Below are 57,671 nucleotides of genomic sequence, written 5' to 3' on the forward strand. Positions count from 1 at the left end.
AATAAATGAATGTGATATACCTCCTATCCAGGCTAGAAATTCTTTTTCATCATAGATGGTGGCTGCGCGAATGCGGAGCCATGTTGGTTTCTTATCTGCCAAAAAAGCCTATCTTTATTACTATAAGAGTGTGTTCAAAAAGGAGGATGAAAAGGACCGAGAAGTTCGAGGCGGCGTAGTTTCGAGCAGCGGGCTTGCACAGGAAGTGCTGACTTCTGCGTTGCCCACAGGACGTGGGCGGTTTTTAGCAGAAGATCCTTATTCCTGATACATGAGCAGCGGAGAAACAAGCCAACGAGCTCCCACAGGATGTGGTGACTTCGACGTTCGACACAGGACGTGTCGGTACTTAGTCGAAGATCCCCTATCCCGAAGTGTCATTTTCACCGGACTTTTTGAACATCCTCTATAATCGTTTACTGTACGTTACATAGTCCAGTATAAATCATCCTTCAAGGTTTTTCAAAGCAATGACTTTGTTGGATTTCTTTCACATGTTTGCACTAGCATGTGCTAGAAAGATTTAGTATGATAGTAAAAGAGTTTTTTCGAACACGCACTTATTGGGGGCTATAGAATGGATAGTTTTATTTTTAATTTAATTGAAGATAACTATGGAACTGATCATATTTTTCTGACTTTGTATGTGCTTAATCTGATCTTTGGCGCAATTGCATTTAAACTCGGTTTTGCCCGGAAGCTGCCCATTCTCAAATCTTTATTTGTGTATATAATGCTTGCAATTGGTACATATATTATAACGATATTCAGTATTTTTAAAATGCCAATGACTGAAAGCTTAATTATTATTTCGGTGGTGATGGGGGTTTATCGATTCCGCTTACATCAGCAACGTAAAGCACGCGCTAATAATGAATAGGTAAAATTCAATAAAGAACTCCTAATTACAAAGGAGTTCTTTATTAAATAAGATCATTTTTTCGTTTCTTTTCTCTGTACAGACGGAAGTTTCCGGATTTATGTCTTGCTTTCGTTTTTTCATCTATCCGCTCATAGCAAGTTTTGCATAAATACATATGAATTCTCCGGTTTCGTAAACGTTTTGCCTGCAAAGAATAATCATCTATACCCTCTATATTGTCGCAGATAACACATTTGACCTGCATCCTATCACCTCAAACCAGGCTGTATACACCCATCTATAATGGCCAGTAATGCTACTAATAGTGCGTGTTCAAAAAGGAGGATAAAAAGGACCGAGAAGTTCGAGGCGGGGTAGCTCCCGGCACCGGAGTGTACATAAAAAGGTACATGAGGAGCGGAAAAGCAAGCCAACGAAGAAATTCGATGCGTCATTTTTACCGGACTTTTTGAACATCCTCTAATAGCAAGTTTTGCTTTATTTAACTATAACACAGGACAAATGTCTATGAAAGTAGTATATTATCTGAGGTTTGACAGAAAAATATTGGGGAATATAAAGAAGTAAAAGAGGACGAAAGGGCGATTCGATGAAAAAACGTTACATTGTTTCGGCATTAGGAGCCGCTGGCATCGGTACAGCAGGATTTTTGCTGAAGGACAAAGACAAACGAGAAAAGCTAATGGAAAAGGCCAAATCGGTATCAGGGATGTTTAAAAATGAGGGTAAGGATTCCGCGCTTGACGATGCAGGGATCCCTGACCAAACGGACAATCAAGATCTGGCTCAATTTGAGAATGCAAAAATGGTTTCAGAAGGTTCCCAATTTGGCGTACAGTATTATAATGAAGCAAAGGAAGAGGAACAACAGAAATAAATCTGGTTAAGTTTAATTCCAGATATGAAAAGGTGTTTCCAATTTGGAAACACCTTTTCATTTTCTCATTGGACAGGTTCAGCTCCAGCGGCCAGTGTCTTCCCGAGCTTATTGATTACCTTTTCCCGGATTAGACTGATCTTCTTGGATATTATCCAATTTGTCTTCATCTTTTTTCGGGATAACTTCTTTATTTTGATCCGGTTCTTCCGGCTGGTCATCATTTATTGGGAAGTCCGGCATATACCTGCTAACAATTCCGGATAATTCATCAACGACCCCTTGTACGGGATGCCCTTGACTTATTTTATTACTCATGTGGCGTAATCGTTCTGTTATGTCCGCATCAGCAACAACTACCGCAGTTTTACCATATGGATCATGCTTCAACGCTTCAAGAACAGAATATTTGATGGTACCAACACGAGAACGGTCCAAATCCTTATCAACATCAATCCCGACTACTGCATATGGACCCGCAACAACAGCAGCAGCATCATTTACATTTGGAACATCTCTGGCAACATTAGCTAAATGATTTGCCATATCTTCATTTGTTACATTTTTTCTTTTTGCTGGATTCGAATCTTCCACCTGAATAGGTTGATTTCCGCCTTCCTGCTCACGTGGCAGGGAAGATTCATCTCCTTGCTGCTGACACCCGGCCAAGAGGATGAAACTCGCGATAAGAAATTTATAAAATCGAGATCTCATGTACTGTCCTCCTTCAAAATGAAGTTGTTGGTTTATTTTTAACCTGAGGATTTAAATTATACAAAAAAGCTGATTACCTTAATCGGGCAATCAGCTAAATCCAACTTTATGGTCCTTATTAAGTTCAGGTCACTTTATGATTATTTTCTGAAGGCCTTTAATCGGATTATCCATATTCGAACCGTCTGGGTAAAAAATGTAAACAGGTCCATCTTCTTTTATTATTTTCCCATCAATGGCAAACAGTAATAAACATTTTCTTAGTAGATCAAGTGAGATGGTTATTTCATCGCTGCTGGTAACTAGTACTGCTTTTTCTGCATTGGCATCCCATTCAGCATTGTCAATAAAATCCCTGATTGGCATAACATAGGAATTGGTTAATATTTTTTCTCCTTCTTTGCGGGAGATATTAGGGTTGACTGGTGGTTTACTTGACTGGAATACTGCACGGTCCCAGCGTTTTGAAGCCTTTTCCACCTCATCTTCTTTTACCGTAGTTTCCGCTCTTTTCGAAAACGCCTCTTCAAGCAAAATTTTTCGATCGTCAAAAATCCAAACAGTTGGATCAAGTGTAATTGGATAGTTAACATTTCCTGTTATTGGTATGATCATTGCTATTACCACCTTTATAGTATATATCCCTACCAAGAATAGCAGACACAGATAAAAATTTCATCTGAGATAATGTAGTGATTTTCCGCACACTTTCTGCAAACTTTTATTTGCAATTTATGGCTTGTAACGATAATATAGTAGAGAAGGAAGTCTTTCTATGTGGAGGGGATATATTTGTTATCTGAGGTGACCGTAAGCCATCGTGAAAAAGCCTATGCCCTTCTTAAGGCTGATGCTGATAAAATTTTAAAACTAATTGAAGTTCAAATTGAGAACTTAATGACACCGCAATGTCCTTTATATGAAGAGGTTTTAGATACACAAATGTTTGGTCTATCAAGAGAAATCGATTTTGCAGTGCGGTTAAATTTAATCGGTGAGAATGAAGGTAAAGCATTACTCGAAAATCTCGAAAGACAGCTAAATATATTACACGAAGCAGCGCAAAAATCTGTGTAGTTTTGTGTGTAATTCATTTTGGCGTTCCGCAGCAAAAACTTTGCCGACAATTTCATGGCAAGGTTTTTTTATTATAAACTATACCTGTTATACTAATTCATTTACATAGGGCAGTAAAGTACGAAAAAGAAATTTGCCAATAGAAATAGGTTACGCTATTTAGCCAAATGTGTTATACTATTAAAAATTTCGATTTCATCTTTACCTAAATACATAGCTTGGGGAGAAGTACGATGATAAAGAAATTAAAAAATAACGATTTCACATTAATGATTACTCCGCTTCTGTTAGCCGGTTTCGGAATGGTTATGATATACAGCGCCAGTATGGTTACAGCAGTCATGGAAGATTATGAAAGTACCCATTATTTGTTTAAGCAATTACAGTGGTTTATCATTGGTGCTGTCGGGTTTATTATTTGCAGTCTCTTTCCTTACAAATATTATCAAAAATTAATGAAAATAATCATGTTATTCATTATTATTTTATTGATCGGTGTATTGTTTTTTGGAACAGAGGTTAATCGTGCACAGTCATGGTTTAGCTTTGGCTTTATCAGCCTTCAGCCCGCCGAGTTTGCGAAACTGGGACTAATCATGTATTTAGCCTCTGTTTATTCCAAAAAGCAAGCCTATATTAATGAGTTTAATAAAGGTGTATTGCCACCATTAATTTTAACCGGATTCGTGCTCGGGCTCATTGTCTTGCAGCCAGACATCGGAACTGCCGCCATTATCTTTTTAATTGCCTGTTCCGTGATTTTTAGCTCGGGAATCAAATTCAGACATTTGTTTATCCTCATTGCAGCCGGATTATTGATTATTTTGGTTGCGATCCCGAACATGGTAACAGATGAACGGATTTCCAGGTTTACTGGAGCCTATCAGCCTTTTGAACATCCAGACGATGATGGCTATCACCTTATTCAATCCTATCTGGCTATAGGTGTTGGTGGATTAACCGGTGAAGGACTTGGCAACAGTGTACAGAAACTTGGTTATTTGACAGAGGCCCATACTGATTTCATTATGGCGGTTGTTGCTGAGGAACTTGGCTTTGTTGGGGTTATTTTAGTAATGGGAATGCTTGCGATTATTGTTCTTAGAGGAATTTTCATTGCCAGAAAGTGTGAAGACAGCTTCGGGGCATTACTCGCCATCGGAATTTCTTCGATGGTGGGTGTCCAGTCATTTATTAATTTAGGTGCGATAAGCGGACTCCTGCCGATTACTGGTGTACCGTTGCCGTTTGTTAGTTATGGTGGTTCTTCCCTGTTGATCATGATGATCTCCATGGGAATTTTAAATAATATTGCCAGAAGTGTAAAACTGAAAGAACAGCAGCCTGTTCCAGCAAAAGAGAAAGATATACCACAAAATATTAATAGAGGAGGAAGATCATGGCTGATGTAAAACAAATTAACAAAATATTGGTCGCAAATCGCGGGGAAATAGCAATTCGGGTGTTTCGTGCTTGTACAGAATTAAACATTCGAACTGTTGCGATATACTCGAATGAGGATACAGGTTCCTATCACAGGTATAAAGCAGATGAAGCATATTTAGTCGGTGAAGGAAAGAAACCGATTGATGCGTATCTGGATATCGAAGGGATTATTGAAATTGCAAAAGACGTTGGTGTTGATGCCATTCATCCTGGATACGGCTTTTTATCCGAAAATATTCAATTTGCGAGACGCTGTGAACAGGAAGGGATTCTTTTTATCGGCCCAACAAGCGAGCATTTAAATATGTTCGGGGATAAGGTGAAAGCCAGAACACAGGCGGTTAATGCCGGATTACCTGTAATACCAGGCAGCGATGGTCCAGTTATTTCGCTTGATGAAGTTGAAGCATTTGGGGAGAAATACGGGTATCCGATCATTATCAAGGCTTCCCTTGGCGGCGGTGGAAGAGGAATGCGGATTGTACGTAATGAAAATGGCTTGTCCGAAGCATATGATCGCGCTAAATCTGAAGCGAGGGCAGCGTTTGGCAGTGATGAGGTCTACGTTGAAAAATTAATTGAAAATCCGAAACATATTGAAGTCCAGATTATTGGGGATCATGACGGCAATATCGTTCATTTATTTGAACGTGACTGTTCAGTACAACGACGGCATCAAAAAGTTGTTGAGATTGCTCCAAGTGTATCACTTGATGAAACACTACGAATGAGAATCTGTGAGGCAGCTGTCAACCTGATGAAGAATGTTGATTATCTAAATGCAGGTACTGTTGAATTTTTAGTCACAGGTAATGACTTTTATTTTATTGAGGTCAATCCGCGGGTTCAAGTAGAGCATACCATAACCGAGCTTATTACTGGTGTTGATATTGTGCAAACGCAAATTAAAATAGCGGAGGGACAGCCGCTTCATGGAGATGCCATCGGTATCCCGCTACAGGACAACATCAAAACAAACGGCTATGCAATACAGTCAAGGGTAACGACGGAAGACCCGCTAAATAATTTCATGCCGGATACTGGCAAAATTATGGCCTACCGTACTGGCGGCGGATTTGGTGTTCGGCTTGATGCCGGAAACGGCTTTCAAGGTGCAGTAATTTCACCGCATTATGATTCGTTATTAGTGAAGGTTTCCACATGGGCGTTAACATTCGAACAAGCAGCGCAAAAGATGGTTCGTAATTTAAAGGAATTTCGGATTCGCGGGATAAAAACAAACATCCCATTCTTAGAAAATGTTATTCTTCATAAGAAGTTTTTATCTGGTGAGTATAGCACGACGTTTATTGATCAGACGCCAGAATTGTTTGTGTTTCCAAAACGGAAAGACCGTGGAACAAAGATGTTAACTTATATCGGTCATACAACGATTAATGGTTTTGAAGGAATGGCCAAAAAGAAAAAACCGTATTTTTCGAAGCCGCCAATTCCAAAAGTACATCATGCCGAGGAAATACCCGGTGGAACAAAGCAAATTTTGGATAAGCAAGGTCCTGATGGTTTAGCAAACTGGCTTAAGGAACAAAAGGAAGTGCTGTACACGGACACAACATTCAGGGATGCACATCAATCCTTATTAGCCACTCGTGTACGTACAAAAGATTTATTGCAAATAGCAGAACCAACAGCACGACTAACACCAGAGTTATTTTCTCTGGAAATGTGGGGTGGGGCGACGTTCGATGTAGCGTACCGGTTCCTGAAGGAAAATCCATGGGAGCGACTGCTTAGTCTCAGGGAAAGAATTCCGAATGTTCTGTTCCAGATGCTCCTTCGTGCCAGTAATGCGGTTGGCTATAAGAACTATCCGGATAATGTTATCCAGGAATTTGTAGAAAAAAGTGCTACAGCAGGAATCGATGTATTCCGTATCTTCGATAGTTTGAATTGGCTTGAAGGAATGAGACCGGCCATTCAGGCAGTTCGTGACAGTAATAAAATTGCCGAAGCAACGATGTGTTATACGGGAGATATTTTGGATGCAAACCGTAACAAATATGACCTGGCGTATTATAAAAATTTAGCGAAGGAACTAGAAGCATCAGGTGCCCATATTTTAGGTGTAAAAGATATGGCTGGATTGTTAAAGCCAGAAGCAGCATATCAGCTTATCGCGACATTAAAAGAAACAGTTGACATACCAATTCACCTGCATACCCACGATACAAGCGGCAATGGGATTCAAATGTACACACGAGCAATCCAGGCCGGTGTAGATGCCGTAGATGTCGCTTGTGGATCAATGGCCGGGCTAACATCACAGCCAAGTGCACAAACATTGTACCACGCCCTTGAAGGTACAAAACGGCAGCCTAACATTAATATTGGTTCGTATGAAAAGTTATCACAATACTGGGAGCATGTCCGGGAATACTATACAGAATTTGAAAGTGGGATGAAGGCACCACATACGGAGGTATATTTCCATGAAATGCCAGGTGGCCAGTATAGCAACTTGAAACAACAAGCAAAAGCTGTAGGACTTGAAGATCGATGGAATGATGTAAAGGTGATGTTCCGCCAAGTTAACGAAATGTTTGGGGATTTGGTTAAAGTGACGCCTTCCTCAAAAGTAGTTGGTGATATGGCATTATTCATGGTACAGAATAACTTGACAGAAGATGATATATACGAACGTGGTGAAGCTATTGATTTTCCGGATTCGGTGGTGGAATTTGCACAAGGATATATCGGACAGCCATATCAGGGAATCCCACAGGAATTGCAGCGAATTATCTTGAAGGGGAAGAAGGCAATTACCGAAAGACCGGGAGAATTGCTTGACCCGGTTGATTTCGTACAGCTAAGAAACACATTGTTTAAAACACTTGATCGGCAGGTTACCAGCTTTGATTTGATTTCATATGCCCTATATCCAAAGGTGTTTATGGATTACCATAAATTCACTGAAACCTATGGGGATATGTCCGTACTTGACACACCAACATTCTTCTACGGCATGCGGCTGGGAGAGGAAATTGAAGTAGTTATCGAACAAGGAAAAACGCTCATTGTTAAGCTGGTTTCCGTTTCGGAGGCACATCCCGATGGTACTCGAGTTGTCTATTTTGAATTAAATGGACAGTCACGCGAAGTAGTTGTGAAGGACGAAAGTGTTAAATCCAAGCTTGCCGTTAAGCCGAAAGCAGATACAAATAATAACAAGCATATCGGTGCAACAATGCCGGGAACTGTTGTAAAGGTAGTCTGTGAAAAAGGGGAAAAAGTGAAAAAAGGGGATCACTTGCTGATTACAGAAGCAATGAAAATGGAAACAACTGTACAGGCACCATTTGCAGGGGTAATTAAAGATGTTTACGTAAAAAATGGAGAGGCAATAACTGTGAATGACTTGCTTATTGAGTTTGAATGAAAAAATGGGAAGCAGATTAATATACCTGCTTCCCATTTCTATATTACAAATAATTATTACAGAAAATGGCTCTTTATCGGCATTATCCTGTATCAGCCCTCTGTTACTCTATTTCTGACTACCTGCCTCTGAATTCTGACCTCCGTCATCAGACTTCTGATTTCCATTCTCTGCTTTTGCACTTCTAGTTGAAAGTAAGACGAAATAACTTAACATGGCGAAATAGCAAGAGATAACAAACGCATGCAATAATGAAATACCCAAGTTAACTATTGTAAAAATGATCATAGCTCCAAAGAAAACCTGCAGCATAATTAGCAGTAACGTCGTCGCCCAGCCCCACAACATTACTCGATTATTGTGGTAGTTCTTCACAACCTTAACAAATAGGACAACTGTCCAAATAAACAGGATACCGGCCAGCAGTCGATGCCCCATTTGGATCCATTGTTCAAAGCTGAAGGATGAAAATGAAAAGGGTGACTTATTGGTGCAGAATGGCCAATTGCCGCACACCATGCTGGCATGCGCATGCCGGACTAATGCGCCGGTATAAACAACGATAAGTGAATATATTGTAATAGCGTATATTTCAATCCGATGTCGTTTACGGATATACAAAGAGGTTGTATCAAATTTCTTGTCAATCTCAAAAATGAGCAGCATCAATAAAAATATCGCCGTAAAGGAAATAAGCGAAATACCAAAATGGGTAGCTAAAACGAAATCGGATTGGTTCCAAATAACAGCTGCTGCACCAATTAATGCTTGCAGGATTAAAAAGAAACTTGATAAAAAGGCAAGAAACTTCACTTCACGGATATGCCCTATATATCTCCAAGACAGATAAGATAATAACAGCACGACAATACCCATAATGCCGGATATTAATCTGTGGCTAAGTTCAATAACCAGTTCTGGGGTAATCTCACTTGGCACAAATTCGCCGTGACATAATGGCCAGCTTGGTCCACAGCCCATACCGGAACCTGTTTTAGTTACAAGAGCGCCACCGATTAAGACAAAGACCATACCAAGCGTTGCAACTACCGATAGCCATTTCAATGTTCTAATCATACAAAAAGCCTCACTTTAAATCGGAAAATATTTTGCAATAGTTATATAGTAATACTTTTCTGGTGTGAAGAGCAATGATAAACGTACAAATTACACATAATTGTCACCTTATCATGATTTATTACCGTTTTCACAATAAAAAAAGAAAAAACCCTTGCAAAGTGGAGCGTTGTTTGCTAGAAATAATGTAGGGGATATTTGTTAAGATTTCCACCACTTTGCCCTTTCAGACGGGAAAACTACATATATTTAGTTTTATAACCGAAGGCTATTATGCCTTTTATTTTATTTTTGGTCTCCATTTCACAATTTTGTCACATTTGGCGAGCCGGAAAAGTATTAAACCGTATGTAGTTAAGGTGCGTTGTCAAAAAGGCGGATAAAAAGTCCGAGAAGTTCTAGACCGCAGATACAAGCTATCTAGCTTCCACAGGATGTGGTGACTTCGACGTTCGACACAGGACGTGTCGGTACTTAGTCGAAGATCCCCTATCCCGAAGTGTCATTTTTACCGGACTTTTTAAACATCCTGCTAAATAGAATGTAATACAATTCCATGGTACAATTGGGATAATGATAGGATACTTTGGGGAATATTAGTTAATATAGCTGCATTCTGATAGTATGCTTATATATTTGCGCCTTTTTGTTGGGAATTTGAAGGGGGGATATTAGATTGAATAAAGCGGAAACAACAACTTCACAAATGATGGGTAAATTAACTGCAACCGAAAAAACAGACACGACATTTTTTGATGATTTGAAATCACTGGTAAAAATGGGAATCGTCAATTCCAATTTAATAACAGCATTCGCCGGATTTTGGCTGGCTCTTCATTTTACAGGTTCATCATTTATGGAGAATTGGGGCATCTTCCTGTTAACAATGGCTGGAACCGCTCTCGTTATAGCTGGTGGCTGTATCCTGAACAATTGGTATGATGTTGACATTGACCCGGTTATGACCCGCACGAAAAACAGGCCAACCGTTACGGGAAACATTCCCTTAAACCAGGTGCTTGCCTTGGGTATTGCTTCAACTGCTGCAGGTATTATCATGTTGCTCTTCACCACACTTGAAGCTGCTGTGCTTGGTTTTCTGGGTTGGTTTATCTATGTCGTCCTGTATACGATGTGGTCGAAACGCAGGTACACCTTAAACACGGTTGTAGGAAGTTTTTCCGGGGCAATACCGCCGCTGATTGGCTGGGCAGCTGTAGATCCTGAGCTTCATATGGCAGCAATTGTATTGTTTCTGATCATGTTTATCTGGCAAACGCCACATTTTCTTGCATTAGCAATGAAAAAATGCAAAGAATATAAAGCTGCAGGTATCCCAATGCTCCCAGTTGTTCATGGTTTTGCATTTACAAAGCGGCAGATGGTTGTGTATACAGCATGTCTATTGCCACTGCCATTTTACTTAGCTTCACTTGGCACTACATTTATAGTGATAGCAACACTGCTTAATGTCGGATGGCTTGCACTGGGTATTGGTGGATTCTTTATGAAAAACGATTTGAAATGGGCAAATTTGATGTTTATTTATTCATTGAATTATTTAACCATCATTTTTCTACTGATGGTAATCGTCACATTTGAATTCCCCTTCAGTTAATGATAATACGTAATTGTCCTTAATTAAAAATCAAATATAAGGAAGAAACAAAAGAGAAAGAGAGGTATGAATACATGAAAGGTTGGATGGGAAAATTCCGGGCTTTAAGTTTGTTAGGCTTACTGGCACTCGTACTTACGGGATGTGGTAGAGAAAATTTAACAGCTTTAAAACCTAAAGGATATGGTGCACAGACATCATACGATTTAATTATCCTTACAACAGTAGTAATGTCGATTGTACTGTTGGTTGTTGCAATAGTGTATATTACCGTATTGGTTCGTTTTCGCAAGAAAAAAGGAAAAGAGAATTTTATCCCTAAGCAGGTTGAAGGGAATAAAGTTCTGGAGACGATTTGGACAGTCATTCCAATTGTTCTGTTAATTATAATTGCTGTTCCGACAACGATTGCAACGTTTGACCTGGCTGATACAAAAGGTGCTAAAGATAAGTTAAATGTTGAAGTAACCGGGAATCAGTATTGGTGGCATTTTAACTATAAAGGGCAGGAAATTCAAACGAGTCAGGATCTGTATATTCCAACAGGTGAAAAAGTATATCTTAACATGAAATCTTCTGACGTTATTCATTCATTCTGGGTACCATCACTTGCAGGTAAAATGGATGTAAACCCTGAAAATGAAAATACCATGTACATTAAAGCGGATGAAGAAGGGGTTTATTGGGGTAAGTGTGCTGAGCTTTGCGGACCTTCCCATTCGTTAATGGACTTTAAGATTGTTGCCGTAAGTCCGGATGAGTTTGATCAGTGGGTCAATGATATGCAAGGTGTTGATCCAAAAGCAGTCGCTGAAGGAGATACAGCCAAAGAGGGGCAGGAATTATTCAACGAGAAAAACTGTATGAGTTGTCATGCTATTGGATCTTCCCCTGTTCAGGTCGGACCGAATTTAACAGACTTTGGTAACCGTTCAAAAGTTGCCGGTATTATGGACCATAATAAGGAAAATGTTGTAAAATGGATTATGGATCCGGAATCTGTTAAACCCGGAAATAAAATGACAAACAATTATCCAGAACTTTCCGACGAAGAAGCTAGTAAAATCGCTGATTATTTAATGCAATTAAATCCTTCTGAGGTTACGCTTGAAAGTGCTGGAGACTAGGAAAAAGATAAGAATTGGATTTTTTAAGGGATGGAAGATGTTAAAGGGAGGTTAAAGTAGTGAGTATTGCAGCTACTCAGAAAAGAGGCTTTGGCGCTGTATTATGGGATTATTTAACGACTGTCGATCATAAAAAAATTGCACATTTATATTTGTTTGGCGGTGGTTTATTCTTCCTGATCGGCGGAATAGAAGCCATGTTAATCCGTATTCAACTGATAAAACCAGATAATGACTTTTTGAGTGCAGGGTTATATAATGAAATGATAACGATGCACGGAACAACCATGATTTTTCTAGCGGCCATGCCGTTAATTTTCGCAATTATGAATGCCGTTTTACCATTGCAAATTGGTGCTCGGGATGTAGCCTTTCCATTTTTAAATTCCTTGGGTTTCTGGCTGTTCATGTTTGGTGGAATATTACTAAATTGCAGCTGGTTCCTGGGCGGTGCTCCAGACGCTGGATGGACGGGATATGCACCGTTGTCAACAACATCGCCAGGTCATGGTGTGGATTTTTATGTAATGGGTCTGCAGATTGCAGGTGCTGGGACATTAATCGGCGGTATTAACTTTCTGGTAACAGTCGTCAATATGCGTGCACCTGGTATGACATATATGCGGATGCCATTATTTACATGGGCATCATTTATTGCCAGTGTTCTAATCTTGTTTGCTTTTCCAGCTTTAACAGTAGGGCTGTTTTTGTTAATGTTTGACCGTATGTTTGGCACAGCATTTTTCGATGTGTCATTAGGTGGTAACACGATTATCTGGGAGCATTTATTCTGGATTTTCGGACACCCAGAGGTTTATATACTGATATTACCGCTATTCGGCGTATTTAGTGATGTTTTCTCAACCTTTGCCAAAAAGCGTTTATTCGGTTATACGGCAATGGTATTTGCAACAATGTTGATTGCATTTTTAGGGTTTATGGTATGGGCTCACCATATGTTTACGGTTGGTTTAGGTCCGGTAGCCAACTCCATTTTCTCCATTGCAACAATGGCGATTGCTGTTCCGACAGGGATTAAAATCTTTAATTGGCTTGCAACATTATGGGGTGGAAATATTACAATCAATTCCACAATGCTCTGGTCATTGGCGTTTATCCCTTCATTTACTATTGGCGGGATGACTGGGGTAATGGTGGCAACAGTTGCTGCGGATTATCAATATCATGATTCGTACTTTGTTGTTGCTCACTTTCACTATGTTATTGTCGGAGGTACCATCTTTGGTATTTTTGCTGCCCTGCATTACTGGTGGCCAAAAATGTTCGGTAGAATTTTGAATGAAAAACTGGGCAAATTAACATTTTGGACATTCTTTATTGGATTCCATTTAACATTCTTTATTCAGCATTTCCTTGGATTAATGGGTATGCCTCGTCGTTACTGGGTATTCCATTCAGGTGACCATCTTGATACTGGTAACTTGATTAGTACAATTGGTGCTTTTTTGATGGCCTTTGCTGTTATTGTGTTTGTTATCAACGCAATTGTTAGTGCAAGAGGTGAAAAAGCACCTGCAGATCCGTGGGATGGTCGTACCCTTGAGTGGGCAACAGCATCACCACCGGCCCATTATAACTTTAAACAAACACCGCTTGTACGCGGACTTGATCCATTGTGGGTTGAAAAAGCAGAAGGTAAAGCTGAAATGACACCTGCTGAACCATTAGGTGATATTCATATGCCAAACAATTCGTTCTTGCCGTTTCTATTTTCATTAGGATTATTTGTTGCTGGATTTGGTTTTATTTACCAAACAGACAATAAAGCATGGTTGGCTGTGCTTATTGGCGGTATGGCGTTCTCATTGGCAATGATGGTAATAAGATCAATGAAAGATGACTTGGGTCACCATATTACGAAAGAAGAACTTGAAAGGGAGGCTGACTAGTTATGAGTCACGATCATTCCTTAAATCCAGAAACAATGCCGCACGATCCGGAGAAAGCTACCCTTGAAGGTAAAAATAAGTTTATCGGATTTTGGTTCTTTCTCGGTGGTGAAACCGTTCTTTTTGCCAGTTTGTTCGGAACGTATTTAGCGCTGCACAATTCCACAGCAGGCGGTCCTTCGGGTCAAGATTTATTTGGGTTGGAACTTGTATTTGTGATGACTGTATTGTTATTGACAAGTTCGTTAACAAGTGTTTATGCAATTTACCATATGAAGAATAATGATTTTAAGAAAATGGCTCTTTGGTTTGTTATCACTATTATTCTTGGCTTTGGATTTGTAGGCTGTGAAATTTATGAATTCACGCATTACATTACCGAGTATGGTTTTTCATTCCGTTCATCAGCGTTCGGATCGGCATTTTATGCACTCCTTGGCTTTCACGGCGGTCACGTAACGTTTGGTTTATTTTGGGCGATTGTACTGTTAATTCGTAATGCAAAGCGTGGACTGAACCTGTACAATGCTCCAAAATTTTATATTTGGAGCTTGTATTGGCACTTTATTGATGTTGTTTGGGTATTCATCTTTACAGTAGTATATCTAATGGGAAAGGTGGGATAATCCATGACTGAAAACACCGGATCCAAACTCGATTCATTTCAAAAGAAAAAAAATAAAGAGGAAATGCAGCAGCAATTAATTAGCTTTGCACTAATGATTGTGTTTACCATTCTTGCATTCGTTGTCGTTATAACAGGTATGGATAAAATGATCGCAATTCCTATCCTGATTACGCTTGCAGTCGTTCAGGTCGGATTCCAATTTTATTACTTCATGCACATGAAACATGAAGGACATGAAATGGCAGCTGTAATGATTTACGGCGGCGTTTGGGCAGCATTACTAACATTGGCAGGACTAACTGTAATTACTTGGTGGTAACATGAATAAAAGACCGGGATTCTTCCTGGTCTTTTATTTTCTTAGCACGCGAGGTCCAGCACCAGCCCTACATCGTGTCGGCCTCAGGCTAACATTCAGTGGGGGGAAGAAGGGTACCCCTCTGAATGAAGTTTCACTTTATCCCACATTGTTGTATTTCTGTCACATTCGTAATGCGTGCAAGCGGATTAAATACGTTATAATATAAGGTATAAGCTGTTTTTATGGAGTGAGTTAATATGTGGTTGGAATTACAAATATTTGGTTTCCGTGCGTTGTGGAGTCCTTATTATTTCGCCTTTATTTTATTGCTTTGTCTCGCATATTATTTGATAACCATTCGGTATCGGCACAAGTTTGGTGTTGATGAAAACCCAACGGGAAAACAGCAGTTCTTTTTCTATTTGGGAATGTTGTTATTATACATTGTTAAAGGCTCTCCTGTTGATTTGTTAACACATATCATGCTGTCAGCCCATATGATTCAGCTGGCGACTTACTACTTGGTATTTCCTATCCTGATGATTAAGGGAATTCCGGTTTGGATTTGGGAACGGGTTGTGCATGTACCTGTACTAAGACCAGTCATCAAGCTGCTTACCAAACCAATTATTTCGCTGTTGCTGTTTAATACAATGTTTTCAATTTACCATATTCCGGCAGTCTTTGATTATACAAAATCCTCACCGGTCGCTCATACGCTGATTTCAACGATTATTCTCGTTGCAGCATTTATCGTTTGGTTTCCAGTCTTGACACCTTTAAAGCAATTCAATAAGTTATCTCCATTGTTAAAGATTGGCTACATATTTGCCAATGGGGTTCTTATTACGCCTGCATGTGTACTAATTATTTTTGCAGATGTACCTTTGTACGCAGCATATTCACAAGACGGTGCATGGATTCAGGCGCTGGCATTGTGTGTACCAAGTGAAGTATTACAGGGGCTTGCTCCTTCCATTTCTGGACCGGAAATGTTCTCACCAATGAGCACAATGGAAGATCAGCAATTGGGCGGTATTATTATGAAACTAATGCAAGAAATAACGTATGGAGTTATTTTGGCGAAGGTATTCTTTTCCTGGTTTACCCGGGAAAGTCTTAAAGTCGATCCTATTCCGGAACCGGACGGGGCAAAGTAATCTCGTACCAAACATCTGAAGCTGTAAATTGTTTTCAATAGAGTGTTTACGGCTTCACTCTTAATTTGTTGTAAGAAAGGAATTAATTTGATGCCATTATTACCAACAATCAGTACTTTTTTCATCGTTTTAAGCGCACTATTAGTTGCAATTGGCTGGAGATTGATTATTAAGGGGAAGGCCAAAGCACATAAACGGACCATGATTTGTGCTGCGATAAGTGCGTTGCTATTCTTTATCATTTATGTATCAAGAACTGCCTTTATCGGTAATACAAGTTTTGGCGGCCCGGATAGTATTAAAATTTATTATACGGTTTTCTTGATTTTCCATATTTTTTTAGCAACTGTTGGTGCTATCTTTGGAGTTGTAACGATAACGCTCGCATTAAAGCGTAAAATAACGATACATAGAAGAATAGGGCCGATTACAAGTATCATCTGGTTCTTTAGTGCAATTACCGGTGTTATGGTGTACCTGCTTCTATATATTATTTATGATGGCGGACAAACGACAAGTATGATTAAGGCGATACTAGGATCATAAAAAGCGTGAAAGCATTTGGTGCTTTCACGCTTTTTTTAATAAGTAAGAAAGTATAAGATTCAGGCTCTATTCCACTCATGTCAGGGCAGGCCACGTCCGGCTCCAGCGCCCAGTGGCTAGTATGCTTCCCTCACCTCCGTACGATAAGTCAAGAAGGATGGCCGACTAAAAACGGGCTTTGCGCCCAACTCACGTCTACCCCTTTTTTAGTGGCATGTTTCCTTTATCTCCTGCGGTTGTTTGTTCGGTTAAGACCGCTGCTCCCGGCAGCAACACCAAACCACCCTGCTTGGCAGGGCGCAGCATATACGCGGGCCTGCAGGATGCAGGTCATGCCGACGTTGGCACAGGACGTGCCGGTTTTAGTCGGCCTTCCTTAACCGGCGCTTGCGCATTTGTTCTTAAATTTTAATGTTCAATTTAATTAATCCGGCCTCTCTCGCAGAATTAAACATAATTAATAACAATGGGCCAATAATAAAACCGAATAGTCCAAGCATTTTAATACCAAGGAACATGGCTATCAGTGTTACCAGTGGTGAAAGTCCAATATGTTTCCCCATCACTTTCGGTTCTACTGTACGACGTATCCCGAGGAGAATAACAGCTAATATTGCCAGTTTTACCCCCAATACAGTATCACCAGTAATAAGCATAAACAATGACCATGGTCCGAGGATGATGATCGAGCCAATAATAGGTATGAAATCAATAACCCAAATGACAAGCGACATAATAATGGCAACTTCAGGGACAATGAGAAACAGTCCTATCAACGAAACGATAAAAATAATCACACTGACAAGAAATTGCGCTTTAAAAAATCCCAGAATTACGTCCGCTAATCGTTTATTCATGAAAGAAACTTTTTCCGCGGTCTCTTTTTTTAGCAATTTATATGAATTTGCTTTGACAGCGGGTAACTCAAGCATAAATAGAAATAGAGCAATTAAATAGACAAGAAAACTAACCATGTATTGCGGAATTTTTGCAAACGTTTGTGTAATGTTATCAATAGTAATTTCATTTTTCGCTGTTGTACTTAAAGAAGAAAGATAATCTTCCAGACTTCTTGATACTTCCTGGACAAATTCCTGTGGCAGGTTTTCGGAATACTGTTTAAAGTTTTTCTCCCATTCAGCATACACCTCATTTAAATCGTTAAAGTATTCCGGTACATCCTCCACAAAGTTTACTAATTCTGTTACAGCTTTTGTTACAACAAATGTGCCTGCGATGCCGATGAAAATTAAAAATAACGTAAAAACGATGATTACCGCTGTCTTTCTGTTGGTTTTTGTTTTCCTTTGAAAAAATCCTACCGCTGGATTTAGCACAAGTGCAGTAATAAATGCAATGATTAATGGAACAGAAATAGGTAAAATAAAATAGATTGCTACCAGGAATATGATGGTTAAAAATATAAGTGTCCATTGACGTTTTGTGATCGATCGAAACAATTTAATGGGATATCTCCTTTCACAAGCAAATCTTTTTATGTATATGAAAAATATAGCATTTATTTACCTTTTTGAACAGTTTTTAAAATCGGAATCGGGTAGAAGCTAAAAGGAATGATACGAAGGGTCAAAGTCTATTGATAGTGCATGGGGTGCGCTCTGTCTGTCGTTAGTTAACAACAAAAAACAACTGCTCTAAACGGGGAAGAGCAGTTGTTACCGTTATTTTTTATATTGTTCAACTTCCTCCTGTACTTTTGCTACCAAACCGTAAGCCCGCTCCACAAGGCTTTCCGGGAAGTTTTCATCTTCACCGTATTCGACGCCATGTGGGTAGTAATGTTTCCCCAGGAGTGGTGTTAACAGTTTAATCACTGCATTGCCGCGATCCACATCACCTTCAAGGGCATAACCCTGAATACGTATGTAATATGTAATATTTTTTTCTTTGGAATCAATTCGGTAATCATACGTAACACGTTCGTAATCCCATTGGCCGGCACGAATAAAAGCGTGTTTACCCATTAAATGGTCTAATGGTTTTAAATCAACGACTGCATCATCTATCCCAGTATTTTCCAATCTCATTTTTTCCACCTCACATAATTTTCCTCACTATACCTATAATAGTACGAAATTCGCCAAGTTGCAAATCGAAAAGGTACGCCGAGCAAGCGGGAATGAATTTTTCCCAAAGTTTCCATCCCCGTTGTTACTTTTGGAATGGAAAGGGAATAATAGATAAAGTAGAATGGAATAGGAACCTAATACATATATTTAATATAACAATAAACAGGATGTTCAAAAAGTAACCAAATATGCTGCGAACCCGGACGCTTTGTTGTTTGTCTTACTCTCATTACGCCGCATTAAACTTTTGGCATAATTTGGTGAGTTCTTGAACACATAATTTAAAAAGGGGAAAACTGTATGCGTCTAATTCGAACTATATTAATTCTATTTTTGTTGGCACTTGGGGCTTTTTATTTGCTGGAAAAACATAATATTTCACCAAAAGAAGCAGTCCATGATATAGGCAATGTATTAGAGGAAAAGAAGAGTATGCTGGAATCAAAATCTGTTCCGGAAAAGAAATTACCAAAAATAACTTTAAAGGGCGATTTGTTTCTATGGGTTGGCAAATCATCCGGTGAATTAACGAAAAGCCTAGGCGACCCGTTACGGATCGACAAGAGTGCATATGGGTATGATTGGTGGGTGTATACCGATCAGCATGAGCAGTATATTCAATTTGGTGTACAGGATGGTGAGATTAAAACAATCTATGCATCCGGAAATAATTTATCAACCGACCCGATCCAGATTGGCCAATCCTATGATGAAATTACTAAACATTTTTCATTTGCCAAAGAAGTTTCCTATAATGAGGGGGTCTCTTCTTATACATTTCACTTAAATGATGATGACATCAAAATGCGTCCAATAGCAAAAATTGCCGATAATGTTTTTGTTCAATGTTATTTTGATACATTTACAGGTAAACTATCCTCCATCCGAATCCTAACGGCAGATGTTCTATTAAAGCACCGGCCGTATAAGATCGAATATCGGGGTGATTTACCGGACGAGCCTAACTTATCCGACAAGGAATGGGCGAAGGTAGAATCCGGCATGGAGCAGCAAATTTTTGATATTACCAATGTAATGCGCAATCAGTTTGATAAGAAAAGTGTAAAATGGAATGAAACTGTCAGTAAGGTTGCTTTCCTTCATAGTGAGGACATGGCAGAGAACAATTACTTCTCGCACTACAGCAAGAATGGTAATGGATTAAAAGAACGATTGGCGGCTAAAGAAGTTTATTATTTATCAGCTGGGGAAAATATTGCTGCCCAGTATCCCGATGCCCCAGCAGCGATGGAAGGCTGGCTTAATAGTGAAGGGCATCGTGCTGCCCTTCTGAATAATGATTATACGCATTTAGGTGTTGGCGTTTACCATTTTTATTACACACAGAATTTTGTTGAAAAGCCATAGAATGTTGTACAATTAATTTTTTCACGAACAATTAGCAGCCCATCTTTCATTTAGGTGGGCTTTTTTGGTCTTGAACTTAATACAAATTGGACAGTAGAGACGTTTAATATTCCTTTTTTGAACGGATCAGATTTCAGGATATAATTTCAATTCGATTGGATTCTCACAGTATATGAGTCTATATCATAAATTAATTAGTAACAGCGATTCATCAATGAGGTGAGGAGAATCATGGAAGATCAATTACATCCGACTGTCAGGGAATTTAAGGCCTTTTTGGCAAACCATCCTAAATTAGTAAAAGAGATCAGGAAAAGTGGAAGATCATGGCAGGAGCATTATGAGAAATGGGTGCTACTCGGGGAAGATGATCCATATTGGTCACAATACAAGGAAGATGTTGAGGAAAATTCAGAACAGAAAGGAACAAAGAAGCAATCCGAATTGTTTAGCCAGCTGCTAAAAATGACTGAAAATATTGATATCAACAAAGTGCAAAAACAAGTGAAGCAGCTAAGTACGACAATTGCCACCATACAAGAGGTGCTGGGCCAATTTCAGGAAACGAAAAAATCTTCGCCTGGCCCTAAAAATGAACCCCGGCCAATTAACTGGTTTCGGGATTAAGAGGTGAGATAGGTGCAGCAGTTTAGTTACCAATATTTACAGTCACACCCGCATTTATTAAACTTTGTCCGTTACAACCCAATTTGGTACCGATATCTAACGAGAGATCCAAACCGAATAGCGGAGCTTGAAAGAGAAGCAAAGAAATTTTACGGTAAAACGTTTCCGCAACGGCTTGAAAAAATAAGCAATCAGGTGCAAATGGCAGGAATGTTGATTCAGTTTGCCGAATCAATGAAAGATTAGCCAGCTTTAATATTAGCAGCATTCATGATATGATAAGATTGGAGGTGAAAAACTCAAATGATAGCAACGATGGAATATGTAGATATCCTGGATCGCTCCGAACTGCTAGGACGGATGGTTTTACAGTCTGATGTCATGGAAGCCTACAATAATTCCCGTGAAGCGTTGGATAATGATGATGAAGCACAAAAGCTGATTAAAGCTTTTACCGATATAAAAATACACTACGAGGATGTCCAGCGATTTGGCAGATATCATCCTGATTACAATCAGATCATGAAAGAAGTACGTTCAATCAAACGGAAGATGGACATGAATGAGAAAGTAGCAGCATTCAAGGTCGCAGAACGCAATCTGCAAAAATTACTGGATGAAATCAGTCAATATATTGCATTAAGTGTAAGCAAGGATATTAAAGCACCAAAGGATGGTGCTGCACTAAGTGATGGCGGTTGTGGCTGTGGAAGTGGCGGTGGTTGCGGCTGCCGGGCATCGTAACAGATTAGCTATCCACTTAGATAATTTGCTATACTATGTCCAAATAATGTTGTAAGTGAGGGCTTAACATGAGAACAAACCGTCAAGGAATCATTGTCTGGTTCCAGCATATGAAAAACCTGAGACAAATAAAGCGCTATGGTCATTTGATTTATACATCAAAAAAATTAAAATATGCTGTTTTATATGTTGACCAGGATGAGATAAAAGACATTGAAAAAAAGCTGCTGAAGCTTTCCTTTGTATCAAAGATAGATCACTCCTATAAGCCCTTTATTCGGACAAATTATGAGAATGCCAAGCCCGACAAGGCCAAGCAGTACGATTATAAAATGGGAATTTAAGGAAAGCAATCCTTCGATATAAGATACCCCTTCCTCAGGTACATAATGAACGGAAGGAAAAAGTGATTAGAAAACTTGGCATTCGCCAAGCCTTTGGGCGAATGCCTTAGTTGCACTTATGCAGGATAAGAAAGTTTATACTTTCTTATCTGACAAAAAGAAAACCTGCAGAATGTTCTGCAGGTCTTTTTGCTTTCTGCTCGAAAACAAAAAGGCAAAGGGAGAGGAGAAACCGGAGGAGAACTTATGGGGAAATGTAAGTCTTCTCCGTGTTTTGAAACAACTAAGCTAAGTATTAGCTGCCTCGTTATGTTATTATGGACGACCAAAAGAATAATATACGTTTTTTGAATAGATTTTTAAGAGGATGTTTCAAAATATCACCAAATGATAAGTGCCGAACTATAAAGTTGGCAATAGGGAATCTTCTGCTTCAACAGCAGAGGTCAGCACGGCCCGTGCAACCCCGGGTACTCTAAGACTATGCCACCTCGACCTTCAAGACTTAGTACGGCGACTTATTGAACACGTACTTAAAATCCATACAGAATTTTGAGGTATGGATTGCAACACCTTAAAAGAACAGTCGCTTGTATGTTTGTTTTGTGGTAAAATGTCGATTAGCGGCAGTTTGAGGTGAATAATATGAGAGTAATAGCAGGTGAAATGAAAGGCAGACACTTGAAGACGGTTCCCGGTAAGTCAACAAGGCCAACAACTGATAAGGTAAAAGAGGCTGTTTTTCAGATTGCCGGACCTTTTTTCACTGGCGGGTTATGTCTGGATCTGTTTGCTGGCAGCGGCTCGTTAGGTATTGAGGCTCTGAGCAGGGGGATGGAAAAGGCAATTTTTATCGATAAACATCCAAAGGCAATTCAAACCATTCATCAGAATTTAAATGCGCTCCATCTTGAACAGCAAGCAGAGGTATATCGCACAGATGCATATCGTTCGCTAAAAAGGCTCGCAGAAAGAGGTTTGCAATTCGATTTGATTTTATTTGATCCGCCATATAGTAAAATCGATTATGCCAAATTTTTACATACTATTGAATCATTACAGCTGGTAAAGCTTAATGGTATTATTTATTGTGAACACGATGCAACCGAAGTTTTACCTGATGACCTTGAACATGTAAAGATTCTGAAACAGGAAAACTATGGGGGGACAATCGGCATTACTATTTATCACGCATTAACGGACTGTAATACTCCCCACCTCTAGGCGTGAGTATACCAGCAGCACGTAAATATCCGATTTTAGGAACAAAGACTGACCGACATCCTTGTGACCCACATCGTACGAGCCTCGGGCTAACATTCAGTGGGGGAGGAAGGGCAGGCTAAAAACCGTCACGTCCCATGCCTTCGCCTGCACTAGGACGTCCTGTGCTAAATGAAGTTTCACTTTACATCGTGTTACAGGCAATAGTTAAAGAAGCGATAGAAGAGGTGTATGCAGAATGAGCAGATTGGCAATCTGTCCAGGTAGTTTTGATCCAGTTACATACGGACATTTAGACATCATCCAGCGCGGAGCAAAAATTTTTGATCAAGTAATTGTTGCCGTGTTTAACAATCAATCAAAAGCACCGTTATTTACAGTAGAGGAACGGATGGAGCTACTTCGGGAAACGACAAAGGATTTACCAAATGTTACGGTTGACTCTAGTGCTGGTCTATTAATTGATTATGCGAGGGAGCAAAATGCGCGTGCAATTTTACGCGGTTTACGTGCAGTTAGTGATTTTGAATATGAATTACAAATCACATCGATGAATCGAAAGCTGGATGAAAATATTGAAACATTTTTTATGATGACAAACAATCAGTATTCCTTTTTGAGCTCAAGTATTGTAAAAGAAGTGGCCAAGTATAAGGCAGATGTATCCGATATTGTTCCAAAGGCAGTCGAAAAAGCCCTTATGGAGAAATTCAGATTGTAAATTAAAAGAATGCTGCACATGATTTTCGTGCAGCATTCTTTTAATTTATAAACCTTCGCCGATAGAGGATGAGTACCGAAATTGCCAAAAAGAGGATCGTAATAAATGGACCAGCGTGCTTTATGATATCTAAAATACTCACCCAAATAGTTTGATCTGCACCTTCTGAAACGGGGATACTTTCCAGCTCGAACGCCTCCCTGTTTACATATAGTGGTTTGTATAAAATAATGGTTAAGATACTGGCAAAGAAAGCATGAAGAAAACGTGCAAAAAAATAAGGTGCAAAACGAATATCTGTTCTCGCAATAATACTGGATACTTGAGCCTGAACAGAGAGACCGTGAAAACCCAGAATAAAACTGACAATAACCATCTGGGCCAGCAAACTATCAATAAATGTTTGTGATATCATTTGTGAGCCTAACGTAATTTCGAAAAGTCCCGATAAAAACGGCAGCGCTAATTCTACCGGAAGTGAAATGGCATGGAAAACGAAATGGAATGAATTAGCAATAATTGGTGAAATACCCAGGATATATAATAATTTTGTGAAAACGGAAAAAAGGATGATAAATCCGCCAACCATTACTAATGTTTTAACCGAATTCAGAACCGCATCCCCCATGACTTGTCCAAACGGGCGGGGGTCGTTCAATCTTGTCCGGTGCATTTCTTTAAACGCTCGCGTCAGTGATACTTTGTTTCCCGCTGGCTTTTTTCCTTTTTCTTTGGATCTTCCGTAAAATCGCATACAAATACCGACAAATGTATTGCCTATATAATGGCAAGCAATCAAAAGGATGCCAAGTTTTAAATCATTGAAAAGCCCGCCTGCAATTACGCCAATAATAAATAGTGGACTGGAGGCGTTGGTAAATGCGACTAGTCGTTCTGCTTCAATCTGTGTTATTTGTTTCTCTTCCCGTAAATGCACAGAAATTTTGGCTCCTGTTGGATATCCGCTAACCATTCCCATTATCCAGGCAAAACTGCCGACGCCAGGCACATTAAAAATTGGACGCATGATCGGTTCGCAAAGTACGCCAATAAAATTAACGACACCAAAGCTGATCAGTAATTCAGCAATGATAAAAAAGGGCAGTAATGTCGGGAATACACTTTCCCACCATATGTTTAGTCCGCGCACGCTGGCCTCGGAGGCTTCGTCGGGAACTGTCAATATTGCAAATGCGATAAACCCTGTAATTCCGGCTAAAACAAGCGTTTTTATAATTTGCTTCAACATAAAGCCCCCTAGTGAAGTGCTACCCCTGTACTTCTTTTTTTGATAGTAGTAGAATAATTTTTAGTTCAGCATAAAAGCAATAATAAAAACATAATGGTTTGAAAATGTGATCATGTTTTGTACGAGTCTCTATCAATATACGCACATACCCCCGGCATTTATGCCATACACTTTTTAGACAAACCATTTGTACAGTAGTTGTATTTTGAAATTGGAAGGAGTTATATTGTGAAAATTACCAAGCGCCATATACTGTATTTAATTATTGTTGTAGCGATTGCTTTTTTTCTATCTGCATATCAATTGCCGTATTATATTTATAAGCCGGGCGGGGCCGATCCATTAAATCCAATCGTTGCAGTTGATGGCGGTTATAAGAGTGCAGGTGATATGCACTTGGTAACTGTTAGAGGAGGACAAGCGACTCCGATTCAATACATCTGGGCAAAGCTTTTACCACATCAGGAAGTACTGCCATTAAAAGAGGTCAGACCTGAGGGAATTACCGAAGATGAATATTTCCATGCACAGTTGCAAATGATGGAGAACTCGCAGGAGGCGTCCACCGTTGTAGCGTATCAAGCGGCTGGAGCAGATATTAATATCGAATATAATGGTGTATATGTAGTCACGGTTATTGAAGGAATGCCTGCTGAGGGAAAGTTAAAAATGGGAGACCGGATTATCGGTATTGATGGAAATGAAGTAAAGCAGGCGGATGATCTAATTTCCTATGTCGAGAATAAAAATGCTGGTGACACCATTTCCATAGAATTTAAGCGGGATGACAAAACGTTAACCAGGGACATTACACTTGAGACATTTAAAAAACTCGACAATAAAATAGGCATTGGTATTCAATTGGTCACAGACCGGAGCGTCACGGTAAATCCGAAAGTCAAGTTTTCCAGTGGCAGTATTGGAGGTCCGAGCGCCGGACTAATGTTTTCGCTGGAAATCTATGATCAATTAACGAAAGAGGATTTAACACACGGCTATCAAATTGCCGGAACAGGTGAAATGGACTACGAAGGAAATGTTGGACGTATAGGCGGGATTGATAAAAAAGTGATTGCCGCAGATGACGAGGGCTGTAAAATATTTTTTGCCCCCAATGAAAATGGCGCCCCGGATTCCAATTATGAGGTCGCCAAAAAGACGGCAGAGGAGATTGGAACAGATATGAAAATTGTTCCGGTTGATACGTTTGACGATGCATTGCAATACTTACAAAATTTGAAATAAAAACCGTAAGTGCTGTATCATTTTTGATGGTACAGCACTTTTGATATCACGGATCCATAATAGGCGGTTGCAATTCCTGGCTGCGTAATTTCATTTGCAGGGCGGGTGGGAGAATACTATAGTAAGCGGCACTTGCTTTTTCCTCCAAATGAAGCAGCGGATGCATATTCCGGCTTAATTTTGTAATCACTGGAATCTCAATCTGTTTTTTTATACTGTTCAGGTATTGTCGCCCTGTTTTAGTTAAGCCCAGTAACCGTACATATGGCATGGAAGCCATTTCTAAAACGAAGGTCATATCCCGCTTTTTTGTGTTCGTTAAAATATGAACGAACATTCTCTGCAGTCTCGTCCAGGTATAACGTTTCGTTTTTAACTGCTCCATCCAATTTTCAAATGAGGTAGCATGTTTTGCCGTTTTTTTGAGCCGATATTCCAATCCTTCATCAACCCCTTGGATAGCAGAGAGTTCTTGCTCCGTCATCGTCATAACGCGGTAATGCAACAAAGGAAAATAATCTTCCCACTGATGCCAGCTAGTTGCAATATGGCGATAACGGTTCAGTTGTTCTTTCGTTGCTTCTGGAATGGCAGCAGCTATTTCGGGGGTAATCTTGTTATCTGCAAAAAGCTGCTCGCGAATACTCGTTGCACTGGCGATCGAGCTTGTAATCGTTTTGTCGTGATACCCGCTCTTACTGCGTTTAATGGTTAAGGGTTCAATTGGCAAATTATTTTCCAAAATAGCCTTCACATAGCTGAATCCCAGTATATTGTTAGGCTTGGTCAAATCCATTCCAGCTGTTGTCAGGCCGATTTTTTGATAAGCAGCCTTACTCGCTTCCGGAAAAGATAGCCCCTGTTGCAATTGGGTTGTCAGCGTTTCCCTGAATAGTTCAGCCTGTTCGTTAAACAAGTGGTAACCTGAAATGAAATCAGTAATGTCTCCTGACTCACTGCCGAAACAAATCGAATCAACCCCTAATGCCTGAAGTGTCAGGACGGAACCCCTCGCAAACAGGTCACTGCTCTGAACCGCAAAAGCGTAGGGAAGCTCGACAACAATATCTATTCCACTGGTGACAGCCGCTTTTGTCCGATAAAACTTGTCAATAATGGCAGGCTCTCCGCGCTGCAGGAAAGAGCCACTCATGACGGTAATCATGCAATCAGCATTGGAAACGTTTTTCGCATTCTTAAGATGATATACATGACCATTATGAAATGGATTATATTCGACAATTAAACCACATGCCTTCATTTGTACACCCCCTATGTATGTTACCATTTTGAACATCTTCTTTTAGTTTAGCAAAAAATCCTTTGATTAGCACTTGTCCAAGGATGGATGTAAAATGATAAGGGAATGCTATATGTAAAATGGTTTTCATTTTGAGGATATGAATAAGTTGTAACTGAACTGAACATTCATATAGTGTGGCGTCTAGCTCCAGCGCCCAGCGGCTAGTGGACAACACCCGCCTCCGTATGATAAGTCAACATCGGTTCGGGGCGGAAGGAAGGCCGACTAAAAACGGCCATTGCGGCCAACTCACGTCTACCCCTTTTTTAGTGGCATGTTTCCTTTATCTCCGGCGGTTGTTTGTTCGGTTAAAACCGCTGCTCCCGGCAGCACACCGAACCACCCGCGTTGCCCGGGCGCAGTCCATACGCCGCTAACCGGCCGCTTCCGCTTTTGGATTTGTAAAGAAAATATGTTGACAAAAGTCCATTTTCCTTTTAAAATTACTTTTGTTGCTTTCGAGGTGATGAAGATGAAATTCTCAGTTAGTCAGATTAAGCGAAGTACCTATAATGAGCCTTTTAAGTTTGATGAAGTTGTGGATGTTTCTGAATTGGAAGCAATGAACAATGACATTCGGAAAATTGAACCGGTACATGTTTTTGGGGAATGCACATTACAAGGTGAACAGCTTATTTTTACGTTCACGATCAAAGGCACAATGATTTTGCCTTGTGCCCGGACACTCGTTGATGTGCCTTATCCGTTTGAAATAAAGGCGGATGAAGTGTTTACACTATCCGACTATTATGGTGAAGACGAAGAGGAAAATGAAATTCATCCGATTGATGGAGAAATGCTTGACTTAACTCCATATATAAAGGAAAATATTTTATTAGAGGTTCCATTTCGAGTATTTTCCAATGATGCAAATGCAATTGAAAGTGCCCCGATGAAAGGCGTTGGATGGGATTTCATTTCTAAAGAAAACACTGAAAAACCGGTCGATCCGCGCTTGAAAAAATTGGAGTCTTTATTGGACGATAATAAGAAAGAAAAATAAGAATACCCCATTCCATTTTTACTTTCGTTTGAAGGAGGTGTAAGTCATGGCAGTACCTAAAAGAAGAACTTCTAAAAAAGTAAAAAATCAGCGTCGTACTCATAAAAAATTACACGTACCTGGCATGGTAGAATGTTCAAATTGTGGTGAACTAACAAAACCACACCATGTTTGCAAATCATGTGGGCATTATGACGGAAAAGAAGTTGTAAATAACTAACAAAAGCGTTGCTGTGTCGAAGCTAGACGCGCTATATTTCGGGTAGTAAACAGATCACTATTTACAGTGATCTGTTTTTTACTAGTAAAGAAAGGATAAAAAATATAACGTTAACACGCATTAACGGGCCGTAATCCCCCCACCTTTAAGCGTGAGTAAACCAAAAACGTGAAGGTGGGGAGGAAGGTGGGGCTAAAACCGTCACATCCGCATGCATTCGCCAGCACTAGCACGTCCTGTGCGTCGGAACCCCCGCTGAATAAAGTCACTTTTTCAATACATTAACAGAATTGGCCATGCCCCGCTTCAGTTTCTCGAGCTTCAATGGATAAAAAGATCCGGAATTGGGCCAGGCTTTGGAAATGGAAGAAGATAAAGCGGCTGTCAAAAATTATTCACTTGCAAATAGCCATAAATAACATGATAACTTTTAAAAATAGTAAAACAGTTATTCTATCACTCCTACTTCTTGCATACATTTTATAGCAATAGTAAGGAGGGATGTTATGGAGGCAACACGCCAAGATGCATGGACAAAAGATGAAGATGTTATTTTAGCCGAAACAGTAATTCGCTATATTAGGGAGGGTCAAACACAACTAGAGGCGTTTAAGGATGTAGCGGCGCAACTATCACGGACTTCTGCTGCCTGTGGTTTTCGCTGGAATGCAACGATCCGCAAGAATTACCAGGATGCTATTCAGCGGGCGAAGGAAGAACGCAAACAGGCTGGAAGGAAAAAGGCTTGGACCTATGTACAACAACGAGAAAATGCTGAAAAGAATACAATAGACACGGCAATATCGTTATTGGAAAAAATGAAATTGAACTATTCCGTGGAAAACCAATTAACGCAAAAAGAACAGGAAAAAATCATTACCCATCTTGAAAAGGAAAATGAAACACTAAAGTCCCAGTTAAAGCGCTATGAGGATGCTTGGGAGGAAATGGGCAAATTATGGAAGTGGGTAAATACGAAAAAAGAGGGGTAAGGAAGGGGACAGTCTCCAGCACACTGCTTGGTAAAAACTAGTGTAAATGGGGACTGATCTCCCCCTGTATTATTCTTTCTCTTTTACCCCTTCAGGCATCCAAATTAAGGGATTTTCGCCAAAGTCACGTTCCATTTCATATTTTGCTTTCTGGAAACCCATCTTTTCCCAGAAACCTTGTGAATTAATTAATGGGTTCGTTTTGATTGGCAGGTTGCAGTTTTTGGCGAATTCCACCAATGCTTTTCCAAACCCTCTTCCCCGATAATTCGGCAGCACTTCAAGTTTCCATAAAATTAAATAATCCTGTGAAGGCTGGAAATATTGGTCATATTTTTTGTCCACTTTGTACAGGCTCATGCGGGCAGCTAATGCATTGCCATAGTACACACCGTAAAATGGTGATTCACTATCATTTTCTACAATGTTATTGCGTAAATCCTCCAGCATGGACAATTCCTGATTGCCATATGCTGTAAATCGTTCAAACTCTTCCAATGTTTTATAATTGATTAACAGTCTTTCTACCTTTGCTTCGGACATATCCTTCTCCCCCTTGTTGTCAAAAAACTAATTTTTCGTATATATTCTCTTATTATAATATAAATAGACCGCGAATGAAATAAACACCTTGAAATAAGTGTTCAAAAGTTATCAAATTGACTTCTGAAGGTCGAGGCGGCACAGTTTAGAGCAAACAGGAAACTTCCTGGAATTCATATTACACGGGAAAAGTGCTAATATTCGCCAAGAGACAAAGAAACAAACATATTGGAGCAATTTCTTAAATTTCACCATTTTTCACACAAAGTCACGGGTATTTGCTACAATGAGTTAGAGACAAGAAGGGACTGGAAACAATGAAGATTGGCGTTATTGGCGGCGGATCCATTGGTTTATTAATTAGTGCATATCTTTCCGATGGGCATGAGGTCACGATCTACGTACGGAGACAAGAGCAGAAACAAGTAATCAACGAATACGGTATCAGGTTAGCGCACCAGCGAGAACCTTTGTCAGTGAGCGCATTATTAACGGAAGAATTAGCGAAGGAGGATTGTTTGTTTATTTGTGTTAAACAATTTCAGGTTGCAAACATAACTCCTCTATTTAATAAACATCAATCACCTATTATCTTCCTGCAAAACGGGATGGGGCATGTCGACTTGTTGCGTGACATACAGGCGCAGGTTTTCCTCGGAATTGTTGAACATGGGGCACGAAAAATAAATGATCATACAGTTGCACATACGGGAAAAGGGGGCATTAGGGTTGCCTCCTATAATGGTGATAGAAGTCTGTTAGAAATGATGGTATCGAAATGGGACCGACCGGATTTTCCGATAGAGCTGGAAGATGACTGGCTTTCTATGCTCGGGAAAAAGCTGGTCGTAAATGCTGTAATCAATCCGTTGACAGCTTTATTCGGGGTGCCAAACGGAGATATCATTACGAACCCTTACATTAGTACGATAGCCCTGGAACTGTGCCGGGAAGCAGCAGATGTGCTGGGACTGGATTTTTCAGAACAATGGAACCATGTCAAGGAGATAGCCAGTAACACTAAGGAAAATATGTCATCGATGTGGAAGGATATCGAAGAAGGAAGGCAGACGGAGAATGAGGCTATTTCCGGTTATTTACTGCATCATGCAAATCACGATATTCCATTTACACAATTTGCTTATAACAGTATAAAAGCACTGAGATTGAAAAAGGAGCTCATGGATTAGGTATGTTGGATATTATCATTTATTCTATTGCATTTATCATTACTGCCCCAATTCTAACTACATGGGTTGTTTATCAGTTTTCGGTAAAAATCTATCGTCAGAAGTGGAGGGCGTTTCATACAGCCGTAAATTGGACGACGATATGGTACATACTGGCTGTCATGACATTAATGTCGGTTATATTTAACAACAGTTTCTACGGCTGGATTATCGTACTCCTGTTGTGTATCTTGTCAATCATCATTGTCATTCAGTGGAAAACCAGGACAGAAGTTGATTTCAAACGGGCATTTAAGGGGTTTTGGCGCTTTACCTTTTTACTTTTTACTTTTTTATACATATGTCTGATTTTGATTGGGCTGATTCAGCAGCTGTTCTATTTATAGAGAGGATGTTCAAAAGCCAGCAAATGATAAGCGGCGAACGCTAGCGTTGGCGGAAGGGGATCTTCTGCTAAAACCAGTCCTGTGGGCACAGTACGTCTTGTGCAAGTCCGCTGCCCGAAACTACGCCGCCTCGACCCTTCAAGACTCAGGTTCAGCGACTTTTCGAACACATACTTATAACAAATTCATCCCTCCGACATCCAACTTCCAACCTCTGACCTCTGCTTAAACAGATTGCATGAAATTATTTGCTGTTTTATGTACAATACGTATTGGGCAGTACTCATTATTTTTAAAGGAGCATGCAATCTATGCGGATCGACCCTATCTCATTAGAAAATCAATCTGAATTAATGAAGGATTATCGAAATAATAAAACAAAGATTTTGGATTACTTTGACTATCATCCTTTCCAGGAAGCAACATACCAAAACAGGATTCGGGATTTACAGGGACGTTCTTTTAATAGAAAACAATTAGCAGAGACGTTGATGATGATCAATCGTGAGTGGGATGCTCCTGAAGCTACATATAAAAATATTAACAGATTAACGGATGAAAACAGTGTGGTTGTTATTGGCGGACAACAGGCAGGTCTTTTAACAGGTCCCATGTATACGATAAATAAAATCATATCGATTATTCAGCTGGCACGCCAGCAAGAAGAAAAGTTATCGATTCCGGTAATACCGGTTTTTTGGATTGCCGGTGAAGATCATGATTTTGCTGAAATCAATCATATTTTTCTTCCCGAAATTCCCCGGATGAAGAAATATCAATTGTTACAGCGCATGGTTAGCAAAATGTCTGTATCTGCCATTGAGAAAGATGAAGTCTATGCAAACCAATGGATTGATCATATATTTGAACAACTTCAGGAAACACAACATACGAAACAGTTATATGATACGATAAAAGGATGCTTGGATAAATCGCCCACATACGTCGACTTTTTTGCTCGGATTATTTTTCAATTATTTGCTAGTGAAGGTGTTGTATTAGTTGATTCGGCACATGCCAAGTTAAGGGAACTGGAGAGCGAGTACTTTATAAACCTCATCGAAAAGCAACCAGAAATTAGTGAAGGTGTCTATGAGTATGAGCAGCGGTTGAAGCAATCCGGCTATCCAATCTCATTGGGCACTGAGCCGGGAGATGCCCATCTGTTTTATCATTACAAAGAGGAGCGGATCCTATTAACACGGAACGATACCGGGGAGTGGGTAGGAAAGCAAAATAATGTGGTGTTAACAACCGAACAGCTGGTTGAAATTGCCAAAACACAACCGGAACTGCTAAGCAATAATGTCGTAACAAGACCATTAATGCAGGAATTGCTTTTTCCGAGCTTGGCATTTATCGGCGGCCCTGGAGAAATAAGTTATTGGTCAGCATTGAAGCCGGCATTTCGCGCATTGGAAATAAAAATGCCTCCTGTCATGCCGCGTCTTTCCTTCACATTCGTCGAGCGGAATGTGGAAAAGTTATTAAATAGATATGCTATTCCAAGCGGTCATGCAGTTAACAATGGGGTTATTCAGGAACGCGGGAATTGGCTAGCTGGGCAGAGTAACCCGCCGGTAAAAATAATGGCGCAACAAATCAGGCAATCTATTGAAGCTGTACATAAACCGCTTCGGGATGTTGCAAGAAATATTCGCGCTGATTTAGGCGGTCTGGCAGATAAAAATTTATCTTATCTGTTTCGTGATATTGACTATTTGGAAGATAGAATGACAAAAGCACTTGAGGAAAAATATGCAAAGGAATTATCTGAATTTGATTGTATTCACACTGCATTACACCCGAATAATGGATTGCAGGAGCGTGTCTGGAATCCATTGCCATGGATCAATCAATATGGAAGTCAGTTTATTAAGGAATTAACGGAAGCTCCCTGTTCGTTTGCAAATGAGCATTATCTTGTATATATATAAGTTTGGTGATGAGAAGTAGAATTGAAATTGCCGGGATTTGCAGGGAATAGGTGGAGAGGCAGAATAGAAAGGATCGGTTAATTAATTCATCATCCCGTTAAAAGCCCCCCACTTTCCGCCACCAAACAGAACAAAGGCGGAAGCGCCCGGTTAGCGGCGTATATGCTGTGCCCTGCCAAGCAGGGTGGTTCGGTGTTGCCGCCGGGAGCGGCGGTTTTAACCGAACATTCCTACGTAGGAGATAAAGGAAACACGACGACCGGAGGGAGTCGATGTTGACTTATCGTGCGGAGGCGGGTGTTGCATACTAGCCGCTGGGCACTGGAGCCGGACGTGGCCAACTCTGACATGAGCGGAATAGAGCCTGGATTCTTATACTTTCTTACATATTGAAAAAGCTGTCTTTAGTAGCTTATAACGCAAGACTGTTTGTGAAAATAAACGTGGTAAATCAGGTTTTTAACCCCACGCAGTACAAATGGTTGATGAAGCGTTAAGTTGACTAATGACAGCTTTTTTTATGCTTCTTACTAAGACAATAGACCTATTTTTACACACGATATATTTTTTTGGAAAAATGGAGTGGTGGATTGTGGGGGAATGTGGTAAGATAAATACAAGAAGGTGGGGAGAACCATATGTTCATGGGTGAATTTCAGCATAACATTGATGCGAAGGGAAGAATTATTGTCCCTGCTAAGTTTCGCGAAGAGCTTGGTGAAAGCTTTGTTGTGACTCGCGGACTTGATAAATGTCTGTTTGCTTACCCAATGAATGAATGGAAATTACTTGAAGAGAAGCTGAAAAAACTCCCGCTTACCAAAAAAGATGCTAGAGCATTCACCCGTTTCTTCTTTTCAGGTGCGGTAGAATGCGAAATTGATAAACAGGGCAGAATAAATATCCCACAACCACTTAGAAACTACGCTGTATTAGAAAAGGAATGCGTAGTAATCGGTGTATCCAACAGAATTGAATTTTGGGCAAGTGAAAATTGGGATGATTATTTCAATGACTCTGAAGAATCATTTGCCGAGATTGCCGAAAATTTAATGGACTTTGATATTTAAAGAGGTAGAAAAGATCATGCGATTTCTTTCGACCAAACCTCTTAATTTTGCCCGAAACAGGTGAGACAAGCATGTTTGATCATTACAGTGTTTTAAAAGAAGAAGCAGTGAAAGGGTTAGCGATAAAGCCGGATGGTACATATGTTGATTGTACAGTTGGTGGTGGAGGGCATTCAGAGCGGATTGCTTCCAGATTAACTGAAAACGGGTTGCTTGTAGCATTCGACCAGGATCTGGATGCGCTCGCAGCGGCAAAACAGAGGCTTTCTCCTTACCAGGGTAGAATAAGATTTGTGCACAGCAATTTTCGGAGCCTGAAACAAAAATTGCATGAGTTAGCAATACCTCATGTTGATGGTATTTTGTTCGATCTTGGGGTTTCATCCCCGCAACTGGATCGGGGGGATCGGGGATTTAGCTATCAGCACGATGCCAAGCTTGATATGCGAATGAATCAGGAACAGGAATTAACAGCATTTACAGTTGTGAATACGTGGCCATATGAGAAATTAGTGAAGATATTTTTTACATATGGAGAAGAAAAATTTGCTAAACAAATAGCGAGAAAAATAGAGGCATACCGAAAGCTGGAGCAAATCGACACGACTCATCAATTGGTTGAGATTATCAAAGATGCGATTCCGGCTGCTGCCCGCAGGAAAGGCGGCCACCCTGCAAAACGGATTTTTCAAGCATTAAGGATTGCTGTGAATGACGAATTGGCGGCATTTAATGACGCACTGCACCAGGCGGCAAGAGTAGTCGCTGTTAATGGACGGATTGCGGTAATTACCTTTCACTCCCTTGAAGACAGACTATGTAAACAAGCATTTAAAAAATGGAGTACAACAAAAGAGGTACCAAGAAATTTACCGGTCATTCCAAAAGATCATGAAGCACCATTTAAATTAATTACACGAAAACCGATAAATCCAAGTGATCAGGAGCTGGTAAGCAATCGCCGTTCACGATCAGCCAAACTGCGTATTGCAGAAAAAATATATCCATGGAATGAAGCATTTACTTATGAGGAAGGGTGGAAGAAATCATGAGTGCAAATCACGCTCACAAATGGGAACAGTCATACCAAACGAATAAACCAAAAGAAAAACAAGTCAGGGTCGTACGTAAGACAAGCTGGATTACCAAAGGGGAAAAAATCTTATATTCCATCATTGGTGTTTGTTTAATTGCAGCAGGTATTTATATGGTTTCTTTTTCGTCCTCAACAGATAGCCTGAACAGAGATTTGCAGTCACTGGAGCGTACTGTAAAACAACAAGAGGTAGTGAATGAAGGGTATCGGTATGAAAAGAAAGAGTTATCCAGACCGGAACGCATTACCTCAATTGCTAAGAAACATGGGCTGAAAATTCAAGATGCAGAGGTAAAGCAGGCTAGTGCACTAAACAACTAACAAGGTGGATATGGTATGAAAAAGAATAAGACAACACACTTCATGTCCGGGATCCTCATTCTTGTATTTGTGGCGATTTTCCTGATTTTAACTGGCCGATTTTTATATATTCAGGCAACAGGTGAAATTAATGGTGTCTCCCTGAATGATTGGGCAGAAAAGAAAAGAACGGCATCTTATCCCCTTCATGCAGACAGAGGAAAAATACTGGACAGTAATGGAATGACACTAGCATATGACCGGCCGACATTCCGTATTTATGCAATAGTTGATAAAACATATACGAAAGATTCCAAGGAGCCCATGCATGTAGATGATCCGGAGAAAACTGCGGAAAAATTGGCTCCTTTATTAGATACGGATAAAGATTTCATTCTGCAAAAGTTAAGGGATGGAATAAAAAACGGTAAGTTTCAAGTTGAATTCGGGACAAACGGCAGGGAGTTATCACAACAAACAAAGGAAAAAATTGAGAAGCTGGATTTACCCGGAATCAAATTTGATAAAGAAGCGATCCGTTACTATCCAAATGGTATGTTTGCTTCGCAAATCATTGGGTTTGCCCGCAAAGATGATGGAAAAATAAGTGGAGTAACCGGCATTGAGAATCAAATGAACAAAGTCTTAAGTGGGAAGGCGGGTCATATTTCTTATCAGCGTGACAAATATAGCAAAAAACTATTGGACCCGAAAGAAGTCATTGAAGAACCGCAAAATGGCAACAATGTTTATTTGACCATTGATCAAAAGATACAAACGTTACTAGAGGATGTTATGTCACAAGTGGATAAGAAATATAATCCAGAACGGATCACTGCCATTGTAATGAACCCGAAAACAGGTGAAATTATTGCCATGAGCAATCGGCCAAGCTATAACCCCAATAGCCCGAAAGATGTGGAAAATTGGTATAATGATGCTATTTCAACGCCGTTTGAACCAGGCTCAACAATGAAGATGTTTACGTGGGCAGCGGCAATTGAGGAGGGTGTTTATAATGGGGACGAATGGTTTGAATCCGGCAGTTATCGGATTAGTGACCGGAATAAGCCGATCCGCGACTGGAAACAAACGTGGGGTTCAATTACATTTGATGAAGGATTTCAGCGTTCATCAAACGTTGCGGCCATGAAACTGGTTTGGGAAAAAATTGGACCAGAAAAATTCCTGGACTATCTCAAAGCATTTGATTTTGATCAAAAAACAGGCATTGATTTACCTGAAGAGGTAACTGGAGAAATTTTGTATAATTGGCCAATAGAAAAAGTGACGACCTCATTTGGTCAGGGAACCACTTTGACACCTATTCAACAAATGAAAGCAGCCACGGCAATCGCAAATGACGGAAAAATGGTTAAACCATACATTATTTCCAAAATAACCAACTCGGAAACAGGGAAAGTTATAAAGGAAAAATCACCAGAGGTTGTCGGACAGCCAATTTCCAAAGAAACTTCTGAGCATGTTATGGATCTGCTTGAAACGGTTGTGAAAGGTGAACATGGGACTGGAAAATATTATGATTTGGAAGATTACTCCGTTGCTGGCAAAACAGGTACTGCACAAATACCGAATTCCAAAAATGGCGGATATTTAACCGGAGCGGAAAACTATATTTTTTCATTTTTGGGTATGGCACCAAAAGATGATCCGGAATTAATGATGTATGTCTCTGTCAAACAACCGGATTTAGACGATGAAAGCCATGAATCTGGCTCTGTGCCAGTGTCATTTATTTTTAACAATGTCATGAAAAACAGTTTACGCTATTTAAATATTGAGCCTGATAAGGACGCAAACAAACCGGTTGATACCATTAAGGTTCCAGATTTAATCGATGAAAATACGGAATCGGTCAAACAAAAGTTAACTGATTCTGGATTACATGTAACGACGATCGGATCTGGTAACAAAGTGGTAGATGCAAGTGTAGCAGCAGGTGATAAGCTATTACCGAACGATCGCATTCTATTGGTGACCAACAAACCTGTAATGCCAAATATTAAAGGCTGGTCAATGCGTGATGTTTTACAGCTGGCTGATTTACTGCATTTAAAAATTGAAACGATGGGTAATGGTTATGTCGTCAGTCAAAGTATTAAGGAAGGTGCAAAGGTAAAAGAGAATGACTATCTAGGTGTTGAACTGGAAGTACCAGTAAATAAAAAGGAAAAAGATAAAAAAGCGGAAAATGACAGCGAGACTTAAGTGTCTCATTGAGCAGTTTGTGACCAAGGCTGGGCTTGCCCTGCCTTGGACTTGTAACAAACGCCATTAACAGAAAGCGTGTTCTTGTATGTCATGTCCAGCTCCATTACGCAGAGACTTCCGCTTTTATGCTTATAAACAGTGTTCTATTCATATTTCTTCATTCATATAGTGGATACAAGCCTGCCTATGAAAAGGGGATGGAAGATGAAACGTGTATCTGCTGTAACGGTAAGAAAACGAATAGTCACTGTTTTTCTTTGTGGATTATTAGTACTAGCTGTCATTGTTTTTCGACTAGGATATGTGCAATTTATTATCGGCGACAAGTTGATGGCGAAGGCGAATAATTCGTGGACAAGGAACATTGCATTTCAACCGGAGCGAGGCAATATTTTAGATGTTAATGGGGAGATTTTGGCTGAGAATGTCTCTGCTCCCTCTGTCATCATTGTTCCCCGACAAGTAAAAGAGCCGCAAAAAACTGCGGAGAAATTGGCATCTGTTTTGGACATATCCGTCGATAAGGCTTACGACTATGTCACGCAAGTAAGATCACAGGTAAATATCAATCCCGAGGGAAGAAAGATTACAAAGGAACAGGAAAAAGCATTACGAACGCTTGATTTGGAAGGCGTTTATCTGGCAAAGGATTCCAAACGCAATTATCCGTTTGGAGATGATTTGTCACATGTGCTTGGTTTTGCCGGAATCGATAACCAAGGATTAATGGGATTGGAGCTCTATTATGATGATAAGCTCAGTGGTGAGGAAGGGAGCCTATCCTTTTATTCGGATGCCAAAGGAAAGAAACTAACAGAGATGGCAGACGTATACAAACCCCCTGTCGATGGACTGGATTTGAAAACGACTATCAATTCCAAAGTGCAAACGATTATGGAGCGTGAACTGGATTTGGCAGTAGAAAAATACAATCCGGATGGGGCACTGGCGATAGCTGTTAATCCCAAAACAGGCGGTGTACTTGGGATGACATCCAGACCGAACTTTAATCCGGAAAATTATCAGGAAGTTGATTCGGAAATATTTGATCGGAATTTACCGATTTGGAAAACTTACGAACCTGGATCAACCTTTAAAATTATTACATTGGCAGCCGCTCTTGAGGAAGGACAAGTAGACCTGATGAACGACACATTCGATGATGATGGCTCCATTTCTGTCGATGGAACAGAGCTGCATTGCTGGAAAAGCGGCGGCCATGGTCACCAAACCTATTTAGAAGTTGTGCAAAATTCTTGTAACCCTGGTTTTGTTAGCTTGGGGATGGATTTAGGAAAGGAAAAATTGTTCTCGTATATTAGAAATTTCGGATTTGGGAAGAAAACGGGGATTGATTTACAAGGAGAAGGAACCGGGATTCTGTTTAAACAGGAAAACATCGGACCTGTTGAGCTTGCTACAACATCATTTGGACAAGGGGTGTCTGTTACCCCGATTCAGCAGGTAATGGCGGTAGCCGCTGCAGTAAATGGCGGATATTTATATGAACCACATATTGCTAAAGAGTGGATTGATCCGCAAACAAAAGAGACAGTTGAGACAGTTGAGACTGTGACAAAAGATAGAGTTATTTCCGGAGAGACTTCTAAAGAGGTGCGACGTGCGTTAGAAAGTGTTGTTGCTAATGGTTCAGGCAGGCCAGCATATGTAGATGGGTACCGAGTTGGGGGAAAGACCGGGACTGCCCAGAAAGTAGGACCTGATGGCGGATATATGCAAAATAACTATATCGTTTCTTTTATTGGGTTTGCTCCTGCTGACGATCCGGAAATTGTAGTCTATGTCGCAATTGATAATCCGAAAGGCACCGTCCAATTTGGGGGCGTGGTAGCTGCGCCGATTGTCGGAACAATTATCGGAGATAGTTTAAGGACACTTGGTGTGGAACCTAGAGAAGGCGGTCTGGATAAAGAATACCTTTGGCCGGAGCAGCCAAAAATCGAGGTACCTGATCTAGTCGGGTTAAAGAAAAAAGAATTAACCGAATACATGACAAACCTGTCGATTGAAACAAGTGGATCAGGTGATTATATTATCGATCAAGCACCGGATCCCGGGACAAAAGTTGAACAAGGCTCAAAAATCAGAATATATTTTTCTGATAAAAAAGATCGTGAATCCGAATAAATTTTGCTATAATGATAACAAAAGCCCACTAGCTCCTGGGCGCTGGAGCTAGACGAACAAAAGCTAAAGCGCCCGGGCAGGAGCGATGTCCGTTTGACCAGTTGATTAATAAAAGAGGGTGGCTCCACCCTCTTAAAAATGCACATAGAGCAGAATACATATGTAGGTTATATTTCAATCAGTTAGGATGTTTTATGATGAAATTAAAAGAAATTCTTTCCGTCTTACCTTTTTATCATGCAGTTGATTCAATCGAAACCATCGATATCAATACAATCAAAATGGATTCTCGTGAAGTGGAAGCTGGGGATCTCTTTGTCTGTATAAAGGGTTACACGGTTGATGGGCATGACTTTGTTAAACAAGCCGCAAGCAATGGTGCAGCAGCCATCTTAGCGGAAAAAGAGCTGGAAACGGCAGTGCCAACTGTTACCGTTGCAAATACTTCCAGAGCACTGGCAATGCTTGCTGCGAAATTCTATGATTATCCAACAACAAAGTTTCCGCTTGTTGGGATCACCGGAACGAATGGCAAAACAACTGTAACCTATTTGCTCGAATCGATATTTAACCAGATTAACCGGAAAACCGGTGTGATTGGTACTATTCAAATGAAAATTGGTGAAGTAGTTTATCCGGTAAAAAATACGACGCCAGACGCATTATTTTTACAAAAAAAGTTCAATCAAATGGCTGAGCAAAATGTGGAAGCGGCAATTATGGAGGTATCCTCTCACGCATTGGACCAAGGGCGCGTATATGGTTGTGATTTTGATGTTGCGGTGTTCACCAATTTATCGCAGGATCATTTGGATTATCATAAAGATATGGATGATTATTTACGGGCGAAAAGTCTTTTGTTTGCCCAATTAGGAAATACCTATAATGAAGGACGTAAAAAATTCGCTGTTATTAATGAAGATGATCAAGCAAGCGAACTGCTAAAACGCAGTACTGCTCAGCACGTTATGACGTACGGATGCAAAAACAGAGCGCAAGTAATGGCAGCTAATATTCAGCTGGAGGCAACTGGTACTAAATTCACGTTAAAAACGCCAACTGGTGAGGCTGAAATAAATAGTAAACTTATTGGAATGTTCAATGTTTATAATATGCTGGCGGCAAGTGCTGCTGCAATAGCTGTTCATATCCCGTTAGTAAGCATCAAATCTGCTTTTGAAAATATAACTGGTGTTAGCGGGCGTTTTGAACCGGTAATTGCTGGCCAGTCATTTGCGACACTTGTCGACTATGCGCATACACCGGATTCCCTCGAGAATGTATTACAAACAATTAAAGGCTTTGCAAAAGGAAAGATTTATGTTGTTGTCGGTTGTGGCGGGGATCGTGATAAAACCAAACGTCCATTGATGGCAGCCATTGCCTTGAAATATGCTGATCGGGCAATTTTTACATCTGACAATCCAAGAACAGAGGACCCTGAAGCCATTCTGCACGATATGACAGAAGGTGTGGAAGCAGATCATTATGATGTTATCGTGAACCGAAAAGATGCAATCACATACGCTATTAAGCATGCAAAAGATAATGATATAATATTGATTGCCGGAAAAGGGCATGAAACATACCAGCAAATTGGGGAAGTGAAATACGATTTCGATGACCGGCAAGTAGCGAAAGAAGCAATTCAAGCTAAGGAGAATTAATTGATATGTTATTTACGACAAAGTGGCTTACTACTTTCTTAACTGATTATCAAGGAGCAGCACAAGATGCAATTGCAGTCGATGCTGTGACAACGGATAGCAGGCAGGAAGTAAAAAAAGCGTTATTTATTCCACTTGAAGGGGAAAAATTTGACGGGCATGATTATGTTAAACAAGCCTTTGATAATGGTGCTGTAGCGGTTATATGGAATAAACAGCGTCCATTGCCGCGGTTTTTACCAACGGACTTTCCAGTATTTTTTGTTGAAGATACCTTAACCGCATTGCAGACACTTGCGGAAAACTACCGGGACAAAATTGACCCGACAGTAATTGCGATTACGGGCTCAAATGGCAAGACAACGACAAAGGATATCGTTGCAGCGGTGATGAAATCAAGCTATCGGACACATTATACAAACGGCAATTTTAATAATCATATTGGTGTGCCATTAACGATTCTTTCCATGCCAATTGAAACGGAAGTACTTGTACTTGAAATGGGTATGAATCATTTTGGTGAAATAGAACAACTTTCCATACTTTCCAAACCGGATTTTGCCATCATTACGAATATTGGGGAATCTCATATCGAATACCTCGGTTCACGGGAGGGGATAGCAAAGGCAAAGCTTGAAATTACCCAAGGCTTGAAACAAAACGGTCTCCTCTTAATTGACGGGGATGAACCATTAATAGAGTCGATGCATAAACGCGATAATGTTATTACATGCGGGTTTGAAAACAGTAATGATGTCATCATTGAGTCTGTTCGTACAAATCATAATGAAACAGTTTTTAACCTGTCTGACGGACATGTATATCACATTCCCCTGCTCGGTAAGCACCATGCCAAAAATGCAGCATACGCTGTTGCTCTTGGCTCGCGTTTAGGAATTGATAAGGACGTAATCAAGCAGGCATTACAGACATTAACGTTAACTTCCATGCGATTCGAGATAATGACAGGTACGAATGACGTATCTGTGATAAATGATGCGTATAATGCATCCCCAACATCCATGAAAGCGGCGATTGAAGTTGTTAAGCAAATGACCGGATTTACAGATAAAGTGCTTGTGCTTGGAGATATGTTTGAACTGGGCGATTACGCAAACGAGCTACACCGGTCTGTTGCAGCGGTGATCGATGATTCGATAACAGTTTTATTTACACTGGGCGAACATGCTGAGGAAATAACGAAAGCAGTGGAACAGCATCACCCTAATATTACCTGCAACCATTTTACATCACAAGAGGCGCTGACAGACGCCCTTGGTCCATATTTGAAAAAGGATGCACTCTTGTTGTTTAAAGCATCACGAGGAATGCAGTTTGAGTCATTTGTCAACGCAATTATACATCCATAAACCAATGGACGGTTCGTACGAGGAGGCTGGAAGCACCAGTGAATATTTTAGTATTAATTGTAACCATTTTAATAGCATTTCTAATTACCGTCCTTTTATCACCTTTATTTATTCCATTTTTACGCAGATTAAAGTTTGGACAAAGCATTCGTGAAGAAGGACCGAAATCCCATTTAAAGAAAACCGGCACACCAACAATGGGCGGTATTATGATTGTTATCAGTGCTATCGTAACATCATTGATTATTGTTAAAAAGATCAGTCCTGAAGGTATTGGCTATGAGCTCTGGTTATTAATTTTTGTAATTGCCGGATATGGTCTGTTAGGGTTTTTGGATGATTTTATTAAAGTTGTAATGAAGCGTAATTTAGGCTTGACGTCTAAACAGAAAATGCTTGGCCAGATCATTATTGCTCTAATTTTTTATTTTATATTGGATGCGCATGATTTTCCGACATATATTCAGATTCCCGGAACTTCCGTGCAATGGGAGCTTGGCTGGGGATATGCACTCTTAATTATCTTTATGCTCGTGGGTTCATCGAATGCCGTGAATTTAACCGATGGGCTTGATGGTTTATTGGCGGGAACGGCTGCAATTGCCTTTGGTGCGTTTGGTATATTGGCATGGTATGGTTTCTCTCATTATGAAGTAATCATCTTCGCTTTAGCGGTTGTTGGTGCATTACTCGGTTTTCTTGTTTTTAATGCACACCCGGCTAAAGTGTTTATGGGGGACACGGGATCATTAGCGTTGGGTGGAGCCATTGCAGCCATTGCCATTTTAACAAAACTGGAAATTATTTTAGTCGTTATCGGCGGTGTCTTTGTTATTGAAACATTGTCCGTCATCATTCAGGTTATTTCGTTTAAAACAACAGGGAAAAGGGTATTTAAAATGAGCCCATTACACCACCACTATGAACTATTAGGATGGTCAGAGTGGCGGGTTGTCACAACATTCTGGTTAGTGGGACTTGTTTTTAGTGTACTTGGCATATATATTGAGGTGGGCTTGACTTGAATAAATTAACAGATTTTCCATATTCGCATGTCCTTGTTTTAGGATTGGCGAAAAGCGGTACCGCAGCAGCTAAATTATTACTGGACAGTCATATCCATGTGCGTGTAAACGACGTGAAAGTATCGGCGGACGAGAAACTTGTGAAAGAATTAACTCAGGTGGGTGCAGAGGTTGTTACAGGCTCCCACCCTCTTTCTGTTTTGGAAGGAATTGAAATAATTGTGAAAAATCCGGGAATTCCGTATGATAATCCAATTGTTCAGGAAGCACAAAACAGAAGGATTCCAGTTATTACCGAGATTGAGCTTGCCGGAAAAATGGTGGAAGGCTCGATCATCGGCATAACAGGATCAAATGGTAAAACAACTACGACAATGCTTACGGCACAAATGCTTGCAGCAAGCAAACAAGCCGTTCAGCTTGCCGGGAATATCGGAACTGTCGCGACTGATGTTGCACGCACTCTTAAAGCAGAGGAAAAAATGGTTCTGGAGCTATCCTCCTTTCAATTAATGGGTATCCAAACATTCAAACCCAAAATTGCCGTGCTGCTGAATATCTTTGAGGCACACTTAGATTATCATGGCACGTTTGAAAATTACAAAGAGGCAAAATGCAATATTTTTAAAAATCAAAGCAGCGATGATTATCTTGTCTATAATGCGGAACATGAAATCGTTGCAGAGGCTGTACGGGATGCAAAATCAACAAAGGTTCCATTTTCGGTGAAAAGAAAATTGGAAAACGGTGCCTGGGCGGATACGAGTTGTATCTATTTTAAAAATGAAAAAATAATCGATAAACGTGAAATCACCCTTGTCGGGGAGCATAATCTGGAAAATATATTAGCTGCGGTCAGTGCTGCGAAGCTAAGTGGTGCCACAAACGATGGGATCCGGGAAGTATTGACGACCTTCAGCAGTGTAAAGCATCGATTGCAATACGTTGATACAATTAATAAGCGGGTTTTCTATAACGATTCAAAGGCAACGAATATTTTAGCAACCCAGAAAGCTTTGTTATCCTTTAACAAACCAACTATTTTACTGGCCGGTGGCTTGGATCGGGGAAATGGATTTCACGACTTGCTTCCTTACCTTATTAATGTCAAGACAATGGTGCTGTTTGGCCAGACCAAAGAAAAATTAAAAAATCTCGCTGATGAAGCTGGAATACACTCCATACTTGTAAAGGATGTAACAGAAGCAGTTCAAAGAGCGTATGAAGTATCCAATACGAATGATGTTATATTACTTTCCCCAGCATGTGCCAGCTGGGATCAATATCGAACTTTTGAAGAAAGAGGTGACATGTTTGTGCAAGCTGTGCATACATTAATGTAGGGGCTTGTCTTGTACGGATGTCAGATGCAGGAGGTCGGAAGGTCGGAATCGCCTTTGATTTCACTATGATTATCAACCTGAGATAATGCCCCAATTTCTATGAAGATGGATTAGGGGTGTTGCTTTTGTTTCGGAACATATTTAAACAGCAAAATGCACCAGATTATACGTTGCTCGGTATCATATTTGCATTACTGCTTGTAGGTGCAGTGATGGTTTATAGTTCGTCATATGTTTGGGCAGATTACAAATATGGAGATAGTTTCTTTTATTTAAAGCGGCAATTGTTATTTACAGGGGTTGGAATTGCTGCCATGTTTTTTATCATGGCTATTCCTTACGGTACATGGCAAAAGTATGCGAAGCCGATTTTACTTAGTTGTTTTGGCCTCTTATTACTCGTGTTAATTCCGGGAATTGGATTGGAACGGGGCGGTGCACAAAGCTGGATAGGTATTGGCGCATTTAGTATCCAGCCATCAGAGTTTATGAAGCTTGGATTAATCATCTACCTGTCCGTCTATTTGGCGTCTCATCAGAAATATATTACGTCATTTAAGAAAGGTTTTTTCCCATCATTGCTTTTAGTATTTACAGCTTTCGGGTTAATCATGCTGCAGCCCGATCTGGGAACCGGAATTGTACTTGTCCTGTCCTGTATGGTGTTACTTTTTATAGCTGGTGCTAAAATTTCCCATTTTTTCGGACTAGCATCCATCGGTATTGTTGGTTTTTTATTGTTAATTATTTCTGCACCTTACCGTATTAACCGGATAACAGCCTTTTTAAACCCATGGGAGGATCCTCAACATACTGGATTCCAGATTATCCAGTCACTCTATGCACTTGGACCAGGGGGACTGATGGGGGTTGGACTAGGGGATAGTATACAAAAATATTTCTATTTGCCCGAACCGCAAAATGATTTTATTTTTGCGATCCTTGGTGAAGAGCTTGGATTTATCGGCGGAACAATTGTCATTGGGTTGTTCGGGTTATTATTTTGGCGCGGAACAAAAATAGCTTTGGCGGCACCGGATCCATTTGGACGTTTTCTGGCGCTTGGTATTGTCTCGATGTTAACGATCCAGGTGATGATTAATATTAGTGTTGTTATTGGATTAATTCCGGTAACAGGTATTACACTGCCATTTCTAAGCTATGGTGGTTCTTCCTTAACCCTTACGCTCTGTTCAGTAGGGATACTGTTAAATGTCAGTAGATACTCCACTTTATAACTGAGATCAACCGGATGGCTGTAGGTATCAACCTTTGAGCAAGGACATCAACCGAAGAACGGAAGACATCAACCCCAGAGCGAAGACATCAACCGGAAAGCAAGTACATTGACTCGAGAAATGATACATCAACCCGAAAACAGAAACATCAAACTAGCTGCTGGGCGCTGGAACTGGACGTGGTTCCTCTCGACTATCCAGTTATCCACAGCGTATAAATTTTATAATTTCCTAGAAGACAAAAAAACACGTCTTTCCTGTAAAGGCGTGCTTTTATTGTATTGGCAACAGGTAATTTGTACTACATGATTATTTGTAATCTATGATATAATTTCTGTAACCAAATGACAAACGTTCATGTCGCTAAATTTTTTGCAAAGGAAGAATAGAATGGAGAAAAAGAAAATTGTTTCGATTGAGGATCGTATTCCGAAATTGAAGCAAGCTCGAAAAAAGAAAGCAAATAGAAGATTAATATTCTATCTATCCATTTTTTTCTTGTTGATTTCGATTATAGTCTATTTACAATCACCGTTAAGCAATGTCAAGACGGTGGCTGTAACAGGCAATTCATTTATTTCGGATGAAGCAATTGTTGAAAAAAGCAACATAACAAATAAAACAAATATTTGGACCATCAATGAAACGGATATAAAAAAAAGGTTACACAAGAATCCAACAATAAAGTCAGTGGAAATTACTAAAAAACTTCCACGGACAGTAGAGATTCATTTATCCGAATATGATCGTGTTGGTTATATAAACGTCGATGGTGCTTTTCATCCTATTCTGGGTAATGGACAAGTCTTAACATCGATTAAGGAAAAGTCTATTAATGGGGATGCACCATTATTAATGGACTTTTCGGATAAAGCAAATTTGCGTAAAATGACGAGTGAATTAAACAAGCTTCCTGACAGTATTTTAAATATGATATCGGAAATTCATTGGAAGCCAACAGATGAAGATAAAAATAAGATCATGCTTTATATGAATGACGGTTATCTTGTCGATGGCACAATACGGGACTTTGCGACTAAAATGAAAGTTTATCCTTCCATTGTCGCCCAACTCAACCCGGATAAAAAAGGTATTATCCATATTGGTGTTGGTGCTTATTTCGAATCCTTTGATAAGGAGACGAAAGAAGAGGGGACGAATGATGAAACGGAAGACTAGGCATGTTTTCCCAAAAGGATTCAGATTTAGAAATAAAATTTGCTGATCGGGAGAAGCTGATTGGCAAATGTGTTGAACAAAGTAATGAATTCAAATTATTAATGGTGATTTACCTGTTTATGGTGATGGTATGATAGTCACTTCGCATGATGCTAATTATACTCCAGACGAGGAAAACCCAAGTAATTATCTGGTTCTCGAAAGTCATATACACCAAGTTGTTAACGAACTGTTTAGTGCTGGGGAAAAGGCTGTGGCAATCATGGATTATCCCGCTGCTCTAGTACATGCTGCATTTGATGTTACTTGGCGGGATATGGATTTTGCAAAGAAATTTGTTGGCAAAAAATTTTTATCACGCATTAACTGGCTGGAATACCCCTAGCGTGAGTAAACCAAAAACGGGAAGATGGAGGAGTAAACAGCCCGTAAATTCCTGATTCGTTCAACTAACGTCGAATGGGGAAACCCCAACTGAATGAAGTTTCACTTTATCAGCGGGTTTTTAAATAATGGCATTCGGTCTGGCTTAACATTTATTAGTTTGCAATGGGGAATTGATTATTTGGCCGCCATATTTGCATTTGGTATAAGACTCTTGCAAACTATGCAATCAGCAGCATGCATTTGCTTAAAAAGGAATTTTATTTTAAGAAAAAGGAAAAAAGTGATGGAAAATAAAAGGGAAATGATGTTTTTTTGTAGAAATACTCTATATATCTTTTATTTTTGAGTATATTCTTATGGAATTTTAATTTATAATAATAGAATAGAGCAGATAGAAACGATCTGATTATACGAATATCAGATGCTTTATTGGGAGGTGCCTTTCATTGGACAACAGTGAAATACTAGTAAGCTTGGACGTAGGTACATCAAAAATTAAAGTCATTATTGGTGAAGTGCTAAATGATTCATTAAACATTATTGGTGTAGGTTCTGCAACGTCAAATGGCATGAAAAAGGGTGCCATTGTTGATATTGATCAAACTGTTCATTCGATCCGTAATGCTGTAGAGCAAGCAGAACGGATGGTAGGAATGCAGATTGACCGTGTGGTTGTTGGTATTAATGGCAACCATGTACAGCTGCAGGCGTGCCACGGCGTGGTAGCTGTCCAAAGTGAGAATAGGGAAATTGGTGATGAGGATATAACTCGGGTAATTGATGGAGCGCAGGTTGTTTCGATACCACCGGAAAGGGAAATTATTGATGTGATACCGAAGCAATTTATTGTCGATGGATTGGATGAGATAACGGATCCACGTGGAATGATCGGTGTTCGCCTGGAAATGGAAGGAACGATTATTACCTGTTCAAAGACGGTTTTACATAATATTTTAAAATGTGTGGAACGTGCAGGACTGGAAGTAACCGATATTTGCTTGCAGCCGCTTGCGGCAGGGGCTATTGCATTATCAAAGGATGAGAAAAATCTCGGTGTCGCACTAATTGATGTTGGCGGCGGCTGTACAACTGTATCCGTCTTTGAAAATGACCATTTGGTGTCAACAAGTGTTATTCCTCTTGGTGGTGATAACATTACAAAGGATTTATCAATAGGTCTCAGGACGTCGACAGAGGATGCAGAAGATATTAAACTAAATTATGGACATGCTTTTTTCGATGATGCACAGGAGGATGAAACATTTACCGTACCGACAATTGGCAGCGATACTTCACAAACGTATAACCAGCTGCAAATTGCCGATATGATTGAAGCAAGATTGGAAGAAATTTATGCGTATGCTGAACGGGAAATCAGACGAATGGGGTACCATGAATTACCAGGTGGCTATGTCCTGACAGGTGGTACAATGAAAATGCCTGGTGTACTTGAACTTGCCCAGGATTTATTCCAGGCAAATGTCAGAATGTCTTTACCAGATTATATAGGCGTTCGGGAACCGCAATTTACAGCAGGAGTGGGAATCTTGCAATTTGCTTATCGTAATGCGAAAATACAAGGAAAAGATTTATTTCCATCTGTTATTGTGAATTCCTACGAAGAAAAACCAAAACGAACGAAAAAACAGCCAAAAGCAGAGGAAAAAATAGAGAAGAAGAAAAAGGAATCTGGAATCGCCAATTTATTTAAATACTTTTTTGATTAAATTCAAAAGCGGAAGCGCCCGGTTAGGGGCTAGAGGATTCTTGCCCTTCCAAGCAGGGTGGTTCGGTGTTGCTGCCGGGAGCAGCGGTCTTAAATGTTGATGTTTAGATTCTGGAACTCTCGTAATTTTGTATATTTTAGGAGGAACGGTATATGTTGGAGTTTGACACAAATATGGATCAACTGGCGACAATTAAAGTTATCGGGGTTGGCGGCGGTGGAAATAATGCCGTTAACCGTATGATTGAACACGGTGTTGAAGGTGTTGAATTTATTGCAGTCAATACGGATTCACAGGCATTAAATCTATCAAAAGCGGAGGTAAAACTGCAAATCGGCGGAAAACTGACTCGTGGATTGGGGGCAGGTGCAAATCCGGAGGTTGGAAAAAAGGCTGCCGAAGAAAGTAAAGAGCAGCTTGAAGAAGTACTGCAAGGGGCAGACATGATCTTTGTTACTGCCGGTATGGGTGGCGGAACCGGAACCGGGGCAGCACCTATCATCGCTCAAATCGCGAAGGATTTAGGCGCACTCACAGTTGGTGTTGTTACCCGTCCATTTACATTTGAAGGCAGAAGACGATCGACACAAGCAATATCAGGAATTGACACATTAAAGAGCTGTGTGGACACTTTAATTGTTATCCCGAATGACCGTTTACTCGAAATAGTCGATAAAAACACCCCAATGCTGGAAGCGTTCCGTGAAGCGGATAACGTACTACGCCAAGGTGTACAAGGTATTTCTGATTTGATTGCAAAACCGGGTCTAATTAATGTTGACTTTGCTGATGTTAAAACGATCATGTTTGACAAAGGATCTGCATTAATGGGAATTGGCATTGCTACAGGGGAAAACCGGGCAACAGAGGCCGCAAAAAAAGCTATTTCTTCTCCGTTACTGGAAACCTCAATCGATGGGGCGCATGGAATTCTTATGAATATTACCGGTGGAACAAACTTAAGCTTATATGAAGTACAGGAGGCAGCTGATTTGGTTACCTCAGCAGCCGATAATGAGGTAAATGTAATCTTTGGTTCGGTCATTAATGAAAACCTGAAAGATGAAATAATCGTAACGGTAATTGCTACCGGCTTTGATGAAAACCAAAAAGCTGAGCCTCAGCCAAAAGCACGACCGGTTATCAACCATAAACAAGCTGCAGCAACAAAAGTAAATGAAGAAATGCCACGAAGGGAATCAAGAAGTAATGTAAATCAGCAGCCCTCTAAGCAGGAAGAAGATACACTAGATATTCCTACCTTTTTACGGAACCGGAACAGAAAAAGATAATGATAAGTATAAATTACCACAAATAAACGGATGGATGTGTTATCCATCCGTTTATTTGTGGTTACCGTGATTTTTTTCTTTATTCTTACCTCTACCTCCATATCTGTCGAAAATATGCCACGTCCAGCTCCAGCGCTAAAACGGCTAGTGGACAACACCCGCCCCCGTACGAAAGTCAACATCGGTTCGGGTAGGAAGGAAGACCCGCTAAAAACGGGCTTGCCGCTCAGGCGTCAACATATCCCTTTTTTAGTGGCATGTTTCCTTTATCTCCTGCGGTTGTTTGTTCGGTTAAAACCGCCGCTCCCGGCGGCAACACCGAACCACCCTGCTTGGAGAGCGAGAGTCCTCTAGCCGCTAACCGAGCGCTTCCTCTTATGCATATGACAAACTCCCCGATAACTTCTTAAAATTAGCGCTATTACGCATACAAGAAATGACAGACTTTGCTGAACAAGTCCGCTATACTTCTTTTAACGCATCCATTTTCCGGTGATTTTTAAAAGGTTCAATGATGATTGGGGCGATGCGGGAAAGGAAGAGCTTAAGTGACGATTTATCTTGATGCTGTCTGGCTGTTGAATTTCTTATTAGACATGATGCTATTAATGCTTACCCAGATTTTAGCCAAAGATAGCACAAGGAAAATCCGGATTGTTTTTGGTGCATTTGTAGCTTCCATGCTTGTACCTATTTCTTTATATTATCCGGATTCTATTATGACTAGTATGATAGGCAAAATTGGTTATTCCGTGATTATCATCCTTTGCTCTTTTCGTTATTATTCGTTCTACCGGTTAGTAAAAATGCTTTTATTATTTTATTTCACAACATTCTCGATCGGAGGTGGTTTGATAGCCATACATTTTTTGTTCCAAAATCCAATTGGGTTTTCAGCAAACGGGATCCTTACATTCAATAAAGGATATGGTGATCCTGTAAGCTGGCTATTCATTGTTATCGGATTTCCGATCGTTTGGTGGTTTACGAAGACGCGTATGGACAAGCACGCCAGTGAAAAGATCCGATATGATCAATTACATCCTGTCACAATTCAATTAAAGAACCGGAGTAATTCGACTACAGGATATATTGACAGCGGGAATCAATTGGTCGATCCATTAACAAAAAAACCGGTAATTATATGTGACGAACATTTTTTAAAGCACTGGTTTAACGAGCATGAGTGGCAGATGCTAAAAAGTGCTCAGGAGGAATTGAACTTTGAAAAAATCCCGGAACAATGGAAAACGCGAATTCAGCTTATTCCGTTTCAAGGGGTCGAAGGGAAACGTCTATTTATGATGACAATCAAGCCGGATAAGTTAATCGTCTACTATAATGAGGAAAAACTGATCACGAGTAAAGTTTTGATCGGCATCCAATTTGCCGAACTTGTGAATGATCAGAGTTATCATTGTTTACTCCATCCACAAATCATGAAGCTGGCAGCGGTCCATACAGCATAAAGTGAAACTTCATGCAGTGGGGGTTTCCGAAGCACAGGACGTGCTAGTCCAGGCGAAGGCATGCAGACGTGACGGTTTTAGCCTGCCCTTCTTTCCGATTGAATGTTAGCCTGAGGCGGACACGATGTGGGGCACAAAGACGAAGACATAAGAATGTGACGCTCTTAGTCTTTGTTCCTATGATCGAATCTTTATGGGCTATTTATCTTCTACCTTCCTTTTTAGTTTACTCGCGATAAGGTGGGGGTATTACAGCCTGTTAATGCGGGATAAATTGTTCAAGAGCGGAAGTTCATAAGCACCTGGGAACCGGAACTGGACTGTCAAATGCTCATTTATTGCTAAACTAGTATATCAGACAAAGGAGAGATAGATTTGCTGAAATGGAAATTACGGTTGCGTTTATGGTGGTATAGAGCGTTAATGAAACTCGGATTTAAATCGGATGAAATTTATTACATCGGCGGGAGTGAAGCATTGCCACCACCATTGTCCAAAGCAGAAGAACAAGAACTGCTCGAGCGTTTGCCAAAAGGTGATAAAGCAGCCCGGGCCATGTTAATTGAACGAAATCTAAGGCTGGTAGTCTACATAGCTCGGAAATTCGAAAATACCGGGATTAATATTGAAGATCTGATCAGTATTGGAACAATAGGGCTGATCAAAGCAGTCAATACCTTTAATCCGGAAAAGAAAATCAAATTGGCAACCTATGCTTCACGTTGTATTGAAAACGAAATTCTGATGTATTTACGGAGAAATAACAAATTAAAATCCGAAATTTCCTTTGATGAGCCGTTAAACATTGATTGGGATGGCAATGAATTATTGCTTTCCGATGTGCTTGGAACCGACGATGATATCATTACAAGAAATTTAGAATCCAATGTTGATAAGCACCTTTTAAAAAATGCCTTGTCCCAACTAAATGCCCGGGAAAAACAAATTATGGAACTTCGCTTCGGGTTAATCGGGGAGGAGGAAAAAACACAAAAAGATGTCGCCGATATGCTTGGTATTTCGCAATCCTATATTTCCCGTTTGGAGAAGAAAATAATCAGGCGTTTAAAAAAAGAATTTAATAAAATGGTTTAGCCCTTATTTCTAGTGGGAAAATGACAATTTTTTACCTTTTTTAACATAAATCGCGCTGCATAAAAAACTTCCCAGGGGGAGATACTGTCCATGAACAGCATCTCCAACGGGAGGGTAGAGCAGAATGATCAGACATAAAGTAGAGATATGCGGCGTTGATACATCGAAATTACCGGTTTTAAAGAACGAGGAAATGAAGAAATTATTTGTCAAAATGCAAGAAGGAGACATTTCAGCTAGAGAGGAACTTGTGAATGGAAATTTACGTCTGGTTTTGAGTGTCATCCAGCGGTTCAATAATCGTGGAGAATATGTGGATGATCTATTCCAGGTAGGTTGTATCGGTCTGATGAAGTCGATTGACAATTTTGATTTAGGACATAATGTAAAGTTTTCCACATATGCTGTACCAATGATTATTGGTGAAATCCGGAGATACTTACGGGACAACAATCCAATTCGCGTTTCCAGATCATTGCGCGATATTGCTTATAAGGCATTACAAGTTCGGGAAAAATTAATTAATAAAACATCGAAAGAACCAACGCCAATGGAAATCGCAGAAGAAATGGGTGTTCCGCACTCGGATATTGTTTTTGCTTTGGATGCTATCCAGGATCCTGTTTCATTATTTGAACCGATTTATAATGATGGCGGGGATCCAATCTTTGTGATGGATCAGCTTAGTGATGACAAGGACAAAGATGATACATGGGTCGATAAGCTAAGCCTGAAGGAGGGCATGTACCAGTTAAATGCAAGGGAAAAAATGATTTTAAATAAACGGTTTTTTCAAGGGAAAACGCAAATGGAAGTTGCCGAAGAAATAGGTATTTCCCAAGCCCAAGTGTCCCGTCTGGAAAAAGCCGCAATCCAGCAAATGAATAAGCAAATGTTTGAATAAATTCAGAAGCTTCACGGATGCTGGAGCAGGACGAATTAGAGAATAAGCCACATTACATGAAGTGATGTGGCTTTTCCCTTGTAACCCGAACGAGTTTGGTCACTCACAAGCTTGATGAGCGGCTTTTCTCTTGTAATCCGAACGAGTTTGGTCACTCATAAGCCTGATGAGCGGCTTTTCTCTTGTAATCCGAATGAGTTTGGTCACTCATAAGCCTGATGAGTGGCTTTTCTCTTGTAATCCGAATGAGTTTGGTCACTCATAAGCCTGATGAGTGGCTTTTCTCTTGTAATCCGAACGAGTTTGGTCACTCATAAGCTTGATGAGTACCTTTTTTCTTGAAATCCGAACGAGTTTGGTCACTCACAAGCTTGATGAGCAGCTTTTCTCTTGAAATTCGAACGAGATTGGTCAGTCATAAGCTTAATGAGTACCTTTTCTCTTGAAATTCGAACGATCTTGGTCACTCATAAGCTTGATGAGTACCTTCTTTCTTGAAATTCTAACGAAATTGGTCACTCATAGGCTTAATGAGTACCTTTTCTCTTGAAATTCGAACGATCTTGGTCACTTACAAGCTTGATGAGCAGCTTTTCTCTTGAAATTCGAACGAGATTAGTCACTCACAAGCTTGATGAGCGGCTTTTCTCTTGACATGAAAACAGCCTGGCCTTGCATATAATTAACCAAGGAGGGTGAGGCATTATGGTAAAATTATCTGAATTACAAGTAAAGGAAATCATTATTATTGATGATGGAACAAGACTTGGACACTTTACGGATCTTGAAATAGATACAAGAAATGGTAAAATTACTGCCCTGATCGTTCCGGTAAAAGAAAAACAAAGCGGTTTTTTTGGCAAAACAGATGAAATGATTATCCATTGGAGTCAAATTGAAACAATCGGTTCTGATGTTATTCTCGTAAAGAACGTGGAGTCGCCCAAATTATATCCAGATCAGCATTTCGTGGAAAAACGCTAAAATTATGGTAGAATGGAAAAAGCATATGAATGGAGGGAATTTATATGTCTGAACCATTTTACCATGATATCGATTCTTTTTTACATATAAAAAAATGGCAAACTATAAATAAAAAACTCAGAGCAGGTTTTACAACAAGAATCGGCGGCATCAGCAAGGAGCCGTTCGCAACCTTTAATCTTGGATTACATGTTCCAGATGATAACAATGACGTCGTAGCCAATAGGCGTCTACTGGCAAATAAGCTTGCATTCCCGTTGAACAATTGGGTGGCAGCGGAGCAAGTTCATTCGGCAAATACCGTAGAGGTAAATCGGAATGATAAAGGCAAAGGTGCCGTTACTTTTGAAGATTCACTCGCTGGTACAGATGGGATATTCACAAACGAATCCGGCTTACTGTGTACTGCCTTTTTTGCTGATTGTGTACCATTATTTTTCTTTGACCCTGTATCAGGATATATCGGGATTGCGCATGCTGGCTGGAAGGGAACGGTTAAGCGAATCGCTGAAAAAATGGTCGAAAAGCTGCTGATGGCTGGCAGCAAAACAAATGATATCCTTGTCGTAATTGGCCCCTGTATTTCCCAAAAAGCGTATGAAGTCGATGCTCGTGTTGTTCATCATATACCTGTGGAATTACACGATAAAACTGTAACCAAACAGGGAAATAATCGTTATTTATTAGATTTAAAACAATTAAATACCGAAATCCTTTTACAATGTGGTATTTTACGTCATAATATAGACATAACAAATTATTGCACGTTTCAGGAGGAATCGTTATTTTTTTCACATAGAAGAGATAATGGTAAAACAGGAAGAATGTTGGGATATATTGGATACTTACCATGATGATGTCGGGGGAGGAGAGGAAAACCAGTGCATGTAGCTGAAAATTTGCAGAACATCCGTTCAACAATCAGACAAGCTTGCGAGAAGACAGGCCGTAATCCTGACGACATAACCATTATTGGGGTTACGAAATATGTTACAATTGAGCGAACGGAAGAAACGATTGCAGCAGGGATCAATAACCTTGGCGAAAATCGCTCTGAAGGGTTTCTTGAGAAATATAATCATTTTCGGGACCGTGCAACCTGGCATTTTATCGGTTCACTGCAATCAAGGAAAGTAAAAGACATTATTGATAAGGTAGATACGATTCATTCACTCGATCGGGTATCTCTCGCGAAGGA

The 57,671-nt window shown here is 40.1% G+C and carries 56 protein-coding genes (1 of these 56 running past the window's edge); 47 read left to right on the top strand and 9 right to left on the bottom strand.

Annotation, left to right across the window (positions count from 1 at the left end; translation table 11 throughout):
- Positions 1-577: 577 nt before the first annotated feature.
- Entirely contained in the window at positions 578-880 is a 303-nt protein-coding gene (locus IEX12_RS11470; protein WP_088050042.1) for a YlaH-like family protein, read from the top strand.
- A 43-nt stretch (positions 881-923) separates the two neighbouring features.
- Here IEX12_RS11470 and IEX12_RS11475 read toward each other — a convergent pair whose 3' ends face one another.
- On the bottom strand, positions 924-1,127 hold the full coding sequence (locus IEX12_RS11475) for a YlaI family protein (protein ID WP_088050043.1): 204 nt from the start codon (positions 1,125-1,127) through the stop codon (positions 924-926).
- Between the two features lie 345 nt (positions 1,128-1,472).
- Here IEX12_RS11475 and IEX12_RS11480 point away from each other — a divergent pair, with 345 nt between their 5' ends.
- Complete coding sequence (locus tag IEX12_RS11480; RefSeq protein ID WP_088050044.1) at positions 1,473-1,760, top strand: YbyB family protein; 288 nt, start codon at positions 1,473-1,475, stop codon at positions 1,758-1,760.
- Between the two features lie 108 nt (positions 1,761-1,868).
- Here the strand turns inward: IEX12_RS11480 and IEX12_RS11485 are convergent, their stop codons facing one another.
- Entirely contained in the window at positions 1,869-2,474 is a 606-nt protein-coding gene (locus IEX12_RS11485) for a YhcN/YlaJ family sporulation lipoprotein (protein WP_155554506.1), read from the bottom strand.
- Positions 2,475-2,603: 129 nt separating this feature from the next.
- The gene (locus IEX12_RS11490) at positions 2,604-3,089 is read right to left on the bottom strand and encodes a hypothetical protein (protein WP_088050046.1); all 486 of its coding nucleotides are present in this window, start codon (positions 3,087-3,089) and stop codon (positions 2,604-2,606) included.
- Between the two features lie 177 nt (positions 3,090-3,266).
- Here IEX12_RS11490 and IEX12_RS11495 point away from each other — a divergent pair, with 177 nt between their 5' ends.
- The 3 genes from IEX12_RS11495 (at position 3,267) to pyc (ending at position 8,394) form a co-directional block, all read left to right on the top strand.
- A complete protein-coding gene (locus IEX12_RS11495; RefSeq protein ID WP_088050047.1) occupies positions 3,267-3,551 on the top strand; it encodes an Fpa/YlaN family protein in 285 nt (94 codons plus the stop codon).
- Positions 3,552-3,784: 233 nt separating this feature from the next.
- Positions 3,785-4,963 carry a putative lipid II flippase FtsW gene (gene ftsW, locus IEX12_RS11500; RefSeq protein WP_088050048.1) on the top strand — a complete coding sequence of 393 codons (1,179 nt, stop codon included), beginning with the start codon at positions 3,785-3,787 and terminating at the stop codon, positions 4,961-4,963.
- A complete protein-coding gene (gene pyc, locus IEX12_RS11505) occupies positions 4,951-8,394 on the top strand; it encodes a pyruvate carboxylase (RefSeq protein WP_088050049.1) in 3,444 nt (1,147 codons plus the stop codon). Before ftsW ends, pyc begins: the two co-directional genes overlap by 13 nt.
- Before the next feature lie 108 nt (positions 8,395-8,502).
- On the opposite strand, the gene IEX12_RS11510 is transcribed toward pyc, so the two are convergent.
- Positions 8,503-9,471 carry a COX15/CtaA family protein gene (locus IEX12_RS11510; protein WP_102415325.1) on the bottom strand — a complete coding sequence of 323 codons (969 nt, stop codon included), beginning with the start codon at positions 9,469-9,471 and terminating at the stop codon, positions 8,503-8,505.
- 676 nt (positions 9,472-10,147) lie between these two features.
- On the opposite strand from IEX12_RS11510, the gene cyoE reads away from it, so the two are divergent.
- The 7 genes from cyoE (at position 10,148) to IEX12_RS11545 (ending at position 16,761) form a co-directional block, all read left to right on the top strand.
- Positions 10,148-11,089, top strand: a complete 942-nt coding sequence (cyoE, locus tag IEX12_RS11515; protein WP_284732496.1) for a heme o synthase — start codon at positions 10,148-10,150, stop codon at positions 11,087-11,089.
- Between the two features lie 74 nt (positions 11,090-11,163).
- On the top strand, positions 11,164-12,216 hold the full coding sequence (gene coxB / locus IEX12_RS11520) for a cytochrome c oxidase subunit II (protein WP_088050051.1): 1,053 nt from the start codon (positions 11,164-11,166) through the stop codon (positions 12,214-12,216).
- A gap of 59 nt (positions 12,217-12,275) precedes the next feature.
- Positions 12,276-14,126: a cytochrome c oxidase subunit I gene (ctaD, locus tag IEX12_RS11525; RefSeq protein WP_088050052.1), complete on the top strand. Its 1,851-nt coding sequence runs from the start codon at positions 12,276-12,278 to the stop codon at positions 14,124-14,126.
- 2 nt (positions 14,127-14,128) lie between these two features.
- On the top strand, positions 14,129-14,752 hold the full coding sequence (locus IEX12_RS11530; RefSeq protein WP_088050053.1) for a cytochrome (ubi)quinol oxidase subunit III: 624 nt from the start codon (positions 14,129-14,131) through the stop codon (positions 14,750-14,752).
- A gap of 3 nt (positions 14,753-14,755) precedes the next feature.
- Entirely contained in the window at positions 14,756-15,073 is a 318-nt protein-coding gene (gene ctaF, locus IEX12_RS11535; protein ID WP_088050054.1) for a cytochrome c oxidase subunit IVB, read from the top strand.
- A 239-nt stretch (positions 15,074-15,312) separates the two neighbouring features.
- Positions 15,313-16,215 carry a cytochrome c oxidase assembly factor CtaG gene (gene ctaG / locus IEX12_RS11540; RefSeq protein WP_088050055.1) on the top strand — a complete coding sequence of 301 codons (903 nt, stop codon included), beginning with the start codon at positions 15,313-15,315 and terminating at the stop codon, positions 16,213-16,215.
- Between the two features lie 90 nt (positions 16,216-16,305).
- Positions 16,306-16,761 (top strand): DUF420 domain-containing protein, encoded by a 456-nt coding sequence (locus IEX12_RS11545; RefSeq protein ID WP_088050056.1) that lies wholly within the window; start codon positions 16,306-16,308, stop codon positions 16,759-16,761.
- 401 nt (positions 16,762-17,162) lie between these two features.
- On the opposite strand, the gene ytvI is transcribed toward IEX12_RS11545, so the two are convergent.
- Both ytvI and IEX12_RS11555 read right to left on the bottom strand, forming a co-directional pair.
- A complete protein-coding gene (gene ytvI, locus IEX12_RS11550; RefSeq protein WP_088050057.1) occupies positions 17,163-18,221 on the bottom strand; it encodes a sporulation integral membrane protein YtvI in 1,059 nt (352 codons plus the stop codon).
- A 222-nt stretch (positions 18,222-18,443) separates the two neighbouring features.
- Positions 18,444-18,809: a YugN family protein gene (locus IEX12_RS11555; RefSeq protein WP_088050058.1), complete on the bottom strand. Its 366-nt coding sequence runs from the start codon at positions 18,807-18,809 to the stop codon at positions 18,444-18,446.
- Positions 18,810-19,151: 342 nt separating this feature from the next.
- Between IEX12_RS11555 and IEX12_RS11560 the strand changes: the two genes are divergently transcribed.
- From IEX12_RS11560 to coaD, 7 genes are all read left to right on the top strand, one after another.
- Positions 19,152-20,219, top strand: a complete 1,068-nt coding sequence (locus IEX12_RS11560) for a CAP domain-containing protein (protein ID WP_088050059.1) — start codon at positions 19,152-19,154, stop codon at positions 20,217-20,219.
- A gap of 231 nt (positions 20,220-20,450) precedes the next feature.
- Positions 20,451-20,846, top strand: a complete 396-nt coding sequence (locus IEX12_RS11565; RefSeq protein ID WP_088050060.1) for a YlbD family protein — start codon at positions 20,451-20,453, stop codon at positions 20,844-20,846.
- 12 nt (positions 20,847-20,858) lie between these two features.
- Complete coding sequence (locus tag IEX12_RS11570; RefSeq protein ID WP_088050061.1) at positions 20,859-21,092, top strand: YlbE-like family protein; 234 nt, start codon at positions 20,859-20,861, stop codon at positions 21,090-21,092.
- Between the two features lie 57 nt (positions 21,093-21,149).
- Complete coding sequence (locus tag IEX12_RS11575; protein WP_088050062.1) at positions 21,150-21,590, top strand: YlbF/YmcA family competence regulator; 441 nt, start codon at positions 21,150-21,152, stop codon at positions 21,588-21,590.
- A gap of 68 nt (positions 21,591-21,658) precedes the next feature.
- Entirely contained in the window at positions 21,659-21,934 is a 276-nt protein-coding gene (locus tag IEX12_RS11580) for a YlbG family protein (protein ID WP_088050063.1), read from the top strand.
- 645 nt (positions 21,935-22,579) lie between these two features.
- Positions 22,580-23,158: a 16S rRNA (guanine(966)-N(2))-methyltransferase RsmD gene (rsmD, locus tag IEX12_RS11585; protein ID WP_088050064.1), complete on the top strand. Its 579-nt coding sequence runs from the start codon at positions 22,580-22,582 to the stop codon at positions 23,156-23,158.
- Positions 23,159-23,396: 238 nt separating this feature from the next.
- Positions 23,397-23,879: a pantetheine-phosphate adenylyltransferase gene (gene coaD / locus IEX12_RS11590; RefSeq protein ID WP_088050065.1), complete on the top strand. Its 483-nt coding sequence runs from the start codon at positions 23,397-23,399 to the stop codon at positions 23,877-23,879.
- Between the two features lie 40 nt (positions 23,880-23,919).
- On the opposite strand, the gene spoVV is transcribed toward coaD, so the two are convergent.
- Entirely contained in the window at positions 23,920-25,125 is a 1,206-nt protein-coding gene (gene spoVV / locus IEX12_RS11595) for a dipicolinic acid transporter SpoVV (RefSeq protein ID WP_230856048.1), read from the bottom strand.
- A 231-nt stretch (positions 25,126-25,356) separates the two neighbouring features.
- Here spoVV and IEX12_RS11600 point away from each other — a divergent pair, with 231 nt between their 5' ends.
- The gene (locus tag IEX12_RS11600) at positions 25,357-26,373 is read left to right on the top strand and encodes a SepM family pheromone-processing serine protease (protein WP_088050067.1); all 1,017 of its coding nucleotides are present in this window, start codon (positions 25,357-25,359) and stop codon (positions 26,371-26,373) included.
- A gap of 46 nt (positions 26,374-26,419) precedes the next feature.
- Here the strand turns inward: IEX12_RS11600 and IEX12_RS11605 are convergent, their stop codons facing one another.
- Positions 26,420-27,634: a nucleotidyltransferase gene (locus IEX12_RS11605; protein WP_088050068.1), complete on the bottom strand. Its 1,215-nt coding sequence runs from the start codon at positions 27,632-27,634 to the stop codon at positions 26,420-26,422.
- Between the two features lie 514 nt (positions 27,635-28,148).
- On the opposite strand from IEX12_RS11605, the gene IEX12_RS11610 reads away from it, so the two are divergent.
- From IEX12_RS11610 to IEX12_RS11620, 3 genes are all read left to right on the top strand, one after another.
- Positions 28,149-28,679, top strand: a complete 531-nt coding sequence (locus tag IEX12_RS11610; protein WP_088050070.1) for a YceD family protein — start codon at positions 28,149-28,151, stop codon at positions 28,677-28,679.
- A gap of 46 nt (positions 28,680-28,725) precedes the next feature.
- Positions 28,726-28,899 (top strand): 50S ribosomal protein L32, encoded by a 174-nt coding sequence (gene rpmF / locus IEX12_RS11615; RefSeq protein WP_088050071.1) that lies wholly within the window; start codon positions 28,726-28,728, stop codon positions 28,897-28,899.
- Positions 28,900-29,405: 506 nt separating this feature from the next.
- Positions 29,406-29,891, top strand: a complete 486-nt coding sequence (locus tag IEX12_RS11620) for an RsfA family transcriptional regulator (protein ID WP_088050072.1) — start codon at positions 29,406-29,408, stop codon at positions 29,889-29,891.
- A gap of 69 nt (positions 29,892-29,960) precedes the next feature.
- Here the strand turns inward: IEX12_RS11620 and IEX12_RS11625 are convergent, their stop codons facing one another.
- A complete protein-coding gene (locus tag IEX12_RS11625; RefSeq protein ID WP_088050073.1) occupies positions 29,961-30,434 on the bottom strand; it encodes an N-acetyltransferase in 474 nt (157 codons plus the stop codon).
- 317 nt (positions 30,435-30,751) lie between these two features.
- On the opposite strand from IEX12_RS11625, the gene IEX12_RS11630 reads away from it, so the two are divergent.
- The 24 genes from IEX12_RS11630 to IEX12_RS11740 form a co-directional block, all read left to right on the top strand.
- Complete coding sequence (locus IEX12_RS11630) at positions 30,752-31,624, top strand: 2-dehydropantoate 2-reductase (protein ID WP_188725222.1); 873 nt, start codon at positions 30,752-30,754, stop codon at positions 31,622-31,624.
- 2 nt (positions 31,625-31,626) lie between these two features.
- Entirely contained in the window at positions 31,627-32,010 is a 384-nt protein-coding gene (locus IEX12_RS11635; RefSeq protein ID WP_088050075.1) for a DUF3397 domain-containing protein, read from the top strand.
- 311 nt (positions 32,011-32,321) lie between these two features.
- Positions 32,322-33,947: a bacillithiol biosynthesis cysteine-adding enzyme BshC gene (gene bshC / locus IEX12_RS11640; RefSeq protein ID WP_188725223.1), complete on the top strand. Its 1,626-nt coding sequence runs from the start codon at positions 32,322-32,324 to the stop codon at positions 33,945-33,947.
- A gap of 638 nt (positions 33,948-34,585) precedes the next feature.
- On the top strand, positions 34,586-35,017 hold the full coding sequence (gene mraZ, locus IEX12_RS11645) for a division/cell wall cluster transcriptional repressor MraZ (protein WP_088050077.1): 432 nt from the start codon (positions 34,586-34,588) through the stop codon (positions 35,015-35,017).
- Positions 35,018-35,088: 71 nt separating this feature from the next.
- A complete protein-coding gene (gene rsmH / locus IEX12_RS11650; RefSeq protein WP_088050078.1) occupies positions 35,089-36,069 on the top strand; it encodes a 16S rRNA (cytosine(1402)-N(4))-methyltransferase RsmH in 981 nt (326 codons plus the stop codon).
- Complete coding sequence (gene ftsL, locus IEX12_RS11655) at positions 36,066-36,434, top strand: cell division protein FtsL (protein ID WP_088050079.1); 369 nt, start codon at positions 36,066-36,068, stop codon at positions 36,432-36,434. Before rsmH ends, ftsL begins: the two co-directional genes overlap by 4 nt.
- A gap of 15 nt (positions 36,435-36,449) precedes the next feature.
- Positions 36,450-38,642 (top strand): penicillin-binding protein, encoded by a 2,193-nt coding sequence (locus IEX12_RS11660; protein ID WP_188725224.1) that lies wholly within the window; start codon positions 36,450-36,452, stop codon positions 38,640-38,642.
- A gap of 207 nt (positions 38,643-38,849) precedes the next feature.
- Positions 38,850-40,793 carry a stage V sporulation protein D gene (locus IEX12_RS11665; protein ID WP_088050081.1) on the top strand — a complete coding sequence of 648 codons (1,944 nt, stop codon included), beginning with the start codon at positions 38,850-38,852 and terminating at the stop codon, positions 40,791-40,793.
- 197 nt (positions 40,794-40,990) lie between these two features.
- Positions 40,991-42,460 carry a UDP-N-acetylmuramoyl-L-alanyl-D-glutamate--2,6-diaminopimelate ligase gene (locus tag IEX12_RS11670; protein ID WP_088050082.1) on the top strand — a complete coding sequence of 490 codons (1,470 nt, stop codon included), beginning with the start codon at positions 40,991-40,993 and terminating at the stop codon, positions 42,458-42,460.
- Positions 42,461-42,465: 5 nt separating this feature from the next.
- The gene (locus tag IEX12_RS11675; protein ID WP_088050083.1) at positions 42,466-43,830 is read left to right on the top strand and encodes a UDP-N-acetylmuramoyl-tripeptide--D-alanyl-D-alanine ligase; all 1,365 of its coding nucleotides are present in this window, start codon (positions 42,466-42,468) and stop codon (positions 43,828-43,830) included.
- Between the two features lie 38 nt (positions 43,831-43,868).
- Positions 43,869-44,855 carry a phospho-N-acetylmuramoyl-pentapeptide-transferase gene (mraY, locus tag IEX12_RS11680; protein WP_088050084.1) on the top strand — a complete coding sequence of 329 codons (987 nt, stop codon included), beginning with the start codon at positions 43,869-43,871 and terminating at the stop codon, positions 44,853-44,855.
- Positions 44,852-46,198 carry a UDP-N-acetylmuramoyl-L-alanine--D-glutamate ligase gene (murD, locus tag IEX12_RS11685; RefSeq protein ID WP_188725225.1) on the top strand — a complete coding sequence of 449 codons (1,347 nt, stop codon included), beginning with the start codon at positions 44,852-44,854 and terminating at the stop codon, positions 46,196-46,198. The genes mraY and murD overlap by 4 nt, the downstream gene beginning before the upstream one ends.
- A gap of 125 nt (positions 46,199-46,323) precedes the next feature.
- Complete coding sequence (gene spoVE, locus IEX12_RS11690; RefSeq protein WP_371871310.1) at positions 46,324-47,436, top strand: stage V sporulation protein E; 1,113 nt, start codon at positions 46,324-46,326, stop codon at positions 47,434-47,436.
- Between the two features lie 390 nt (positions 47,437-47,826).
- The gene (locus tag IEX12_RS11695) at positions 47,827-48,615 is read left to right on the top strand and encodes a cell division protein FtsQ/DivIB (protein WP_188725226.1); all 789 of its coding nucleotides are present in this window, start codon (positions 47,827-47,829) and stop codon (positions 48,613-48,615) included.
- A 2-nt stretch (positions 48,616-48,617) separates the two neighbouring features.
- A complete protein-coding gene (locus IEX12_RS23445; RefSeq protein WP_268811311.1) occupies positions 48,618-48,749 on the top strand; it encodes a hypothetical protein in 132 nt (43 codons plus the stop codon).
- Positions 48,746-49,000 carry a hypothetical protein gene (locus IEX12_RS11700; RefSeq protein ID WP_188725227.1) on the top strand — a complete coding sequence of 85 codons (255 nt, stop codon included), beginning with the start codon at positions 48,746-48,748 and terminating at the stop codon, positions 48,998-49,000. Before IEX12_RS23445 ends, IEX12_RS11700 begins: the two co-directional genes overlap by 4 nt.
- A 448-nt stretch (positions 49,001-49,448) precedes the next feature.
- The gene (ftsA, locus tag IEX12_RS11705; protein WP_088050089.1) at positions 49,449-50,729 is read left to right on the top strand and encodes a cell division protein FtsA; all 1,281 of its coding nucleotides are present in this window, start codon (positions 49,449-49,451) and stop codon (positions 50,727-50,729) included.
- A gap of 152 nt (positions 50,730-50,881) precedes the next feature.
- Positions 50,882-52,021: a cell division protein FtsZ gene (gene ftsZ, locus IEX12_RS11710; RefSeq protein ID WP_088050090.1), complete on the top strand. Its 1,140-nt coding sequence runs from the start codon at positions 50,882-50,884 to the stop codon at positions 52,019-52,021.
- Between the two features lie 548 nt (positions 52,022-52,569).
- Complete coding sequence (gene spoIIGA, locus IEX12_RS11715; protein WP_088050091.1) at positions 52,570-53,490, top strand: sigma-E processing peptidase SpoIIGA; 921 nt, start codon at positions 52,570-52,572, stop codon at positions 53,488-53,490.
- A gap of 375 nt (positions 53,491-53,865) precedes the next feature.
- Positions 53,866-54,585, top strand: a complete 720-nt coding sequence (sigE, locus tag IEX12_RS11720) for an RNA polymerase sporulation sigma factor SigE (protein ID WP_088050092.1) — start codon at positions 53,866-53,868, stop codon at positions 54,583-54,585.
- A gap of 124 nt (positions 54,586-54,709) precedes the next feature.
- Positions 54,710-55,489 (top strand): RNA polymerase sporulation sigma factor SigG, encoded by a 780-nt coding sequence (sigG, locus tag IEX12_RS11725; protein WP_088050093.1) that lies wholly within the window; start codon positions 54,710-54,712, stop codon positions 55,487-55,489.
- Between the two features lie 705 nt (positions 55,490-56,194).
- Positions 56,195-56,473 (top strand): YlmC/YmxH family sporulation protein, encoded by a 279-nt coding sequence (locus IEX12_RS11730; protein WP_088050094.1) that lies wholly within the window; start codon positions 56,195-56,197, stop codon positions 56,471-56,473.
- Between the two features lie 44 nt (positions 56,474-56,517).
- The gene (pgeF, locus tag IEX12_RS11735; protein ID WP_188725228.1) at positions 56,518-57,327 is read left to right on the top strand and encodes a peptidoglycan editing factor PgeF; all 810 of its coding nucleotides are present in this window, start codon (positions 56,518-56,520) and stop codon (positions 57,325-57,327) included.
- Between the two features lie 27 nt (positions 57,328-57,354).
- Positions 57,355-57,671, top strand: partial view of a YggS family pyridoxal phosphate-dependent enzyme gene (locus IEX12_RS11740; protein WP_188725229.1) — the 5' end (the start) only. The gene runs 364 nt beyond the window's last position; 317 of the gene's 681 nt are visible here — the first part of the coding sequence; its start codon is at positions 57,355-57,357; its stop codon lies off the right edge, out of view.

Origin of the sequence: Lentibacillus populi (assembly GCA_014642895.1) — a bacterium.
In the GTDB taxonomy this organism is placed as follows: domain Bacteria; phylum Bacillota; class Bacilli; order Bacillales; family Amphibacillaceae; genus Lentibacillus_C; species Lentibacillus_C populi.

What these genes read in the sequence shown, in the direction of transcription:
- IEX12_RS11470 (WP_088050042.1), top strand. Translation starts at nt 578, where the DNA reads ATGGATAGTTTTATTTTTAATTTAATTGAAGATAACTATGGAACTGAT.
- IEX12_RS11475 (WP_088050043.1), bottom strand. Translation starts at nt 1,127, where the DNA reads ATGCAGGTCAAATGTGTTATCTGCGACAATATAGAGGGTATAGATGAT.
- IEX12_RS11480 (WP_088050044.1), top strand. Translation starts at nt 1,473, where the DNA reads ATGAAAAAACGTTACATTGTTTCGGCATTAGGAGCCGCTGGCATCGGT.
- IEX12_RS11485 (WP_155554506.1), bottom strand. Translation starts at nt 2,474, where the DNA reads ATGAGATCTCGATTTTATAAATTTCTTATCGCGAGTTTCATCCTCTTG.
- IEX12_RS11490 (WP_088050046.1), bottom strand. Translation starts at nt 3,089, where the DNA reads ATGATCATACCAATAACAGGAAATGTTAACTATCCAATTACACTTGAT.
- ftsW (WP_088050048.1), top strand. Translation starts at nt 3,785, where the DNA reads ATGATAAAGAAATTAAAAAATAACGATTTCACATTAATGATTACTCCG.
- pyc (WP_088050049.1), top strand. Translation starts at nt 4,951, where the DNA reads ATGGCTGATGTAAAACAAATTAACAAAATATTGGTCGCAAATCGCGGG.
- IEX12_RS11510 (WP_102415325.1), bottom strand. Translation starts at nt 9,471, where the DNA reads ATGATTAGAACATTGAAATGGCTATCGGTAGTTGCAACGCTTGGTATG.
- coxB (WP_088050051.1), top strand. Translation starts at nt 11,164, where the DNA reads ATGAAAGGTTGGATGGGAAAATTCCGGGCTTTAAGTTTGTTAGGCTTA.
- IEX12_RS11530 (WP_088050053.1), top strand. Translation starts at nt 14,129, where the DNA reads ATGAGTCACGATCATTCCTTAAATCCAGAAACAATGCCGCACGATCCG.
- ctaF (WP_088050054.1), top strand. Translation starts at nt 14,756, where the DNA reads ATGACTGAAAACACCGGATCCAAACTCGATTCATTTCAAAAGAAAAAA.
- ctaG (WP_088050055.1), top strand. Translation starts at nt 15,313, where the DNA reads ATGTGGTTGGAATTACAAATATTTGGTTTCCGTGCGTTGTGGAGTCCT.
- IEX12_RS11545 (WP_088050056.1), top strand. Translation starts at nt 16,306, where the DNA reads ATGCCATTATTACCAACAATCAGTACTTTTTTCATCGTTTTAAGCGCA.
- IEX12_RS11555 (WP_088050058.1), bottom strand. Translation starts at nt 18,809, where the DNA reads ATGAGATTGGAAAATACTGGGATAGATGATGCAGTCGTTGATTTAAAA.
- IEX12_RS11560 (WP_088050059.1), top strand. Translation starts at nt 19,152, where the DNA reads ATGCGTCTAATTCGAACTATATTAATTCTATTTTTGTTGGCACTTGGG.
- IEX12_RS11565 (WP_088050060.1), top strand. Translation starts at nt 20,451, where the DNA reads ATGGAAGATCAATTACATCCGACTGTCAGGGAATTTAAGGCCTTTTTG.
- IEX12_RS11575 (WP_088050062.1), top strand. Translation starts at nt 21,150, where the DNA reads ATGATAGCAACGATGGAATATGTAGATATCCTGGATCGCTCCGAACTG.
- IEX12_RS11580 (WP_088050063.1), top strand. Translation starts at nt 21,659, where the DNA reads ATGAGAACAAACCGTCAAGGAATCATTGTCTGGTTCCAGCATATGAAA.
- rsmD (WP_088050064.1), top strand. Translation starts at nt 22,580, where the DNA reads ATGAGAGTAATAGCAGGTGAAATGAAAGGCAGACACTTGAAGACGGTT.
- coaD (WP_088050065.1), top strand. Translation starts at nt 23,397, where the DNA reads ATGAGCAGATTGGCAATCTGTCCAGGTAGTTTTGATCCAGTTACATAC.
- IEX12_RS11605 (WP_088050068.1), bottom strand. Translation starts at nt 27,634, where the DNA reads ATGAAGGCATGTGGTTTAATTGTCGAATATAATCCATTTCATAATGGT.
- IEX12_RS11610 (WP_088050070.1), top strand. Translation starts at nt 28,149, where the DNA reads ATGAAATTCTCAGTTAGTCAGATTAAGCGAAGTACCTATAATGAGCCT.
- rpmF (WP_088050071.1), top strand. Translation starts at nt 28,726, where the DNA reads ATGGCAGTACCTAAAAGAAGAACTTCTAAAAAAGTAAAAAATCAGCGT.
- IEX12_RS11620 (WP_088050072.1), top strand. Translation starts at nt 29,406, where the DNA reads ATGGAGGCAACACGCCAAGATGCATGGACAAAAGATGAAGATGTTATT.
- IEX12_RS11625 (WP_088050073.1), bottom strand. Translation starts at nt 30,434, where the DNA reads ATGTCCGAAGCAAAGGTAGAAAGACTGTTAATCAATTATAAAACATTG.
- IEX12_RS11630 (WP_188725222.1), top strand. Translation starts at nt 30,752, where the DNA reads ATGAAGATTGGCGTTATTGGCGGCGGATCCATTGGTTTATTAATTAGT.
- IEX12_RS11635 (WP_088050075.1), top strand. Translation starts at nt 31,627, where the DNA reads ATGTTGGATATTATCATTTATTCTATTGCATTTATCATTACTGCCCCA.
- bshC (WP_188725223.1), top strand. Translation starts at nt 32,322, where the DNA reads ATGCGGATCGACCCTATCTCATTAGAAAATCAATCTGAATTAATGAAG.
- mraZ (WP_088050077.1), top strand. Translation starts at nt 34,586, where the DNA reads ATGTTCATGGGTGAATTTCAGCATAACATTGATGCGAAGGGAAGAATT.
- rsmH (WP_088050078.1), top strand. Translation starts at nt 35,089, where the DNA reads ATGTTTGATCATTACAGTGTTTTAAAAGAAGAAGCAGTGAAAGGGTTA.
- ftsL (WP_088050079.1), top strand. Translation starts at nt 36,066, where the DNA reads ATGAGTGCAAATCACGCTCACAAATGGGAACAGTCATACCAAACGAAT.
- IEX12_RS11660 (WP_188725224.1), top strand. Translation starts at nt 36,450, where the DNA reads ATGAAAAAGAATAAGACAACACACTTCATGTCCGGGATCCTCATTCTT.
- IEX12_RS11665 (WP_088050081.1), top strand. Translation starts at nt 38,850, where the DNA reads ATGAAACGTGTATCTGCTGTAACGGTAAGAAAACGAATAGTCACTGTT.
- IEX12_RS11670 (WP_088050082.1), top strand. Translation starts at nt 40,991, where the DNA reads ATGAAATTAAAAGAAATTCTTTCCGTCTTACCTTTTTATCATGCAGTT.
- IEX12_RS11675 (WP_088050083.1), top strand. Translation starts at nt 42,466, where the DNA reads ATGTTATTTACGACAAAGTGGCTTACTACTTTCTTAACTGATTATCAA.
- IEX12_RS11695 (WP_188725226.1), top strand. Translation starts at nt 47,827, where the DNA reads ATGGAGAAAAAGAAAATTGTTTCGATTGAGGATCGTATTCCGAAATTG.
- IEX12_RS23445 (WP_268811311.1), top strand. Translation starts at nt 48,618, where the DNA reads ATGTTTTCCCAAAAGGATTCAGATTTAGAAATAAAATTTGCTGATCGG.
- IEX12_RS11700 (WP_188725227.1), top strand. Translation starts at nt 48,746, where the DNA reads ATGATAGTCACTTCGCATGATGCTAATTATACTCCAGACGAGGAAAAC.
- ftsZ (WP_088050090.1), top strand. Translation starts at nt 50,882, where the DNA reads ATGTTGGAGTTTGACACAAATATGGATCAACTGGCGACAATTAAAGTT.
- sigG (WP_088050093.1), top strand. Translation starts at nt 54,710, where the DNA reads ATGATCAGACATAAAGTAGAGATATGCGGCGTTGATACATCGAAATTA.
- IEX12_RS11730 (WP_088050094.1), top strand. Translation starts at nt 56,195, where the DNA reads ATGGTAAAATTATCTGAATTACAAGTAAAGGAAATCATTATTATTGAT.
- pgeF (WP_188725228.1), top strand. Translation starts at nt 56,518, where the DNA reads ATGTCTGAACCATTTTACCATGATATCGATTCTTTTTTACATATAAAA.